This window comes from Lacunisphaera limnophila, assembly GCF_001746835.1.
Lineage (GTDB): Bacteria > Verrucomicrobiota > Verrucomicrobiia > Opitutales > Opitutaceae > Lacunisphaera > Lacunisphaera limnophila.
Window position 1 is genome coordinate 4,038,546 of the sequence record NZ_CP016094.1, and the last position, 57,671, is coordinate 4,096,216.

At 66.2% G+C, this 57,671-nt stretch carries 42 protein-coding genes, 4 tRNA genes and 1 pseudogene (1 of these 47 only partly in view); 23 read left to right on the forward strand and 24 right to left on the reverse strand.

The window, feature by feature from the left end:
• A complete protein-coding gene (locus Verru16B_RS16970; RefSeq protein ID WP_069963400.1) occupies nucleotides 1-1,485 on the reverse strand; it encodes an SLC13 family permease in 1,485 nt (494 codons plus the stop codon).
• Between the two features lie 234 nt (nucleotides 1,486-1,719).
• Here Verru16B_RS16970 and Verru16B_RS16975 point away from each other — a divergent pair.
• The 13 genes from Verru16B_RS16975 to Verru16B_RS17035 all read left to right on the forward strand — a co-directional run bounded on the left by Verru16B_RS16975 (nucleotide 1,720) and on the right by Verru16B_RS17035 (nucleotide 10,247).
• A tRNA-Lys gene (locus tag Verru16B_RS16975) sits at nucleotides 1,720-1,794 on the forward strand.
• 51 nt (nucleotides 1,795-1,845) lie between these two features.
• Nucleotides 1,846-1,920 (forward strand) — tRNA-Thr (locus Verru16B_RS16980).
• A 120-nt stretch (nucleotides 1,921-2,040) separates the two neighbouring features.
• Nucleotides 2,041-2,114: transfer RNA gene (locus tag Verru16B_RS16985), tRNA-Gln, on the forward strand.
• A gap of 256 nt (nucleotides 2,115-2,370) precedes the next feature.
• Entirely contained in the window at nucleotides 2,371-3,021 is a 651-nt protein-coding gene (locus Verru16B_RS16990) for a MotA/TolQ/ExbB proton channel family protein (RefSeq protein WP_237023444.1), read from the forward strand.
• Nucleotides 3,022-3,065: 44 nt separating this feature from the next.
• Nucleotides 3,066-3,482, forward strand: a complete 417-nt coding sequence (locus tag Verru16B_RS16995) for an ExbD/TolR family protein (protein WP_069963402.1) — start codon at nucleotides 3,066-3,068, stop codon at nucleotides 3,480-3,482.
• 55 nt (nucleotides 3,483-3,537) lie between these two features.
• Nucleotides 3,538-3,972 (forward strand): ExbD/TolR family protein, encoded by a 435-nt coding sequence (locus Verru16B_RS17000; RefSeq protein WP_069963403.1) that lies wholly within the window; start codon nucleotides 3,538-3,540, stop codon nucleotides 3,970-3,972.
• A 4-nt stretch (nucleotides 3,973-3,976) separates the two neighbouring features.
• The gene (locus Verru16B_RS17005; protein WP_069963404.1) at nucleotides 3,977-4,633 is read left to right on the forward strand and encodes an energy transducer TonB; all 657 of its coding nucleotides are present in this window, start codon (nucleotides 3,977-3,979) and stop codon (nucleotides 4,631-4,633) included.
• A gap of 7 nt (nucleotides 4,634-4,640) precedes the next feature.
• On the forward strand, nucleotides 4,641-5,972 hold the full coding sequence (locus tag Verru16B_RS17010) for a tetratricopeptide repeat protein (protein WP_069963405.1): 1,332 nt from the start codon (nucleotides 4,641-4,643) through the stop codon (nucleotides 5,970-5,972).
• 34 nt (nucleotides 5,973-6,006) lie between these two features.
• Nucleotides 6,007-6,549 (forward strand): hypothetical protein, encoded by a 543-nt coding sequence (locus Verru16B_RS17015; protein ID WP_069963406.1) that lies wholly within the window; start codon nucleotides 6,007-6,009, stop codon nucleotides 6,547-6,549.
• A gap of 18 nt (nucleotides 6,550-6,567) precedes the next feature.
• Nucleotides 6,568-7,110 carry a hypothetical protein gene (locus Verru16B_RS17020; protein ID WP_069963407.1) on the forward strand — a complete coding sequence of 181 codons (543 nt, stop codon included), beginning with the start codon at nucleotides 6,568-6,570 and terminating at the stop codon, nucleotides 7,108-7,110.
• Nucleotides 7,111-7,489: 379 nt separating this feature from the next.
• Nucleotides 7,490-8,953, forward strand: a complete 1,464-nt coding sequence (locus Verru16B_RS17025) for an ammonium transporter (RefSeq protein ID WP_069963408.1) — start codon at nucleotides 7,490-7,492, stop codon at nucleotides 8,951-8,953.
• An 18-nt stretch (nucleotides 8,954-8,971) separates the two neighbouring features.
• Nucleotides 8,972-9,310 (forward strand): P-II family nitrogen regulator, encoded by a 339-nt coding sequence (locus tag Verru16B_RS17030; RefSeq protein WP_069963409.1) that lies wholly within the window; start codon nucleotides 8,972-8,974, stop codon nucleotides 9,308-9,310.
• 247 nt (nucleotides 9,311-9,557) lie between these two features.
• Nucleotides 9,558-10,247 (forward strand): TorF family putative porin, encoded by a 690-nt coding sequence (locus Verru16B_RS17035; protein WP_069963410.1) that lies wholly within the window; start codon nucleotides 9,558-9,560, stop codon nucleotides 10,245-10,247.
• A 176-nt stretch (nucleotides 10,248-10,423) separates the two neighbouring features.
• On the opposite strand, the gene Verru16B_RS17040 is transcribed toward Verru16B_RS17035, so the two are convergent.
• The 11 genes and pseudogenes from Verru16B_RS17040 to Verru16B_RS19075 form a co-directional block, all read right to left on the reverse strand.
• A complete protein-coding gene (locus Verru16B_RS17040) occupies nucleotides 10,424-11,632 on the reverse strand; it encodes a pyridoxal phosphate-dependent aminotransferase (protein ID WP_069963411.1) in 1,209 nt (402 codons plus the stop codon).
• A 30-nt stretch (nucleotides 11,633-11,662) separates the two neighbouring features.
• Nucleotides 11,663-12,735 (reverse strand): annotated as a pseudogene (gene leuB, locus Verru16B_RS17045) (3-isopropylmalate dehydrogenase).
• Nucleotides 12,732-14,339 carry a citramalate synthase gene (gene cimA, locus Verru16B_RS17050; RefSeq protein ID WP_069963412.1) on the reverse strand — a complete coding sequence of 536 codons (1,608 nt, stop codon included), beginning with the start codon at nucleotides 14,337-14,339 and terminating at the stop codon, nucleotides 12,732-12,734. Before cimA ends, leuB begins: the two are co-directional and overlap by 4 nt.
• Nucleotides 14,340-14,342: 3 nt before the next feature.
• On the reverse strand, nucleotides 14,343-15,959 hold the full coding sequence (locus tag Verru16B_RS17055; protein ID WP_069963413.1) for a 2-isopropylmalate synthase: 1,617 nt from the start codon (nucleotides 15,957-15,959) through the stop codon (nucleotides 14,343-14,345).
• Between the two features lie 225 nt (nucleotides 15,960-16,184).
• Nucleotides 16,185-17,195, reverse strand: coding sequence for a ketol-acid reductoisomerase (gene ilvC, locus Verru16B_RS17065; protein ID WP_069963415.1), 1,011 nt, complete (start codon nucleotides 17,193-17,195; stop codon nucleotides 16,185-16,187).
• Nucleotides 17,196-17,237: 42 nt separating this feature from the next.
• Nucleotides 17,238-17,798 carry an acetolactate synthase small subunit gene (ilvN, locus tag Verru16B_RS17070; protein ID WP_069963416.1) on the reverse strand — a complete coding sequence of 187 codons (561 nt, stop codon included), beginning with the start codon at nucleotides 17,796-17,798 and terminating at the stop codon, nucleotides 17,238-17,240.
• A gap of 12 nt (nucleotides 17,799-17,810) precedes the next feature.
• Entirely contained in the window at nucleotides 17,811-19,664 is a 1,854-nt protein-coding gene (gene ilvB / locus Verru16B_RS17075) for a biosynthetic-type acetolactate synthase large subunit (RefSeq protein WP_083270446.1), read from the reverse strand.
• 41 nt (nucleotides 19,665-19,705) lie between these two features.
• On the reverse strand, nucleotides 19,706-21,376 hold the full coding sequence (ilvD, locus tag Verru16B_RS17080) for a dihydroxy-acid dehydratase (RefSeq protein WP_069963417.1): 1,671 nt from the start codon (nucleotides 21,374-21,376) through the stop codon (nucleotides 19,706-19,708).
• Between the two features lie 359 nt (nucleotides 21,377-21,735).
• The gene (gene thrA / locus Verru16B_RS17085; RefSeq protein ID WP_069963418.1) at nucleotides 21,736-24,225 is read right to left on the reverse strand and encodes a bifunctional aspartate kinase/homoserine dehydrogenase I; all 2,490 of its coding nucleotides are present in this window, start codon (nucleotides 24,223-24,225) and stop codon (nucleotides 21,736-21,738) included.
• The gene (locus Verru16B_RS17090; RefSeq protein ID WP_069963419.1) at nucleotides 24,222-25,142 is read right to left on the reverse strand and encodes an alpha/beta fold hydrolase; all 921 of its coding nucleotides are present in this window, start codon (nucleotides 25,140-25,142) and stop codon (nucleotides 24,222-24,224) included. Before Verru16B_RS17090 ends, thrA begins: the two co-directional genes overlap by 4 nt.
• A gap of 173 nt (nucleotides 25,143-25,315) precedes the next feature.
• The gene (locus tag Verru16B_RS19075) at nucleotides 25,316-25,438 is read right to left on the reverse strand and encodes a hypothetical protein (RefSeq protein ID WP_257785148.1); all 123 of its coding nucleotides are present in this window, start codon (nucleotides 25,436-25,438) and stop codon (nucleotides 25,316-25,318) included.
• A 195-nt stretch (nucleotides 25,439-25,633) separates the two neighbouring features.
• Between Verru16B_RS19075 and proB the strand changes: the two genes are divergently transcribed.
• The 6 genes from proB to yjfF all read left to right on the forward strand — a co-directional run bounded on the left by proB (nucleotide 25,634) and on the right by yjfF (nucleotide 32,664).
• A complete protein-coding gene (proB, locus tag Verru16B_RS17095) occupies nucleotides 25,634-26,398 on the forward strand; it encodes a glutamate 5-kinase (RefSeq protein WP_069963420.1) in 765 nt (254 codons plus the stop codon).
• 81 nt (nucleotides 26,399-26,479) lie between these two features.
• Nucleotides 26,480-27,763, forward strand: coding sequence for a glutamate-5-semialdehyde dehydrogenase (locus Verru16B_RS17100; RefSeq protein ID WP_069963421.1), 1,284 nt, complete (start codon nucleotides 26,480-26,482; stop codon nucleotides 27,761-27,763).
• Nucleotides 27,764-27,992: 229 nt separating this feature from the next.
• The gene (locus tag Verru16B_RS17105; protein ID WP_069963422.1) at nucleotides 27,993-28,937 is read left to right on the forward strand and encodes an ABC transporter substrate-binding protein; all 945 of its coding nucleotides are present in this window, start codon (nucleotides 27,993-27,995) and stop codon (nucleotides 28,935-28,937) included.
• 71 nt (nucleotides 28,938-29,008) lie between these two features.
• Nucleotides 29,009-30,523 (forward strand): sugar ABC transporter ATP-binding protein, encoded by a 1,515-nt coding sequence (locus tag Verru16B_RS17110; protein ID WP_069963423.1) that lies wholly within the window; start codon nucleotides 29,009-29,011, stop codon nucleotides 30,521-30,523.
• A gap of 171 nt (nucleotides 30,524-30,694) precedes the next feature.
• Complete coding sequence (locus Verru16B_RS17115; protein ID WP_069963424.1) at nucleotides 30,695-31,702, forward strand: ABC transporter permease; 1,008 nt, start codon at nucleotides 30,695-30,697, stop codon at nucleotides 31,700-31,702.
• Complete coding sequence (gene yjfF / locus Verru16B_RS17120) at nucleotides 31,699-32,664, forward strand: galactofuranose ABC transporter, permease protein YjfF (protein WP_083270447.1); 966 nt, start codon at nucleotides 31,699-31,701, stop codon at nucleotides 32,662-32,664. The genes Verru16B_RS17115 and yjfF overlap by 4 nt, the downstream gene beginning before the upstream one ends.
• Before the next feature lie 221 nt (nucleotides 32,665-32,885).
• Here the strand turns inward: yjfF and Verru16B_RS17125 are convergent, their stop codons facing one another.
• From Verru16B_RS17125 to Verru16B_RS17135, 3 genes are all read right to left on the reverse strand, one after another.
• The gene (locus tag Verru16B_RS17125; RefSeq protein ID WP_069963425.1) at nucleotides 32,886-34,889 is read right to left on the reverse strand and encodes an alpha-L-arabinofuranosidase C-terminal domain-containing protein; all 2,004 of its coding nucleotides are present in this window, start codon (nucleotides 34,887-34,889) and stop codon (nucleotides 32,886-32,888) included.
• Between the two features lie 229 nt (nucleotides 34,890-35,118).
• Complete coding sequence (locus Verru16B_RS17130) at nucleotides 35,119-35,874, reverse strand: NIPSNAP family protein (protein WP_069963426.1); 756 nt, start codon at nucleotides 35,872-35,874, stop codon at nucleotides 35,119-35,121.
• Between the two features lie 188 nt (nucleotides 35,875-36,062).
• A complete protein-coding gene (locus Verru16B_RS17135; protein ID WP_069963427.1) occupies nucleotides 36,063-37,178 on the reverse strand; it encodes an endo-1,4-beta-xylanase in 1,116 nt (371 codons plus the stop codon).
• A gap of 419 nt (nucleotides 37,179-37,597) precedes the next feature.
• Between Verru16B_RS17135 and Verru16B_RS17140 the strand changes: the two genes are divergently transcribed.
• Both Verru16B_RS17140 and Verru16B_RS17145 read left to right on the forward strand, forming a co-directional pair.
• Nucleotides 37,598-39,097 (forward strand): hypothetical protein, encoded by a 1,500-nt coding sequence (locus Verru16B_RS17140; protein ID WP_069963428.1) that lies wholly within the window; start codon nucleotides 37,598-37,600, stop codon nucleotides 39,095-39,097.
• 17 nt (nucleotides 39,098-39,114) lie between these two features.
• Entirely contained in the window at nucleotides 39,115-40,767 is a 1,653-nt protein-coding gene (locus tag Verru16B_RS17145) for an anaerobic carbon-monoxide dehydrogenase catalytic subunit (RefSeq protein ID WP_069963429.1), read from the forward strand.
• A 467-nt stretch (nucleotides 40,768-41,234) separates the two neighbouring features.
• Here the strand turns inward: Verru16B_RS17145 and Verru16B_RS17150 are convergent, their stop codons facing one another.
• The 3 genes from Verru16B_RS17150 to gltB all read right to left on the reverse strand — a co-directional run bounded on the left by Verru16B_RS17150 (nucleotide 41,235) and on the right by gltB (nucleotide 48,430).
• Nucleotides 41,235-41,621, reverse strand: a complete 387-nt coding sequence (locus tag Verru16B_RS17150; protein ID WP_069963430.1) for a DUF983 domain-containing protein — start codon at nucleotides 41,619-41,621, stop codon at nucleotides 41,235-41,237.
• A 582-nt stretch (nucleotides 41,622-42,203) separates the two neighbouring features.
• On the reverse strand, nucleotides 42,204-43,700 hold the full coding sequence (locus Verru16B_RS17155; protein WP_069963431.1) for a glutamate synthase subunit beta: 1,497 nt from the start codon (nucleotides 43,698-43,700) through the stop codon (nucleotides 42,204-42,206).
• Nucleotides 43,701-43,813: 113 nt separating this feature from the next.
• Nucleotides 43,814-48,430 carry a glutamate synthase large subunit gene (gene gltB, locus Verru16B_RS17160; protein WP_069963432.1) on the reverse strand — a complete coding sequence of 1,539 codons (4,617 nt, stop codon included), beginning with the start codon at nucleotides 48,428-48,430 and terminating at the stop codon, nucleotides 43,814-43,816.
• A 460-nt stretch (nucleotides 48,431-48,890) separates the two neighbouring features.
• On the opposite strand from gltB, the gene Verru16B_RS17165 reads away from it, so the two are divergent.
• Nucleotides 48,891-48,967 (forward strand) — tRNA-Pro (locus Verru16B_RS17165).
• Nucleotides 48,968-49,210: 243 nt separating this feature from the next.
• Here the strand turns inward: Verru16B_RS17165 and Verru16B_RS17170 are convergent.
• Complete coding sequence (locus tag Verru16B_RS17170; protein ID WP_083270448.1) at nucleotides 49,211-50,062, reverse strand: MBL fold metallo-hydrolase; 852 nt, start codon at nucleotides 50,060-50,062, stop codon at nucleotides 49,211-49,213.
• A 117-nt stretch (nucleotides 50,063-50,179) separates the two neighbouring features.
• On the opposite strand from Verru16B_RS17170, the gene pyrE reads away from it, so the two are divergent.
• Nucleotides 50,180-50,749 (forward strand): orotate phosphoribosyltransferase, encoded by a 570-nt coding sequence (gene pyrE / locus Verru16B_RS17175; RefSeq protein WP_069963433.1) that lies wholly within the window; start codon nucleotides 50,180-50,182, stop codon nucleotides 50,747-50,749.
• A 127-nt stretch (nucleotides 50,750-50,876) separates the two neighbouring features.
• Here the strand turns inward: pyrE and Verru16B_RS17180 are convergent, their stop codons facing one another.
• From Verru16B_RS17180 to bamA, 5 genes are all read right to left on the reverse strand, one after another.
• A complete protein-coding gene (locus Verru16B_RS17180; RefSeq protein WP_069963434.1) occupies nucleotides 50,877-52,286 on the reverse strand; it encodes a Do family serine endopeptidase in 1,410 nt (469 codons plus the stop codon).
• A gap of 191 nt (nucleotides 52,287-52,477) precedes the next feature.
• Nucleotides 52,478-53,425, reverse strand: coding sequence for a ribose-phosphate diphosphokinase (locus Verru16B_RS17185; RefSeq protein WP_069963435.1), 948 nt, complete (start codon nucleotides 53,423-53,425; stop codon nucleotides 52,478-52,480).
• A 40-nt stretch (nucleotides 53,426-53,465) separates the two neighbouring features.
• Nucleotides 53,466-54,503 (reverse strand): UDP-3-O-(3-hydroxymyristoyl)glucosamine N-acyltransferase, encoded by a 1,038-nt coding sequence (gene lpxD / locus Verru16B_RS17190; RefSeq protein ID WP_069963436.1) that lies wholly within the window; start codon nucleotides 54,501-54,503, stop codon nucleotides 53,466-53,468.
• Between the two features lie 61 nt (nucleotides 54,504-54,564).
• Complete coding sequence (locus Verru16B_RS17195) at nucleotides 54,565-55,227, reverse strand: OmpH/Skp family outer membrane protein (protein WP_069963437.1); 663 nt, start codon at nucleotides 55,225-55,227, stop codon at nucleotides 54,565-54,567.
• Between the two features lie 44 nt (nucleotides 55,228-55,271).
• On the reverse strand, nucleotides 55,272-57,671 hold the 3' portion of the coding sequence (bamA, locus tag Verru16B_RS17200) for an outer membrane protein assembly factor BamA (RefSeq protein WP_237023445.1). It continues 39 nt past the right edge of the window; only the last 2,400 of its 2,439 coding nucleotides appear in the window; its start codon lies beyond the right edge, outside the window — the gene reads right to left on this strand; the stop codon is at nucleotides 55,272-55,274.

A 57,671-nucleotide genomic window follows, 5' to 3' on the forward strand; every position in this document is an offset into this window, starting at 1 on the left:
TCAGGTCCAGCCATAAAGCGGGGCCAAGAAGCGCACCACCAGCCAGATGACGACGGCCCCGACGAGATCGAGCCAGAGGCCCTGGCGCATCATGGTGAGCAGCCGCACCTGCTGGGTGGCGTAGGCCTGGGCATTCGGGCCGGTCGACACGGGTAGTAAAAAGCCAAAACTGCAGGCCAAGGTGCAGGCCAGGGCCACCGGGATGGGATTCACCCCGGCCGCCAGGGCCACGGCGATCATCATCGGGGCCATGATGGCGGCGGAGGCGGTGTTGGACGCCGCCTCGCTGAGGGCGATGCTAAGGATGATGGCGACGGCCACGAGGGTCCACAGGTCCGGTTGGCCCAGGAGCGCGCCCACGCCCTCGCCGATCGCCCGGGCGAGGCCGGTCTGGAAGATCTGGGCCCCGAGGGACAAGCCGCCCGCGAAGAGCAGGATCGTGCCCCAGTCGATCTTCACCGCCTCGTGCCACTCGAGGGTGAAGGTCCAGCGCTTGAAATCGGTGGGCCACACGAGCAGGAGCAGTCCGGCCAGCAACCCGATGATGTCCTCGGGAAAATGCCGGCGGATCCAGCCGGTCAGCGGGTTGCCGCCGAACCCGAGCAGTTCGCTCATGCCGGGAAAAACCCAGAGGAAGATCGCGGCCGCGAGCGCCCCGGCCACGTGGATTTCCCCGCGCCGCCACGGTCCCAGGGCAGCCAGCTGGTCGCGAAACCGGCGGCGCAGGTCGTCAGCCCGGCCGAGGTTGATTCCGGCGGGCGGGCGCAGGAGCCAGAGGAGCCAGGCCAGCATCAGCAGCGAAAGCGGGAGCGCGAGTTGCATCCATTGCACGAAGGTCAGGCTGATGCCCGCGTGCTCGCGCAGGGCGGCCAGCGCGATGAGATTGGGCGGCGTGCCCACCGGCGTGGCCAGCCCGCCGACCGAGGCGGCGAAGGCGATGAGCAGGATCAGGTTCTCCCGCGCGCGGAGGTCGCGGCCGAGTTCGGGACAGGTCTGCATCACGCCGAGCGCGAGGGGCAGCATCACCGCGGTGGTGCCGGTGTTGCTCATCCACATCGAGAGCAGCGCGGTCAGGACGCCGAGCGCCGCCATCACGGTGAAGGCCGAGTGCGTGACCCCCGGCAGGGAGAGGAGCCGCAGCGCGAGCCGCCGGTCGAGCCCGTGCTTCTGCAGTGCCAGGCCGAGCAGGAACGAGCCGATGAAGAGAAACGTGATCGAGCTCGCGAACGGCGCCAGCACCGCCGGCACCGCGCCCACGCCGAAGACAATGCAGAGCGCCGGCACCAGCAGGGAGGTGGCCGCCATCGGGATCGCCTCGCTGACCCAGAGGATGATGGCGAGCGTCATCAGCGCCGCGAGCTTGTGCGCCGGCACCGCGAGCCCCGGGAGCGGCAGCCACCACACCACGAGCGCGGCGGCGGGCGCGAGGGCCAGACCCACGGGCCGGCGCCAGCGTTCAAAGCGCGCCTCCAGACGGGCGATCATGGGCTACGGACGGGCGGGGTGACAGCCATGCGTGGGGTAGACGAAATAACGTTGGCCGGGCGACCCGCGTGACACGAGACGATTTTCCCCGCCACCGGCCCACCCGCGCAACCCTCACCGGCGGACGAGGATTTCTCATCGGGAAAAGCAGAACGGTGAATTTCAATTAAATCCGTTCGGGAAAGGGGTTGACATGCACCTGCCGATATTAACTTTGGCCTCTCCTTTTTTGCCGGCTTCCTAGCTCAATGGTAGAGCAGTTGACTCTTAATCAATTGGTTCGGGGTTCGAGTCCCCGGGGAGCCACCAAATTTCGGGTTGTTTGCCAAATCCCCTGACATATCGTGCCGGTCGCACCTCGCCGGCGTAGCTCAATGGTAGAGCACCTGTTTTGTAAACAGGCGGTTGCGGGTTCGAATCCCATCGCCGGCTCCATTTTCTGGCCGAGTCCCATCGGGGATTCCACATAGCGCCAGCGCATCCCGCCAGCACCGAGCCCGCGCCCCGCTTCACGGCCGACCCGCGCAATTATTCCGCGCACGATCTTTTTTTCACTGCCCGATGGTGTAATGGTAGCACGAACGACTCTGACTCGTTCTGTCTAGGTTCGACTCCTAGTCGGGCAGCCACTTTTTCCGGAGCTACTACTCCGCGCCATGACTTCTTTTAATGGCCGCAGATGTTTCCGTGCGTGGCACAGAAACCGCATTGACAGTGCAAAGTGATTACCAGCAACATTTGAGTTCAGACGTTTTTTGCACATGAAGTAATAAAATGTAGCATGGTGTTACCCTCCACGCCCCTGCCACTCCCCTTTCCGCCAGGAAAAAATCGAAAATCCCCGACAAGTCACAACCTCACACTCGCACTATGATCTCTGCACAAATGCCTCTCGCGTTCCTGATGAACCAGACTCCGATGGAGTTGTTCAAGCATGGCGGCCCCATCATGTGGCCCATCCTGCTGGTCTCCTTCCTCCTGATCACTGTCGCCGTGGAGCGCGTGATCTTCATCTTCCGCGAGAATGGCCGCCGGGACACGCCCTTGGTCGACAAGATGCTCGAGCGCGTCGAGTCCGGTGACGTCAGCGGCGCCGTCGAGATGGGCAAGAAGAGCCAGGACTTCGTGGCCCGCATCCTGGTCTACGCCCTCACCCACAAGGAACACTCCCTCGGCAACGCCTTCACCCGCGCCGCCAACCAGGAAATGCAGCGCTTCAGCCAGGGTCTCCCGACCCTCGACACCTGCATCACCGCCGCCCCCCTCCTCGGCCTGCTCGGTACCGTGACCGGCATGATGGCGACCTTCGGCGCCCTCGGTGCCAGCGGTGACGTCGCCACGGGCGCCAGCGCGATCATGGGTGGTATCGGCGAGGCGCTCATCGCCACCGCCATGGGTCTCGCCATCGCCATCACCGGCCTGCTCCCCTTCAATTACCTGAACGCCCGTCTTGAGGAAGCCCGCCACGAAGTCGAAGACGCTTCCAACTCCCTCGAGATCATCATCAACAAGTCTGAGAGTGCCAACGCCCGCTAAGCGGACGTCACTCCCAAGACTGTTAACCTCTACACCTTAACTGTATGCACGGTGGCGGCGGATCCGGCCCGGGTGGCGTCAAAAGAGCACGTATTGAGATCATCCCTCTCATTGACGTCGTCTTCTTCCTGCTCGCCACCTTTGTTCTCTTTACCCTGTCGCTCAACAAGACCGACGGTGTCACCGTCCTGCTGCCCGCGGTTGAAACCAGTGTCATCCGCGACACGGCCGGCACGGTAACCATCAGCGTCACCGACGAAGGTGCCCTCGCCTGGAACAAGGATCTCATCACCCTCGACGAGTTCCTCCAGCGCCTGCAGCAGTTCCGTCGCGACAACCCTGATGGTCGCATTCTCATCAACGGTGATGAGCGCGCTTTTTTTGCCCAAGCCATCTACGTCTTCGACGAGGCCCGCAAGGCCGGCTTCACCAAGGTCTTTATCGAGACCCGGACAAAGTAAGCCGCCCCTCTAATAACCCCGCCTCCGGCGCGTAACACCGTCAGCAGTCTCCATCATGGAAGGCACCAAAATCAAAATTCCGGTCCGCAAGAAAGCGCGCATTGAGATCATCCCCCTCATTGACGTCGTGTTCTTTCTGCTGGCCACCTTCGTTCTCTTCACGCTCTCGCTCAACCGCATCCAGTCCCTCCCGGTGGACCTGCCGGTGGCGTCCCAGGACAAGCCCAAAGAGCTGCCGAATCCCAACGACAACGTGAGCATCCAGGTCTCGGGCGACGGCGCCATCTTCTGGAACAAGGAACTCATCGACATGGCCGAGGTGCCCTCCCGTCTCGCCTTCTTCAAGACCCAGAGCGAAGATCCCCGCATCATGATCTCCGGCGACGAAAAGGCCCGCTTTGGACTGACCGTCGGCGTCCTCGACGAGGTCCGCAAGGCTGGCATCGTCAAGTTCTCGGTCGAAACCCGCACCCGCGCCACCGGCAAATAAGCCCATGAACAGAGATCTCATCATCGGCATCATCGTTTCCCTTGCCATGCACGGCATCATCCTCGGGGCCTTCAATCGCAAGGCCGCGCCGCCGCCGCCGCCCCCGAAGGAGGAGGAGAGCCTCGTCCAGTTTGAAATGCCCCCCCTCGATGAAGAGGTGGAGGAGAAGGTTGAGGAGCTGACCGAGGACACCCCGGTCGAGAACATCATGGCCCCGCCGAGCCTGGTGGACATGCCCTCCATCGTCCCGGTCGATGCCTTCACCCAGCCCATCGCCCCGCCCCCGCCCCCCGGCTTCCAGGCCAACAAGGGCGCCATCAATATCCCGGTGACCAAGCCCGGCGCCGGCTTCGGCAAGGGCATCAGCAATCTCTTCAACATCGGTGACCTCGACCAGCAGCCCGTCGCCCGGGTGCGCCAGGCCCCGACCTATCCCTACGATATGCGCCGCGCCGGCATCAACGGCACGGTCGTGATCGAGTTCATCATCAACACCGAGGGTGACGTCATCCAGACGAACGTCGTGCGCTCCTCCCACCGCGAATTCGAGATGCCTGCCATCCAGGCGGTGACGAAATGGAAGTTCAAACCCGGCCGCAAGGGCGGCCGCGTCGTGAACGTCCGCGCCTCCCAACTCCTCGAGTTCAACGCGACCGAGTAACTCCGCCATGTCTTTGTCCCTCCCCTTCCCCCGCCTCCGTCTCCTCGCCGCCATGCTCCTGCTGGCGGTCGTGCTTCCCGCCCAACCGGTGGAGCGCAGCTACAGCCCCACCGATGAAACGGCCGAGGGCCTGATCAAGTACAAGACGGCGATGGACGCCAAGAACTATGCCGAGGCCCAGGCCGTGCTCAACGGCCTCATGACCAAGGTGCCGGCCGACAGTTACGACGCCGCGCTGATCCACCAGTACCGCCTGCAGATCTTCCTCCAGACCGGTGAATACGCCAAGGCCATCGAGCCCATGGAGCGCAGCCTCCAGCTCTCCGAGGCGAAGACTCCGACCTATTTCGACGAGCGCATCACCCGCGAACTCTACTACTACCTCGTCCAGCTTTACTTCCAGGAAGCCAACCAGACGAAGAACACCACCCTGGCCGCCTCCCAGATGGACAAGGCGACCAAGGCGATGGAGAGCTGGATCAAGATCACGCCCGAGACAAACGCCGACGCCCAGCTCCTCTACGCCCAGCTGCTCATCAGCCGCGCCCTGCTCAACCCGGACAAGCCCGACCTCGCCCTGGTCAAGCGCTCCATCGAGCAAATCGACATCGGCCTGCACCTCACCACGCGCCCGCGCGACACCTTCTATGTGCTGAAGCTCGTTTGCCTGCAGCAACTCGACCGCAACGCCGAGGCCGCCGAGCTGCTCGAGCTCCTGCTCAAGCAGAAGCCGGACAACGCCAACTACTGGCAGCAGCTCGCCGCCATCTACCTGAACATCGCCCAGGAGCTCCGGGCCGTCGTCACCATTGAGCGCGCGCAGTCCCACGGCTTCATGAACCAGCCGAAGGATCACTTCAACCTGATCGGCATCTACTTCAACATCGGCCAGTACGAGAAGGCCGCGGAGCTGCTCGAGAGCGCCCTGCAGAGCGGCCGCATCGAGAACGATCCCAAGAACTGGGAACTCCTGGCCCTCTCCTACCAGCAGCTGCAGCGCCCGATCAAGGGCATCGAAGCCCTCAAGCAGGGCGCGAAGGCCTTCCCGTCGTCCGGCCAGCTCGAGTTCCTCATCGCGCAGAGCTACACGGCGATTGAGAAGCCCGCCGAGGCCATGACGCACATCCAGGCCGCCATCAGCAAGGGCAACCTCACCCGCCCCTACCAAGCCTACCTCTCCCTCGCCTATACCGCCTACAGCCTGCAGAAGTATGACGTCGCCCTCGACGCCGCCCGCAAGGCCACCGAGTACCCGGAAGGGGCCAAGGATGGCGCGGCCATGGTCAAGGCGCTGGAGGAAGTTATGAAAGATCGCGAGGCCAAGAAGAACAATACCTGACACCCCAATCCCCTTTAACTGACATTCTCAGAACATGAACAAAGTCTACATTATCGTCCCGATCATCCTGCTCGCGGTCTTCAGCGGATTCTACGTGAGCTTCTCCAAGGGCTACGAGGCCAAGATCGCCACGGCCAAGGCCAAGGTCGAAGAGGAGAAGAAGGAAAAGGCCCGCCTGGAGGTCGTGAACCGCGAGAAGGCCATCCAGGCCGCGGTGCAGGCCCAGGCCAAGCGCAAGCTCGAGCGCGAGGCGAAGGAACGCCTCGATGAGCAGAAGCGCGTCGACCGCCAGACCGCCGAGGACAAGCGCGAGCGCGCCTTCAGCGACCGCAACCGCCTGGCCGACCAGAAGCGCCGCCTCGAGAAGGACCTCCTGGAAGTGCAGGAAGAGGTGAAGAAGGTCGAGGCCGCCAAGAAGACCTTCGTCGACGAGCAGGCCTTCCTGAAGAATTACGTCAAGCAGGCCGAGGCCAACGTGAAATACTACTACGAGCTGCTCGACAAGATCGCCCAGGCCGAGAAGGCGCGGGCCGATGCCGCCGCCGCTGCCGCCGCCGCCGCCCGCAAAAGCTCCTAACGCCCAATTTCTCCCAACATGAAGAAGACTCTCGTCACCTATCTCCTCGTTCCCGGCATCCTGCTGGCCATATTCCTTTTCTTCTACCTTGGCGCCGTCAAGGAGATGGAGGCCAAGGCCAAGGCTGTCGCCGCCGCCAAGGCCCTCGCTGACACCGAGGAAGCCGCCCGCAAGGCGGAAATTGAGCGCAAGGCCAACGAAGATGCCGAGCGCCGCCAGCAGGAGCGCGACGCCGTCGACGCCGCCAAGGAAGCCAAGAAAGAGGCTGACTACCTGGCCGTCATGACCCAGCTGCGCACCGAGGCCACCGATTACAGCGCCCAGGCCGACAAGCTCGCCAAGGAAGTCGGCGCCCTCGAAATCGCGATCTCCGACGCCCGCTCCAACAAGGAGAAGCTCAACCGCGAGACCTTCGACCTCGCCAAGGAAGTTGAGCTGGCGAAGATCAACCGCCGTAACTCGGAAATCGAGATCCAGCGCATGATCGAGATGACGGGCAAGAAGATGGCCACCACCTCGGTCGCCCTCCCCCCGCCGCCCCCGCCCCTGCCGACCAAATAAGGCTTCCCGACCTTTCAGCCGCACCCTCACCGGTGCGGCTTTTTTTCGCCCGCCGCCGCGGTTGACCAAGACCCGCGAAACCCGAGCGCACCTCGCGGGCCTGCTCTTCTGCCCCCGCTCGTGCCTTGTTGCCGGGCCGACTGGCAGACCGGAACAGGTCTCTCCGCCTGTCGCCATGCCAGCGGATGAGAACGACGAGCACGGCGGATTCGCCGGCCCGGACAGACGACCGCCGAGGTCCGCCACGCTAGTGTCATAACCCCTGCCCGCGTCCGCTTGGCACACACTGTGCTAAATCGATGACGGCCTTGCCGGTGTCTCGACGCTGCCATGTAGCCGTTTCTCGTTCCAACACACTGAACCTAACCATCGCACCATTATGAGTAAAATATCTAAGCCATTGCGCTTACTGTTCGGGTTGGTCTGCGGCTTGGCTCTGACCGGGGCCTTCAGCCCTGTCATGGCCCAGGACGCCGCCCCGGCCGAAACCCCTCCGCCGGCCGTTGACGGCGCCTTTGCGGCTTACGTAAACAACACCGATCCCGGTGCGGGTCTCGCCGGTGTGGCCGGTCCTGGTCACAACGGTTTCATGATGATCTGCGCGGCGCTGGTGCTCTTCATGACCCTCCCAGGCTTGGCGCTGTTTTACGGCGGTTTGGTGCGCAAGAAAAACGTTCTCTCGGTCCTGGCCCAATGTCTTGGCATCACCGGCTTGGTCACGCTGATGTGGTGGGCCTTTGGTTACAGCCTGGTCTTCGGCACCAGCTTCAGCAGCCCCTTCATTGGCGGCACCGAATTCCTCTTCCTGAAGGGCGTGACCTCGGCGCCCAACACGAACTACGCGTACTGGATCTCGCAGAACGTCTTTGCGATGTACCAGCTGATGTTTGCGATCATCACGCCCGCGCTCATCGTGGGTGCGATCGCCGAACGCATGAAGTTCACGGCCGTCATCGTCTTTGTGGCGCTCTGGATGATTGTCGTCTACTTCCCCCTCGCCCACATGATCTGGGGCGCCACCGGTCTGATGAACGGTGTGTGGAACGCTGATGCCGCGATCCCGGCCATCGATTTTGCCGGTGGTACCGTGGTGCACATGAGCTCGGGCTGGTCCGCCTTGGTGCTCTGCCTCATCCTCGGACCCCGCGTGGGCTTCGGGAAGGAAAAGATGCCCCCGCACTCCCTCGTGCTCTGCATGGTTGGTACGGGCATGCTTTATGTCGGCTGGTACGGCTTCAACGCCGGCTCCGCCCTCGCCGCCGATGGCGTGGCCGCCAACGCCTTCATGACCACGACGCTCGCCGCCGCGGTCGCCGGTTTCGTCTGGGGCCTGATCGAAAAGATCACCCGCGGGCACGCCTCGGTCCTGGGCTTCTGCTCCGGTATCGTGGCTGGCTTGGTCGTCATCACGCCTGCCGCGGGCTTCGTGGATGCCACCGGTTCGGTCATCATCGGCGTGCTTGCCGGTGTCGTTCCGTTCCTCGCCTGCACCAAGCTCAAGGCCATCTTCAAGTATGACGATGCCCTGGATACCTTCGGCGTCCATGCCGTGGGCGGCACCCTGGGTGCCTTGGTGACCGGCCTTCTCGCCACGGCGGATGTGAATTCCAACCTGATCAGCGCCGGTTACGCCGAGAAAAACGGCCTGGCCACCCTGATCAAGGATGGCGGCCTCTGGGTCGCGCAGCTCAAGGCCATCGGCATCACGCTCGTGCTCTCCATCGTCGGGACCATCATCCTCGCCTACATCGTCAAGGCCATCATCGGCCTGCGCCCCACGCCCGAAGCCGAACAGCAGGGTCTGGACATCACCGATCACAGCGAGGAAGGCTACATCCTCTAACCTCAACTTCTCAATTACATGAAACTCATCATCGCCATCATCAAGCCGTTCAAGCTCGACGAAGTGAAGGAAGCCCTCTCCCAAGTGGGCATCGAGGGCATGACGGTCTCCGAGGTCAAGGGGTTCGGCCGCCAGAAGGGCCACACCGAGATCTACCGCGGCAGCGAATACACCGTGGACTTCCTGCCCAAGGTGAAAATCGAGGTCGCCGTGGCCTCTGAACAAGTGGCTAAGGTCGTCGAAGCCATCTCCAAGGGCGCCAAAACCGGCAAGATCGGTGACGGCAAAATCTTCGTGATTCCCCTGGAAGACGTGCTCCGGATCCGCACCGACGAGCGCGGCGATTCTGCTCTGTAAGAATCTGTCAGTCACACACCTGCAAATCCAGACCCCGCCGGCCCGCAAGGGTGGCGGGGTTTTGTTTTGGGCGGGCCCGGCCAAGGCAAATCCTATGCCCACGATAGGTCCCGCCTTATGGCACAGTATTTATATTCATGGTTTGGCGTGCACCCTGCTTTCTGACTCATAAGCCGCGTGTGATGGCACCTGTCTGCAAAGTCGGTGTCAGCACGCCCGACCTGTTAAGAACCAACAAACCTACATCATGAAGAAAACCTCCCTTATTCTCGCAGCGCTCCTCGCGGGCGCTTCGCTCTCCGCCGACGAGGCCGCTCCCGCGTCCTATTCCGTCACCGTGGACTTCCCCTACGCGTCCAAGTACGTCTTCCGCGGCATCGAGTATGCCGAGGACGTCGTGCAGCCGTCCGTGAAGTTCACCACCGGTGACTTCTACGCCGGCGTCTGGAGCAGCCTGCCCCTCGACAAGGGCTACGAGGCCGAAGTCGATTACTACGCCGGCTACGGCTTCAAGCTCTCCGAGGGCCTGGCCCTCGACGTGGGCGCCACGATCTATCACTACCCGGGCCTGGATGGCGCGGGCGTCGATAAGACCACGTTCGAAGCCTACGCGGGCGTGAACGGCAGCGTCGGCGGCGTGAACCTCGGCCTGTACCTCTACCAGGACTTCGACCTCGAGGTCTTCACGGTCCAGGGTAACCTCGGTTACTCCATCCCGATCGACGACAAGGTCTCGATGAACATCTCGGCCTCCCTCGGCAACGCCAACCCGGATGCGGGCAGCGGCTACACCTACTACGGCGTCGGCGCCCAGTTCCCGTACAAGCTGACGGACAACACCACCCTCACGGGCGGCGTCAACTGGGCCTCGCACGACCTCAGCGGCGTCGAGGACAACCACGTCTGGTTCAACGCCGGCCTGACGGTCGCGTTCTAATCAACGTCTGATCCTGCTTAAAACCAAGCCCGTCCCGCTCACGCGGGACGGGCTTTTTCTTGGTCCGAGCCACCGCCGCGGCCCGAACACCATAACGCCTCAGAGGCGGGGTTCGGAGACCCCGCCCTACAGGAAACAGGCCGAAACGCCCCCTTCAGTGAGGGGGCGTTGGCCCATCAGGCCTTGGACCGGCTCCCCAGCGAGGCCAGCAGCTTCTCGATCTGGTCGCAGGCCAGGTTCAGCTTCTGCTCGTTGGCCGTGAAACAGGCCCGCACGTGGCCCTTGCCGGCGTCGCCAAAGGCCGTACCAGGCACCACCGCCACCTTGTGCTCCGTGAGCAGGCGGCGGGCGAACTCGCCCTCGTCCAAACCGGTCGAGGCGATCGACGGGAAGGCGTAGAACGAACCGCGCGGCAAGTGACAGACCAGGCCGGCCGCGTTGATGCGGCGCACAAAGAGGTCCCGGCGCTCGCGATAGCGATCGCGCATGAACTTCGTGGCGTCATCCCCCAGGCGCAGCGCCGCCAGGGCACCCTCCTGGCTGATGCTCGGGGCGCACAGCATCGAATACTGGTGCACCTTCATCATGGCCTCGATCAACGGGGCCGGCCCGCAGGCATAGCCGAGACGGAAACCGGTCATGGCGAAGGCCTTGGAGAAGCCGTGCAGCAGGAGCGTGCGCTCGCGCATGCCCGGCAGGCTGGCGATGCTCGTGTGCGTGCCCTCGAAGATCAGCTCCGAGTAGATCTCGTCGCTGATCACGATCATGTCCTTCTCGATCGCGAACCGCGCGATGCGCTCGAGCTGCTCCCGCGAGCAGACGCCGCCCGTCGGGTTGCAGGGCAGGTTCAGGAGGAGCAGCTTGCACCCCGGCTGCCACGCGGCCTGCAGGGCCGGGGCGTCGAGGGAGAATTGCTCGGCAGCGCTGGTGGCCACCGGCACGCCGACGGCGTGCACCAGGTCCACGGAGGGCGCGTAGGAGACATAACAGGGCTGGTGGTACATCACCTTGTCGCCGGGGTTAAGGAGCGAGCGCAGGGCTAGGTCCAGGCCTTCGGAGACGCCGACGGTCACCAGCACCTCGTCGTCGGGACGATAGCTGGTCTTGAAGTGGCTCTCGGCGTAGCGGCAGATCTCCTTGCGGAGCTCGGGCAGGCCCAGGTTCGAGGTGTAATGGGTCTTGCCCGTGTCCATCGCCGTTTTCACGGCGTCGCGGATGGGCTGCGGGGTGTCGAAATCGGGTTCGCCGATGCCGAGTGAGATTACGCCGTCGGTCTTCGCGACCAGTTCAAAGAAATCGCGGATGCCGGAGCGGCGCAGGCCGGCCACGTGACGCGCAATGAAGCGGGTCGTGTCGAGGGTCGGCTGGGATTGGGAGAGAGACATGGAGGAGAGAATTAGGTGGCCGTTTTGGCCTTAACGCTTGAGGCGTGCGCGGACTGCATCGCCCATCTGGGTGGTCGTGATCGGTTTCGCCGCACCGAGGTCGCCGGTGTGGCAGCCTTCATCAAGGGCGGCGCTGACGGCCGCCTCGATAGCTCGCGCCTCGGCCTCCAGACCGAGCGAGTGGCGCAGCAACATGGCGGCCGAAAGGATGGTCCCGGTGGGATTGGCAATGCCCTTGCCCGCGATGTCGGGGGCCGAGCCATGGATGGGTTCGTAGAGGCCGAGCTTCCCCTCGCCCAGCGAGGCGCTGGGCAGCAGGCCGAGCGAGCCGGCCAGCACGGCCGCCTCATCGGTGAGAATGTCGCCGAACATGTTTTCGGTCACGATCACGTCGAACTGGGCGGCGTGCGTGATCAGGCGCATGGCGGCCGAGTCCACCAGCTGGTGCTCAAGCTTCACGTCGGGGAATTCCTTCCCGACCTCGATGGCGATCTTGCGCCAGAGGCGGGAGGACTCGAGGACGTTGGCCTTGTCGATCGACGTGACGAGCTTGCGGCGGCCGCGGGCGAGCTGGAAGGCCAGGCGCACGATGCGGCGGATCTCGACGTCGGTGTAGATGAGCGTGTCCACCGCCTGTTCCCCGCCCTCGGGCGTGGCGCTGCGGCCCTTCGGCTGGCCGAAATACAGGCCGCCGGTCAGTTCACGGATGACGATGAAGTCGACGCCGGCCACGCGCTCGGGCTTGAGCGGGGAAAGCCGGGCGAGGGACGGGATGGCCTTCACCGGACGGAGGTTCGCGTAGAGGCCGAGCCCCTTGCGGATGGCCAGCAGGCCCTGCTCCGGACGGGTCTTGGCCTGGGGATCGTCCCACTTCGGGCCGCCGACGGCGCCGAGGAGCACGGCCTGGGCCCGCGGCAGGCCTCGAGGGTGGCCTCGGGCATGGCGGAGCCGGTCGCGTCGATGGCGCAACCGCCCAGCAGGTGCTCGGCATATTCAAAATGATGGCCGAAAAGGGCCGCCACGGCATCAAGCACGCGGCGGGCTTCTGCGACAACTTCAGGACCGATGCCGTCACCGGGCAACAGGACGATTTTTGCGTTCATGCTTTAGATTCCTTGGCTTCCGCCGGCTGGGCCGCCGTCAGGGCGTACTCGTAGCCGTCCGCCAACGCCAGCCAGGTGGCGTCGAGGATGTTGGTGCCGGCGCCAACCGTGCTCCAGCGGCGCTCGCTGCCGTCGTGCCAGTCGATCAGCACGCGCGTGATGGCGCCGGTGCCGCTGTTGCCGTTCAGGATGCGGACCTTGTAGTCGGCCAGCTGGATCTGGGCGACCTGGGGGAACGTGGGTTGCAGCGCCTTGCGCAGCGCGGTGTCGAAGGCGTTGACGGGGCCGTTGCCCTCGGCCGCGGTGTGCACCTCGTGCCCCTGCACGGTCAGCTTGATCGTGGCCTCGGCCACCTGCCGGTCGCCGTGGCGGTTCACCATGCCGCGATAATCGTGCAGCGTGAACAGGGGCCGGTGATCCGGCGACAGCCGGCGCACCAGCAGGGCCACGCTGGCCTCGGCCGCCTCGAAGGAGAAACCCTCGTGCTCCTTCGCCTTGATGACCTCGACCACCCGGGCGCCGAGCTGCTGGTCAAGGTTCGTCAGACCCAGCTGCGCCGCTTTCTCGACGATGTTGGCGCGACCGGAAAGTTCGCTCACCACCACGCGCATCTCGTTACCGACCCGCTTGGGGTCGATGTGCTGGTAGGCGTCGGGGTGCCGCTGCATCGCGGACACATGCACGCCGGCCTTGTGGGCAAAGGCGCTCTCGCCGACATAGGCCATCTGGTCGTTGGGCGCGAAGTTCGCCACCTCGGCGACAAAGCGGGCGACTTCGTGCAGACGCACCAGGTGTCCCTCGGGCAGCGCGCGCAGCTTGAGCTTCAGCTCGATATTGGGGATCACCACGCAGAGGTTCGCGTTACCGCAGCGCTCGCCGTAGCCGTTGATCGTGCCCTGCACGTGCACCGCGCCGGCATGGATCGCCGCGACGCTGTTGGCCACGCCGCAACCGGAGTCATCGTGCAGGTGGATGCCCACGCGCACCGCCGGGCCGAAATGCTTTTGCACGGCCTGCACCGTGGCCGCGACCTCCCAGGGCAGATGGCCGCCGTTGGTATCGCACAACACGAGCGTCTCCGCCCCACCCTGGTGGGCCTCGCCGAGGCATTGCAGGGCATAGGTCGGATTCTGGTCGAAACCGTCGAAGAAATGCTCGGCGTCGTAGATCACCCGCTTCCCCTTGGACCGGAGGTAGGCGACCGTCTCCCCAATCATCCGCAGGTTTTCGTCCAGGGTCGTGCGGAGGACCTCCTCCACCTGCAGGACGGACGATTTGCCAAAGATGGCACAGACGTCGGTGCCGGCGTCAACCAGGGCGCGCACGCTCGGGTCGTCCTCGGGCTTGAGCTTGGCGCGGCGGGTAGCGCCGAACGCCACGATCTTGGCGTGGTTCCAGGTCTCCTTGCGGGCCTGCTCGAAGAAGAGCGCGTCCTTGGGGTTGGAACCCGGCCAGCCGCCCTCGATGAACGCCACGCCCAGCTCGTCGAGCTTACGCGCGATGCGCAGCTTGTCGTCGACCGAGTAGGAAATGCCCTCGGTCTGACCGCCATCGCGCAGCGTGGTGTCAAAGATCTCGATGAAGCGGGGGGTGGCGGCGGACATGGGTCAGGCGTGGACCTCCGGGGTCCCGGTGGTCTTTTGCGGGTGCTGCGCCCGGCCGCTGGCCTGGCGCGAGAGGACATGGTTGATCGCGGCGACGTAGGCCTTGGCGCTGGCCACTACGATGTCGGTGTCGGCGCCGTGGCCGTGGCTGGAACGCTGCTCGTCATGGCGCACGCGCACGCTGGCCTCGGCGAGGGCGTCGATGCCCTCGGTGACGCCGTTGATGCCGAATTCGAGCAGCGTGACCGGCAGCTTCACGATCGCGTCGATCGCCTTGTAAGTGGCGTCCACCGGCCCGGTGCCGACGCTCGCCTTGACATGGATCGCGCCGTCCGGGTCGCGCAGGCGGACCGTCGCCGTGGGCAGGCCGGTCGTGCCGCAGACCACCTGGAGCGTGTCCAGGGCCCAGAGCTCGGGCACGGTGGCGCGCTCGTCGGAGGCGAGCGTGATGAGATCGGCGTCGAGCACGGCCTTCTTCCGGTCGGCGAGCTTCTTGAATTCGTTGAACGCCTTGAGCAGGGCATCGCCCTCCAGCGGGTAGCCGAGCTCGGCGAGGCGCTTGGAGAACGCCGCGCGGCCGGAGTGCTTGCCGAGGACGAGCATGGTCTGGGTCGCGCCGACGTCCTCGGGCCGCATGATCTCGTAGGTCTGCGCGTTCTTGATCATTCCGTCCTGGTGGATGCCGGACTCGTGGGCGAAGGCGTTGGCGCCGACGATGGACTTGTTGGGCGGCACGGGGTAGCTGGTGCTGCGGGAGACCAGCTTGCTGGTGCGGCAGAGCTGCGTGGCGTCGATGCCGGTCTGCAGGCCGATCTTGTCGGCGCGGGTGCGGAGAGCCATGACGATCTCCTCGAGCGACGCGTTGCCCGCGCGCTCGCCGATGCCGTTGATCGTGCATTCCGCCTGGCGGGCGCCGGCGCGGAGGCCGGCGACCGAGTTCGCCACGGCGAGGCCGAGGTCATCGTGGCAGTGCACGGAAATGATCACGTCCTTCGCGCCGGGGGTGTGCTTGATGATGCCCGCGATGAGCGCGCCGAACTCGTCCGGCATGGTGTAGCCGACCGTGTCGGGGATATTGAGCGTAGTGGCGCCGGCCTTGATGACGGCTTCCAGCACGGTGTAGAGAAATTCGGGGTCACTGCGGCCGGCGTCCTCGGGGGAGAACTCGATGTCGGCGCAGAGCGAGCGGGCGTAGCTGACCATCTCGACCGCCTTGGCCGTCATCTCCTCGCGGGTCATCCTGAGCTTGTGCTTCAGGTGAAGGTCGCTGGTCGCGAGGAAGGTGTGGATACGCGGGTGCTTGGCGCCCTTGACGCCCTGCCAGGCGGCATCGATGTCGTTCTTGGTGCAGCGGGCGAGGCCGCAGATGATCGGCGGCTCGGCCTGCGGGCGGCCAGCGACGGGGGCCTGCCCCACTTCGGCGGCAATGGTCTGGACCGCGGCCAGATCGTCGGGCGAGGCGGCGGGAAAGCCGGCCTCGATGACGTCCACGCCGAGGCGGGCCAGGGCGCGGGCGACCTCGAGCTTTTCGGCCGAGGTCATGGAGGCACCGGGCGCCTGTTCGCCGTCGCGGAGGCTGGTGTCGAAGATTCTAACGTAGGAGGAGGAAGAGGGATTCATGGAGGGAAAGGTTTTCGGACTGTTAGCGTTGGGTGATAACGGGGGACGCAGACCGGAGCTTGCCGGCGGTCACCGGGCCGAAGGCCAGGTCACCCGCCGAAAGCTCCGCGCTAAGTCGCAGTCGGAAACCCGTCGCGCCCAAGCCCGGCACCGACCGCGCCCCGGGGGAGGCGGTGAGGGACAGGCGTTGGTCGCGGCTGGGCATGAAACAAACTTCCTTCCGGCTTACTTCGAGATGACGACCGGGTTCAGGAACGGCATCATCGCGCGCAGCTTGGCGCCGACGACCTCGATCTTCTGGCCGCGTTCCTTGTTGCGGAACTTGGTCATGGTCTTGCGGCCATACTTGTTGTTCTCGTCGATGAAGCGCTTGGCGAACTTGCCGGTCTGGATGTCCTTGAGGATGGCCTTCATCTCCTTCTGCGTCTTCTTGGTGACGACGCGCGGGCCGGAGACGTAGTCGCCCCACTCGGCGGTGTCCGAGACGGAGTAGCGCATGTAGTTGAGGCCGCCGCGGTACATCAGGTCCACGATGAGCTTCAGCTCGTGCATGCACTCGAAGTAGGCGATCTCGGGCTGGTAGCCCGCGTCGACGAGGGTCTTGAAGCCGGCCTTGACCAGCTCCGCGCAGCCGCCGCAAAGGACGGCCTGCTCGCCGAACAGGTCGGTCTCGGTCTCTTCCTTGAAGGTGGTCTCGAGCACGCCGGCGCGGGTGCAGCCGATGCCGCGGCCGTAGGACAGCGCGAGCTTCTTGGCGGTGCCGGTGGCGTTCTGGTAGACGGCGATGAGGCCGGGGACGCCGCCGCCCTCCTGGAACACCTCGCGCACGCGGTGGCCGGGGGACTTCGGGGCGATCATGGCCACGTCGACGTTCTTCGGCGGGACGATGCCCTTGAAGCGGATGTTGAAGCCGTGGGCGAACATGAGCATCTTGCCGGCGGTGAGGGCCGGGGCGATCTCCTCACGGTAGAGGCGGGCCTGGACGTGGTCCGGCACGAGCACCATGATGACATCGGCCCAGGCGGCGACCGTGGCCACGGGGCCGACGGTGAGGCCGGCCTTCTGCGCCTTGGCGACGGACTTGCTCTTGTCGGAGAGGCCGACGCGCACCTTCACGCCGCTGTCCTTCAGGTTAAGCGCATGGGCGTGGCCTTGGGAGCCGTAGCCGATGATCGCAACTTTCTTGCCGCGGATGAGCGCGAGGTTCGCGTCCTTGTCGTAGTAGATTTTAGCCATGGTAGTAGAGGATTGGGGATTTGAAATTTGAGATGAGGGGGATCAGACGGACATCGAGATGCCGGAGTTGTCGTGGGCGTGGTCGGTGACGGTGCGGACCTGCGGGGGCGCGGAGGAGACCGGCTCGTGGCCGCGGGCCATGGAGACGGCGCCGGTGCGCACCATCTCGGCGATGCCGTAGGGGCGCAGGATCAGCTCGAACTTGGCGATCTTCTCGGGCGTGCCGGTGACCTCGGCGGTGATCGTCTTCTCATCGACGTCGACCACGCGGGCGCGGAAGACATCGACGAGCTGCAGGATCTGGGCGCGCGTGTCGGGCGTAACCTTGACCTTCACGAGGCCGAGCTCGCGGGTGAGCGAGGCCTTGTGGGTGAGGTCGTCCACGCGGAGCACGTTGACCAGCTTGTAGAGGTTGGCCTCCACGATGCGGGCGCCGGCCTCGGTGGTGTCGACGACCACGGTGAGGCGGGACACGCCAGGCTGGTCGGTGCCGCCGACCGTCAGCGAGTCGATGTTGAAGTTGCGGCGGCGGAAGAGCGAGGCGACGCGGTTGAGCACGCCGGGCACGTCTTCCACATAGGCGATGAGGGTATGTTTGGCCATGACGGGAGGGGGTTAACGACGGGATTTGGCGGTTTTCTTGGCCGGGCGGGCGGACGCGGACTTGCCGCGGCCGGTGAGGGCTTTCGCCTCGACCTGCTTCTCGGTGAAGACGTTCGGCAGCGGCGAGGCGGGCATCTCCCACTCCTTGTCGGAGCCGGACTCGAGCATGACGTCCTGCTTCGGGCGGCGGATCATCTTGTCGAGGTCGGCGCCGGCGGGGACCATCGGGAACACCGAGTCCTCCTTCTCGACGACGAAATCGATGACGACGGTCTTCTTGTCCGCGAGCGTCTTGGTCACGGTGGCCTTGACGTCGGAGCGCTGGTTGCAGCGCAGGCCGCTGAGGCGGTAGGCCTCGGCGAGCTTCACGAAGTCGGGGCCCGTCATCGGGGTCGCGGCGTAGCGCTTGTCGTAGAAGAACTCCTGCCACTGGCGCACCATGCCGAGGAACGAGTTGTTGATGATGGCGACGTTGACCTTGATGCCTTCCTGCTCGGCCGTGGCCAGTTCGCAGGAGGTCATCTGGAAGCCGCCGTCACCGACGACCACCCAGACGTCCTTGTCCGGGCAGGCGAACTTGGCGCCGATGGCCGCCGGCAGGGCGAAGCCCATGGTGCCGAGGCCGCCGGAGGTGATGAGCGAGCGGGGCTCGTCGTGGCGGAAATACTGGGCCTCCCACATCTGGTGCTGGCCGACGTCGGTGACGACAATGGTTTCGCGCTTCTGCGTGAGACGCCAGATGTCGTTGATCACGTGCGCCGCGTAGAGGTGGCCGTTGTCCGGCAGGGTCTGGATGTCGCGCACGGCGGAGTCGCCACGGGCGGCCTTGATCGTGGTCCACCAGTCGGCGTGGTCGGCCTTCTTCACCTGGGGCTGGATCTCGGCGAGCACCTCGCGGAGGTCGCCGATGAGGGCGACGTCCACCGGGACGTTCTTGTTGATCTCGGTCGGATCGATATCGACGTGGATCTTCTTCGCGTTGAGGGCGTAGGTCTTGAGGTTGCCCGTCACGCGGTCGTCAAACCGCATGCCGAGGGCGATCAGGAGGTCGGCCTGCTGGATGGCCTCGTTGACCCAGGACTCGCCGTGCATGCCCATCATGCCGAGGTTGAGCGGCGACGAGGCCGGGATGGCGCCAATGCCGAGCAGCGTGGTGGTGATCGGGATGCCGGCGGTCTTCGCGAGCTTGAGGACTTCCTCGGTCGTGCCGGACTTGATGATGCCCTGGCCGGCGAGGATGAGCGGGCGCTTGGCCGCGTTGATCAGCTCGGCCGCGCGGGTGAACTCGGAGTCCGGCGCGCGGTGGTTCGGGCGGTAGCCGGGCAGCTTGGGCGCGGCGGCCTCCCAGTCGAACTCGGCGGTCAGCTGCTGCGCGTCCTTGGTGATGTCGACCAGCACGGGGCCGGGGCGGCCGCTCTTGGCGATGTAGAACGCCTCGCGGATGGCGCGGGCGATGTCACCCGGCTTGGTGACGAGGTAATTGTGCTTCGTGACGGGGAGCGTGACGCCGGTCACGTCGGTCTCCTGGAAGGCGTCGGTGCCGATCGCCTTGGACCCGACCTGGCCGGTGATGCACACGATCGGCGAGGAGTCCATCATGGCGGTGGCGATGCCGGTGACCATGTTGGTCGCGCCGGGGCCGGAGGTCGCGATGGCGACGCCCACCTTGCCGCTCGCGCGGGCGTAGCCGTCGGCCATGTGCGTGGCGCCCTGTTCGTGGCGCACGAGCACATGGTGGATCTTCGGGTACTTGGTCATGGCGTCGTAGGTCGGCAGGATCGCGCCGCCCGGGTAGCCGAACACGACGTCGACGCCTTCCTTCTGAAGGCATTCCCAGATGATTTCTGCGCCGGTGAGTTTTTTCATAATCAGGTCCTGTGAGCTTGGGGTTGGATTTTAAAGGGGGATCAGGTGGTGACCGCGCCCACCGAGGCGGAGGACACGGTGTTGGCGTACTTGGCCATGACGCCGCGGGCATAGCGCGGGGCCGGCGCCTGCCAGCCGGCCTTGCGGCGGGCGAGCTCGGCGGGGTCGATCTCGACCGACAGCTTGCGCGCCGGCACGTCGACCTCGATGAGGTCGCCTTCCTGCACGAACGCGATCAGGCCGCCGACGAACGCCTCGGGCGCCACGTGGCCGATGGAGAAACCGCGCGTCGCGCCGGAGAAACGGCCGTCGGTGAGCAGGGCGACCGAGTCGGCCAGCCCCTGCCCCGCCAGCGCGGCGGTCACGCCGAGCATCTCGCGCATGCCGGGACCGCCCTTGGGGCCCTCGTAGCGGATGACGACGACGTCGCCGGCCTTGATCTGCTGCGCGTTGGCGGCGGCCATGGCGTCCTCCTCGTTGTTGAAGACGCGGGCCGGGCCCTTGAGTTTTTCGCGCGAGCTGCCGGCGACCTTGAGCACGCCGCCCTCCTCGGCGAGGTTGCCGCGGAGAATGACGAGGCCGCCGGTGGGCTTGAAAGGTTTGTCGGTCGGCCGGATGACCTGCTGGCCGGGGGCCTCGAAGGCGCCCGCGACTTCCGCGGCGATCGTGCGGCCGGTGACGGTCACGCAGTCCCGGTGGAGGTAACCGCCCTCGAGGAGGCGGCGCAGGAGCAGGGAGATGCCGCCCGCCTTGTGCATCTCGACCGCGGTGTAGAGTCCGCCGGGCTTGAGGGTGGCGATGGTCGGGGTCTTGCGGCAGATCTGGTCGAACTCGTCGATCTGGAGGGAGACGTTGGCCTCCTTCGCCAGCGCGAGCAGGTGGAGCACGGCGTTGGTCGAACCGCCCGAGGCGGCGACGGAAGCGATGGCGTTCTCGAACGCCGGGCGCGTCATGATCTGCGAGGGCTTCAGGTCCCGGCGGACGAGATCCATGACGATCTCGCCGCAGCGGAAGGCGGCCTGGTTCTTTTCCGCGGCGGTCGCGGGGATGCCGTTGAGGCCGACGGGGGAGATGCCGATGGCCTCCATGATCGTCGCCATGGTGTTGGCGGTGAACTGGCCGCCGCAGGCGCCCGCGGTGGGGCACGCGGCGTTTTCCACGCACTTGAATTCCTTGGCGTCGATCTTGCCGGAGCTGAACGCGCCGACCGCCTCGAACACGTCCTGCACGGTCAGGGCCTTGCCGTTGTGGTGGCCGTGATCGATCGAACCGCCGTAAAGCGCCAGGCCGGGGATGTCCATGCGGGCCAGGGCCATCATGACGCCGGGGTTGGTCTTGTCGCAGGAGGACAGACAGACGAGGCCGTCGAGGCTGTTGCCGCGGGCCACCAGCTCGATGGAGTCGGCGATCAGTTCGCGGCTGATGAGCGAGGTCTTCATGCCCTCGGTGCCCATCGTGATGCCGTCAGAAATGGAAACGGTGTTGAACTCGAGCGGGGTGCCCCCGGCGGCGCGCACGCCGGCCTTCACATGTTCCGCCAAGGCACGGAGATGGAAATTGCAGGGCCCGATTTCGGTCCAGGTGTTGGCGATGCCGATCAACGGCTTGCTGAGGTCCTCATCGGTGAAGCCGACGGCTTTCATCATGGCGCGGGCGGGCGCGCGGCTGGGGCCTTCGGTGACGAGGTGACTGTGGCGTTTACCGGAATCCATGGGGAGAATGGTCAGTCGACCTTGCCGAAACAATTCCGGCAGGGCGAGAAATGGGTATTAAGGGTCTGCGTCATAACGGAGGGACAATAAAAAAGCCGCCCCTTTTTTTGGGCGGCTTCATCTTTTTTTCTTAGTTCCTTTTAGGAGTTTGAGACTTTGGCGAGCCGCCCATGAGTGAGTGTGTCCACGGCAACAAGGGCCAGGACGACGGTAATAAGGGCAATGGCGACTACGGGGAACATCGGTGTACGAACGGCGCGAACCTGCGTATCGGCACAATGCCTGTCAACCCTCAGTTTTAAAATCTTCGCCGGCAATACGCCGGTGCAGATGTAAAAACTCGCGCCGGCGGCCGGTGTTTAACCCCGGCCGCGGATGTTCTGGGCCAGGCGCAGGATATCGGCGAGCACGCCGGCGGCGGTGACCGCCCCACCCGCCCCCGCGCCGCGGACCACCATCGGGTATTCCTTGTAACGCTCGGTGTGGAAGGCGACGAAGGCCTCCGCCCCGCGCAGCGACGAGGCCGGGTGCGCCGTCTCGACGTCGACCGGGCCGACCGTGACCTTGGCGCCCGCGGCCCCGGGGGTGATGCGCGCCAGGTAGCGCGGCAGTTTGCCCTGGGCCTTGCTGGCGGCGACGCGCTGCGCAAACTCCGCGTCGAGCGCCGTGAGCGACTGCATGAATTTCTCGGGATCGCTCTCCTTGAGATAGGACTCGGGCACGAAGGGCTTCAGCTCCACGTCAGTCAGGTCGAGGCGCAGGCCGAGTTCGCGGGCGAGGATCACGGCCTTGCGGGCCACATCGAGGCCGGACAGGTCATCGCGCGGATGCGGCTCGGTGTAACCCAGGTCGCGCGCCGTGCGGACGGCGACCGACAGCGGCTGACCCTGCGCGAGCTGGTCGCACAGGTAGCCGAGCGTGCCGGAAAACGCGCCCTCGATGGTGATCACGTGGTCGCCGGTGCGGACGAGATTCTTGAGCGTCTCGATCACGGGCAGCGCGGCGCCGACCGTGGTCTCGTAGTGGTAGGCGCGGAAATGTTTGCGGGCCTGGCCGAGCAAGCCGTCGCGCTCGGCCTGCGGGAGGGCGAGCGGCTGCTTGTTGGCGGACACGACGTTCACGCCCTGGTTGAAGGCGGCGAGGTAGAGCTTCTCCATGCCGGGGGCGGCCGAGCAATCCACGAGCACCGGGTTGGGCAGCTGCGCCAGACGGCCGAGCAGCGAGATGACATCCTTGACCGCCTTGCCCTCCTCGATCGCGGACTTTTGCAGTTCCACGGCCTTGTCGGTGGAAAGGCCGTGCTCGTCGAACAGCACCCCGCCGCTCGAGCCGACGCCCACGAGGCGCACCTGCACGTCATGCTCGCGGCCGAGGGCCTTGTTCTGCTGGTCGATCTGCTTGAGCAGCGAGCCGCCGACCACGCCCTTGCCGAGCAGGAGCACGCTGATCTCGGTGTGCGAGAGGTTGAAGGCACCGTGCACGGTCCGCACCGCCAGCGCGGTGTGGTCGGCGTCCACCACGCAGGAGATGCTGCGGGCCGACGCGCCCTGGGCCACGGCGCGCACATTGATGCCGGCCGCGCCAATGGAATTGAGGAAACGGCCGGCGACATTCGGCCGGCGCGCCATGTTCTCGCCGACGAGCGTGACGAGCGTCACGGGCGACAGCATCGGCTCGATGCGCAGGTCGCCGGTCTGGATCTCGGGGGCGAGCACCTCGCTGATGCTTTGCTTGGCCTTCGGCATGTCAGACTCCGGGATCACGACCGAGAAGGACTGGCCGAGGGTGGACTCGGTGGTCATCCACACGCGGACGCCGGCCTCGCCGAGGGCCGCGAGGATGCGACCGCCGAGCGGCTTGCTCAGGCCGGTGCGGCGCGACTGGACGCCGAGCAGCGCGAGCCGCTCTAGGCTGGTCACGCAGGTGGGACGGTTGGGATCGGGATTGCCAGTCGCATCGATGCGGGTGCCGGGCGCGGTGGGCTGGGTGGTGCTGCGGATGACCAGCGCGGCGCCGCACTCGCGGAGCGGGATGATGGTGCGCGGGTGGAACATCCGGGTGCCGAAATAGGCGAGTTCCAGCGCCTCATCATAGGAAAGGCGGTCGACCGGCGAGGCCTCGCGCACCAGCGCAGGATCGGCGGTCATCACCCCCAGCACGTCGGTCCAGACGGTCACGGCGCTGGCCTTGAGCAGACCGGCGACGAGCGTGGCGGTGTAATCGGAGCCGTTGCGGCCGAGGGTGGTCGTGTGGCCCTCGCGCGAACGGCCGATGAAGCCGGTGACAATCGGGACCTGGCCGGCGAGGCGGGGCAGCACGGCGGCGAACTTCTCCGCGGTCGCGGCCTTGTCCACCGTGGCGGCGCCGTGCGTGCCGTCGGTCACGACGAAGTCGCGGGCGTCCACCGGGATCGCGGGCACATTGCGTTCGACCAGGGCGCGGGCGAGGACGGTGACGGAGATGCGCTCGCCGACCGAGATGATGGAGTCGAGGGTGCGCGGGGAGCACTCACGGGTCAGCTCGATACCCGAGAGCAGGCGCTCCACCGGGGTGAGGATCTCGTCGAGGTCGTGCTTGAACCCTTTCTGACCCTGGCCGTTCAGCACGGTGCGGGCGGTGGCCGTGGCGAGCTCGCGCACCTGGGTCAGTTCACGCCGGGCCTGGCTGATGTTGCCCTCCTCGGCCGAACGGGCGCAGAGGATGAGCCAGTCGGTGGTGTCGCCGAGGGCGGAGACCACGACGGCCAGCGGACGCGGCGCGGCGGCGATGAGTTCCAGCACCTTGGGCATGCGGCCCGTGGTGCCAACGGAGGAACCGCCGAATTTGTAGACCTGCCAAGCGTCGCTCATGAGTGGACCTCCAGCTGCAGGGCGCGCGTCAGGATCGGCGTGAGCAAGTCCCACTCCATGAGGAAGGCGTCATGGCCGTGGATGCTTTGCAGCGTCGCCCGCTCCACCGGGGCGCCGGCCTGGTGCAGCTGCGCGGCGAGCTCGTCGGCCTGCGCGGGGGTGAAAAGCTGGTCGGTGTCGATGTCCACCACGAGGGTCGCGGCCCGCACGCGGTTGATCGCCGGGCGAACGTCGCCGGGCAGCGGCTGGAGCAGGTCGTGGTGGTCCATCGCGGCCAGCTGCAGCTCATAGGAATGGGCGGCGAAACGGTTGCGCAATTTGGCGCCCTGGTGCTCCAGGTAGCTTTGAACCGGATAGCCTTGCGCGACGGAGCTCGCCGCCGCCGGCCGGGGCTGGCGGGCATTCAGGCCGGGCTCGGCGCGGTAGGTCAGGATGGCGAGCTGGCGGGCGACCTCCAAGCCGCGGCCAATATCGTGCGGATAGCCGGGATCGAGGCGCAGAATCTGGCGGGCCACATGGTTCCAGCCGACGACCCACGCGCTCGCCGCGACGCTGGTGGCGAGGGGCAAAATGCGCTGGAACCGCTCCGGAGCCAGGGCGGCAAGGGCGAGCGTGATCATGCCGCCGAGGGAACCGCCGGTCGTGAGGTGAACCTGCGCGATGCCCAGGCGATCGAGGCCCTGCAATATGGCGCGCGAGAGGTCGAGGCTGGTCAGCTCGAGGTTGCGGTCGTCGGGAAAACCCTCCGCCCCGGGACCGCTGCTGCCGTAGCAGGAACCGAGGTTGTTAAAACACACGATGCGATACTGGTCGGGGTCGAGCGCGCGCCCGGGCCCGATCAGCGGCTCCCACCAACCGCCCTGGCCGCCGGCCTGGGCGCTACCCGTCAGGGCATGCACCAGCAGCACGGTGGGCACATCCGGGCGGGGGCGTCGGGGGTGTCGCCTTCACGGCTCCACCACCAACCGCGGGTGCGGTGTGAACGGACTACGCCGCCGCGCGCGAGCGCGAGGTCCGGCAAAGCCAGTTCAAAGATACGCGGTGAAGCGGCAACAGTCGGCATGTCGATGGCGGGCGTACTGCTTCCATCTCAGGCAGCCGGCTGGAACGCGCCGGCAAACGGTTGCTGCAGACCCGTCATCCCATCCAACAGACAATCGCCGCCGAAGGCGGGACATTTGCTGGACACAGACAGGTCGGGAAAGGTGTTCATGGGGACGAAGAAGAGTTTGATTTTTGTGTTGGAGATAAGGGACGCCAGCACCGGTGTCGAGACAAGGGAGCGACGTGTCATACTTAAGTGACTTACTACAAAACGTGTCATAGCTCCCTTGGCCCCAGTGAAAAGCGGCGGCGGGACATGATTCCGGCTTGTTGCCCGAAGCAGCGGCACTACTGTCAGCCTCCCATGGCCAAACGTTCCCAACGCATCGTGCTCAAGTTCGGCACCGGCATCCTCTCCACCGAGAAGGGTATCGGCCTGAGCCGCTCGCAAATTGCCCGCCTGGTCCGCGAGGTCGGCGCCCTCGTCCGCGCCGGCCATGAATGCGTGATCGTTTCGAGCGGCGCGGTCGCCGCCGGTCTGGACACGCTGGGCCTGGCGACGAAACCCAAGGAACTCGCCGCGAAGCAGGCCTGCGCTGCCGTCGGCCAGTCGCAGTTGATGCACGCCTATGCCAGCGCGTTCGCCAAGCAGGGCATCTCGGTCGCCCAGCTGCTGCTCACCCACCAGGATCTCGACAGCCGCGTCCGCCACCTCAACGCGCGCAACACCCTCACCCACCTCCTCTCCCGCGGCCACGTGGTGCCGATCATCAACGAGAACGACTCCGTCGCCGTCGAGGAACTCAATTTCGGCGACAACGACCGCCTCTCCGCCGAGGTCGCGATCCTCCTCAAGGCCGACCTCCTCATCATCCTCACGAGCGTCGACGGCCTGCAGGACGCCGCCGGCAAGGTGGTACCGCTGGTGCGCGACTTTACCGAAGTCGCCAGCCTCGTCCGCTCCGACAAGGGCCACACCTCCACTGGCGGCATGGTCACGAAGCTGCAGGCCGCCCAGCTCGCGGTGAAGGCCGGCATCCCGGTAAACATCGCCAGCGGCCGCAAGGCGGGCCTGGTCTACCAAATCGTGGCCGGCAAACGCGTGGGCACGTATTTTCCGGCCAAATGAACGCTTCATCTGACTTTGTAGGCGGCGAGCGGGCTCGCGCAAGGGGTGGCGTGAGCGAGCTCACCGCCCACCAACACCGTCATGTCTGAACTCGTCCAACTCGTCGCCCGGCTCGGCGCGCAAGCCCGCGCCGCCGCCCGCACGCTCGCGACCACGCCGGCCGCGCGGATCGACGCCGCGTTGCGCGCGATGGCGGACGAGCTGCTCGCCGCGGAGACGGCCATCCTCGCGGCCAACGCCCTTGATGTCGCCGCCGCCCGCGCCAACGGCCAGACCGCGGCGCTCATCGACCGGCTCACGCTCGATCCGAAGCGTCTGGCCGCCTGCGCCGAGGGTCTCCGGCAGGTCGCCACCCTCCCCCACCCGGTCGGCGAGATCCTCCGCGAATGGACCCAGCCCAACGGCCTGAAGTTCGCCAAGGTCCGCGTGCCCCTCGGGGTCATCGGCTTCATTTACGAGTCCCGGCCCAACGTCACCTGTGACGCCGCCGGCCTCTGCCTCAAGAGTGGCAACGCCGTCATCCTGCGCGGCGGTTCCGAGGCCCTGCGTTCCAACACCGCGATCGCCGCCGCCCTCTCCCGCGGCCTCGCCGCCGCCGGCCTGCCCGCCGCCGCCGTGCAGCTCGTGCCGGTCGCCGACCGCGACACCGTGCGCCTGCTCGGGGAGAGCACCGGCATCATCGATCTCCTCATCCCCCGCGGTGGCCGCGGCCTGATCGAGACGGTCATGAAGACGGCCCGCGTGCCGGTCATCAAACATTACGACGGCATCTGCGCCCTCTACGTCGACAAAGCGGCCGACCTGGCCATGGCCACCGCCATCGCCCTCAACGGGAAGGTCCAGCGTCCCGGCGTGTGCAACGCCCTCGAGACCCTCCTCGTGCACCAGGACGTCGCCGCGACGTTCCTGCCGAAAATCGCCGAGGCCCTGCTCCGGGCAGGTGTCCAGCTTCGCGTGGACGACGCAGCCCGCGCCGCCCTCGGGAGCCTGGCCACCACCTTTTCGGCCCTGGTTGCCTCCGCCACCGAGGCCGACTACCGCACCGAGTTCCTCGACCTCATCATCGCGGTGAAGGTCGTCGCCGACTGCGCCGCCGCGATCGAGCACATCGAGACGCACGGCTCGCACCACACCGAGACGATCGTCACGGCCGACGCCGGCACCGCCGAGCACTTCCTGGCCGGCATCGACAGCGCCGTGGTGCTTTGGAACGCCTCCACCCGCTTCAACGACGGTTACCAGTTCGGTTTCGGCGCCGAGATCGGCATCAGCACCGACAAGCTCCACGCCCGCGGCCCGATGGGCCTCGAGGAACTCACCTCCTACAAGTACATCGTCCGCGGCACCGGCCAGGTGCGCGGGTGAGGCAGGTGGAACCCGCGCTCCAGCCGTCGCCAAGCCTATGGCTGGCAGGCCGCGCGGGTTTGGATTGGAGGTGGGGTGGAGCGACCCGCTCCGCCGCGGCGCACCGGACCGGTGCGCACTACTCCCTGCACATTACGGTCATGCCATGGGCGGGTAGAATCCCCTTTACTGGTTTTCGGACGGGCGTTCACTGACTGAACCTACCCGGTTTCGTCCGGTCTTACCCCCCATGAAAAAGCTCCTCCTGCCCCTCCTGCTCGCGACCTCGTCGCTGCTTGCGTTCGTCTCCCCCGCCGCGGCCAAGACCCTCACGGTCGGCTTCGCCCAGACCGGCGCCGAGAGCGCCTGGCGCACCGCCAACACCGACTCGATGAAGAACGAGGCCGAAAAGCGCGGCATCATCCTCAAATTCTCCGACGGCCAGGGCAAACAGGAGAACCAGATCCGCGCCGTCCGTTCCTTCATCACCCAGCGCGTCGACGCCATCGTCATCGCCCCGCTCGTCGAGACCGGCTGGGAGCCCGTCCTCCGCGAGGCCAAGCGCGCCAAGATCCCCGTCATCATCACCGACCGCACCGTGCAGGTGAGCGACGAGTCGCTCTTTGTGTGTTTCATCGGTTCCGATTTCTACACCGAGGGCAAGATGGCGGCCGACTGGCTCGCCAAGGCCGTCAACGGCACCGGTAACATCGTCGAGCTGCAGGGCACCCCCGGCTCCGCCCCGGCCAACGAGCGCCGCAAGGCCTTCGCCGACGGCCTCGCCGCCTACCCCGGCCTCAAGATCATCGACTCGCAGAGCGGCGACTTCCGCCGCTCCGGCGGCAAGGAGGTCATGGAGGCCCTGCTCAAGAAGCACGGCAAGGCCATCCAGATCGTCTACGCGCACAACGACGACATGGCCCTCGGCGCCATCCAGGCCATCGAGGAAGCCGGCCTTAAGCCGGGCCAGGACATCCTCATCGTTTCCATCGACGCCATCAAGGAGGCCGTCGCCGCCGTGGCCGCGGGCAAGCTGGCCGTCACCGTCGAGTGCAACCCTCTCTTCGGCCCGAAGGTCTACGACACCGTCGCCAAGGTCCTCGCGGGCGAGACCGTGCCCAAGGTTTCCTACAACAAGGACGAACTCTTCGACAGCACCAACGCCGCCGCCGCCCTCCCCTCGCGCCAGTATTGAAGATGGTGCCCGCCCCCGCGGCGGGCTAGTCCGTAGGGCGGGGTCTCCGAACCCCGCCTTTTTCTTAAAAAGTGACCGCCCCCTCCCCCCTCCTCACCCTCCGCGGCATCGGGAAACGTTTCCCGGGGGTGGTTGCGCTCGACGGGGTGGACTTCACCGTGCGGGCCGGGGAAATCCACGCCCTGCTCGGGGAAAACGGCGCCGGCAAGTCGACGCTCATCAAGGTCCTGACGGGCGTCTACGAAGCCGACGCGGGCGAGATCATCCTCGCCGGCAACCCTCTCCGCGCGAAGGCGCCCGCCGACGCCGAGCGCGCCGGCATCAGCACCGTTTACCAGGAGGTGAACCTCGTCCCCTCGCTCTCGGTCGCCGAGAACATCGCGCTCGGCCGCCAGCCCGGCCGCTTCGGCTTCCTCAACTGGCGGGCCATCCGCCGCCACGCCCGCGCGGCGCTGGCCCGGCTGGAGATCGAGTGCGACGTCGATGCCGAGCTCGGTACCCTCTCCATTGCGCTGCAGCAGATGGTCGCCATCGCCCGCGCGCTCGACCTCAAGGCCCGGCTGCTGATCCTTGACGAGCCCACGGCGTCCCTCGACGAAAAAGAGGTCGCCGACCTCTTCGCCGTCATGCGCCGCCTGCGCGCTGAGGGCCTCGGCATCGTCTTCGTCACTCACTTCCTCGACCAGGTTTACGCCGTCTGCGACCGCATCACGGTCCTGCGCAACGGCACGCTCGTCGGCGAATATCCCATTAGGGAACTGCCCCGTCTCGCCCTCGTCGGCAAGATGCTCGGCCGCGAGATCACCGCGACCCCGGCCGCGGCCACCGCGGCCACCGCCGCCACGGGCACCCCGCTCCTTTCCGCCCGGGGGCTGTCGCGCCGCGGCGCGTTGCATGCGCTCGACCTCGACATCCATCGCGGCGAGGTCGTGGGCCTCGGCGGCCTGCTCGGCTCCGGCCGCACCGAGACCGCCCGGCTGCTTTTCGGCATCGACCCGCGGGACGGCGGTGAAATCAGGATGAAGGACGCCGCCTGCGGGCTCCGCTCACCACGCGACGCCGTGCAGCTCGGCCTCGCCTTCTGCTCCGAGGACCGGAAGTCCGAGGGCATTCTCCCCAACCTCTCCGTCCGCGAGAACCTCATCATCGCCCTGCAGGCCAAGCAGGGCGGCTGGCGCACGATCTCCCGCGCCGAGCAGGAACGGCTCTGCGCGCACTACATCGCGGCCCTGCGCATCAAGACGGCCAACGCCGAGGTGCCGATCCGCACGCTTTCGGGCGGCAACCAGCAAAAGGTGCTGCTCGCCCGCTGGCTGGCCACGCAGCCCGAGTTGATCATCCTGGATGAGCCCACGCGCGGCATCGACATCGGCGCCAAGGCCGAGATCGAGGCGCTCATCGGCAAGCTCCGCGCCGACGGCATCGCCGTCATCTTCATTTCCTCCGAGATCGAGGAGGTCGTCCGCAACAGCACGCGCGCCGTCGTCCTGCGCGAACGCCGGCACTGCGGCGAGATCCCCGGCGCCGAACTGACCGCCGCGCGCCTCATGCAAACCATGGCGGGAGGGCATGTGCCGCATGAGTGAGGCCTCACCAACCGCGAGCGGCTGGTCTTTTGTCGGGCGGGGTAGCCGACGGAGGTTTGGCGCAGATGGCGAAGCAACCCCGCCTTCGGTCGACCGTGATGCCGCGTTCGTGGCGGGGTTCGGCGACCCCGCCCTACAGTTGAGGCACCGGTCATCAGGCCGTCTTTCCGCATGACCGACCGCCTGCGCCATTTCCTGAAGAGCCCCGTGCTCTGGCCCCTCGCAGGCATTTTCCTGCTGCTGGTCGCCAACCTCGTGCTCAAGCCGGGTTTTCTGACCATCACGGTCCTCGACGGCCACCTCTACGGCCTGCCGATCGACGTGCTGAACCGCGGGGCCAAGACCCTCATCCTCGCCCTGGGCATGACGCTCGTCATCGCCACCGGTGGCGTGGACCTGTCGGTCGGGTCGGTCGTGGCCATCACCGGCGCGGTCGCGGCCGTACTCATCGGCCAAGGCACGGATTCGCTGGTCCTCATCCTCGGCGGCGCCATCGCCGCCGGCGGGCTCGCCGGCCTGATCAACGGCCTGCTGGTCGCGCGGCTGGGAGTCCAGCCCATCGTCGCCACGCTCATCCTCATGGTCGCCGGCCGCGGCGTCGCCCAGGTGCTGACCGACGGCCAGGTACTCATTATCAAGCACGAGGCTTTCGGCTTTCTCGGCAACGGCTTCGTCCTCGGCCTGCCCTTCACGATCGTCTGCGCCACCCTGCTCTACCTCGCCGTGCATTTCGCCCTGCGGCGGACCGCGGCCGGGCTGTTCATTGAGGCCGTGGGTGACAACCCCGAGGCCTCGCGCTTCGCCGGCCTGGCCACGGCGCGGATCAAGATCCTCGCCTACGTCGCCTGCGGCCTGTGTGCGGGCCTGGCGGGCGTGATGGAGGCCGCCAACATCGGCGCCGCCGACGCCCAGCGCGCGGGCGAAAACATGGAGTTGGACGCCATTTTTGCGGTCGTGGTCGGCGGCACGGCGCTGACCGGCGGCCGGTTCCTCCTGCTCGGTTCCTTCGTGGGCGCGCTGCTGCTGCAGATGCTCATCACCACGATGTACAACCTCGGCGTCCCGCCGGCCGTGGCGCCCGTGCCCAAGGCCCTGCTCATTCTCACCGTGTGCCTGCTCCAATCCGACCGCACCCGCCGGTGGCTGGGCGGGTTGTTCAAGAAAAAGGCGGCCGCATGAAAGCCATGCTCCAACGCCGCCTGCCCCTGCTGACGACCGGCGCGATCTTTGCGGCGCTGTTCATCGCCGCGGGCCTGAAATACGAGGGCTTCTTCTCTTCCAACGTGGCCGTGAACCTGTTCACGGACAATGCGGTGCTGGGCCTGACGGCCATTGGCATGACGCTCGTGATCTTTGCCGGCGGCATCGACCTGTCGGTCGGGGCGGTCGCGGGCTTCACCTCAATCTTTGTCGCCACCCTGATCGAGCAGCACGGCGTGCATCCCGCGCTGGCCGGGGCTGCGGCGCTGGCCATCGGCGGCGCCTTGGGCGCGGGCATGGGCGCGATCATCCACTGGTTCAAGCAGCCGGCGTTCCTCATCACGCTGGCGGGCATGTTCCTGATGCGCGGGTGTGCCTTCTGGCTCAACACCGAGTCCGTCGGCATCAACCACCCGCTCTATGCCCGGGCGGCGGACATCTACTGGGAGTTCGGCCCGGTCGGCGTGCCACTCGTCGCCGCGATCCTCGCGGTCGGCCTGATCATCGGTGGCGTCATCGGCCACACCACGCGTTTCGGCCGCAACCTGCTCGCCCTCGGCGGCAATGAGCAATCCGCCCTCCTGATGGGCCTGCCGGTCGGGGCGTCCAAGGTCGGCGTCTATGCCTTTAGCGGGTTCTGCGCCGCCGCGGCCGGGCTGGTGGGCACGCTCTACACGGGCTCGGGCAACCCCAGCACCGGCATCGGCCTGGAACTCGATGCCATCGCGGTCGTGGTCATCGGCGGCACCGTACTCACGGGCGGCCGCGGGCACATGCTGGGCACGGTGTTTGGGCTGCTCATTTTCGGCACGATCCAATCAGTGCTCCTTTTTGACGGACGCCTCAGCCCCTGGTGGGCGCGGATCCTGGTGGGCGTGCTGCTGCTGGCGTTCATCCTTCTTCAGCGCGGGTTGGTGCGGGCGGTGGGGAAAGGGAAGTAAGCAGGAGGGCCCGGCCGGAGCCGGGCCGCGGTCCAGCGGGAGCTGGACCCTCCATTCTATTGGAGCGGCCCGCAGGGACGCGGGCCCTCCAGGCTCATACCGGACGCCCCTTCCTAACTGACTTTGCGATGGGCCATCCTGTAGGGCGGGGTCGCCGAACCCCGCCTTCGTGCGCAAACACTGCCGTGTTCGAGGCGGGGTTCGGCGACCCCGCCCTACAGTTACTTTAGCGGCAGCTCGAAGACGGCGGCGCTCAGGGCCGGGACTTGTAGGAGCGAGGCCTTGGCGTCCGTGCGCTGGATGTCGACTACGCGCGGCTTGCCCGGTGAGTTGTGCGACTCGGCAGTCGGCCCGCTGATGTGCCAGCGGGTGGCCGGACCGGCGAAGGTCATGCCGGCGGGGGTCACCTTCACCTCGATGGCTTCGGTGCCCGGGTTGACCACGCCGACGGTCAGCGTCTTGCCGTCCTGGGTGAGCGCGGCCATCACATCCGCCGGGGAGGCGTCGGCGGTCACGATCAGCGGGGTCTGGCCGAACTTCTCGCGGTAGAGCTGGAGCACGAGGCCGGTGGTTTCCATCTCAGCGGCGACCTTGCTGGTCTTGATGGCGCCGATGACGTTCACCGTCTGGGCGTAGTGGGCCATCTGGATGAGGTCGCTCTGGCGGAAGAACTCGTGGAGACCGGCGGCGATGCCGAGGCCGTCCTGCAGCTCATACACGCAGCCGAGCTCGCCGTAGGCGTACTCGCGGTGCCAGTAGTTCCATTCGTCCATCGCGACCGGCATGAGCTTGCCCTTGAGATTCGGCAGGCTGGCCTGGAGCTTGCGGTGGCCGTCGGCTTTGGCGCGGATGGCCTCGCGGACCAGGCCGACATGGGTGGCCACATCGGTGCGGCCGTTCTTGCTCCACGGCGTGCGGCCCACGTAAAAGTGCTCCGAGAGATAATTCATGTGCTCGGCGCACTCCTCGAGCATGATGTGGGAGCAGGTCTTGCCGGAGCGCACCTGGGCGGGATCGTGGTCCTTGTTGATGGTGGTGAGGTCACCGACGGCGACGAGCTGCAGCGTGGGGTCGACCTTCCACATGTATTGGGCGACCTCGTTGTGCTTCAGCGTGTAGTGCTGCATCTGCATGAAGCCGAGCTGCCAGGGGCCAAACATCTCGTTGCCGACGCACCAGTATTTCACGCCGTAGGGCTGCGCGTTGCCGTTCTTGGCGCGCCAGCCGCCGGCGACCGTGTCGGTCGAGCCGTTGGTGTACTCCACCCACTGGGCGGCCGAGTAGGCGTCGCCGAAGCCGGTGTTGGCGGCGATCATCGGCTCGGTGCCGATCTCGCGGGCGAAGACCATGAACTCATCGGTGCCGAAATCGTTGTGCTCGACGCCGGTCCAGGCCGGGTTCTTGCGGGGCGGGCGGCGGTCGCGATCACCGATGCCGTCGCGCCAGTCGTAGCCACTCACGAAGTTGCCGCCCGGCCAGCGGTAGACGGTGCCCTTGAGCTGCTTCAGGAGCGCGAGGGTATCGCGGCGCATGCCCTTGAAATTGTCGGACGGCATGATCGACGGCGGCCCGAGGAGGACGTCGCCACCCAGGACGCGGAGCTCGAGCAGCGCGCCTTTCTCAGAGCCGGCGGCGGGCGTGAGGGCGAAAGTCTGCTTGGAGTAGTCGTTGCCCTGGAAGGAAAGCTTGGTCGAGGCGCGGTCAGCCGCACCCTCGCCCCAGACGAGGGTCACCTCGATCTCAGCCGCGCCGGAGAGGGGTTTGGCCCAGACGTAGCCGTCGTAGCGGAGACCGGCCTTCACGCCGAGGTCACGCTGGCGGAGGCCGGCGCCGGCGTTAACCCGGGGTGAGTGGTTGCCGACGAAGGCGCCTTCCTTGACCATGGAGACGGCGGAGGCGTCACCGATGATCTGCCAGGGCGAGGCGCCGACGACCGGGAAGCCGCGCTCGACGACCTCGCCCGGGAAGTCGGCGTTGATGATGGCGCGGTAGGGCGCGTATTTCTCGGTGATGGGGAAATAGAATTTCCGGTCCTCGAGCATCTCGGCCCAGATGCCGCCGTAGATGCAGCGGCCCATGTGCTCGATGAACTGGCCGTAGATGAAGGGATTGATGGGCGCGCCGGTCTGGGCGGCGTCGACCTTCACCTCGATCGGGGCGGCGCGGAGCGCGGCGGAGGGGAGGACAAGCATGGCGACAAGCAAGGACAGGGTCGGTGATTTCATGGGGTAAGAAACAGAGGGTAGACTACGGGGTCAGATAAGAATCGTGAAACGGCGAATCGCGAGCGGGATTGGGCGGGGAATCACGTGACCGTAAAGTGGGCGAAACGACCCGGGGCCTCGCGCGAAGGACGCGGAGGGCGCGAAGAGATCCAACCTTGGCGAACGTGGCGCCCTTGGCGCGAGGCCGGTTCGATAAATCAGGGGGGCGGGTCCGGTCCCCTAGCCGGGATTACTGCAGCTTCGAGAAATCCACCGGGGCCAGGAAGACGGAGGCCGGCGGGCTGACCAGAATGGGGCCGGCCTGCTCGGACGCGGTGCGGGCCTTGACCCAATCGGGATCCTGGCGGAAGCCGTCGAAGGAGGCCTTGGCCGCGTCCACGCTCTGGTGCGCGAGGAGGTAAACCAGGGTCTTGCCGGCACCCTTGTCGGCGTCGGTCGGGTGCCAGTACGGGAGATTGGTCATGCCGTGCTTGGCGAAGAGCTTGAGGGTGTGATCGCGGAAACGGGCATCGAGGGTGGCGAGTTTGCCCTCGTTGCACACGTAGGTGCGGAGCTCGTAGACATGGGCGCCAGTCAGGGCCGGGACCCCGGGCGAATAATCGGTCTCGGCCAGGTAGGTGGATTCGATGCCCGCCACGATCTTGCCGGCGGCCTCGGAGGCGTCGCGGGCCTTGATCCAGTCGGGGTCGTTGACGAAACCGGTCCACGAGGCCTTGGCGGCGTCGCGGCTGGCGTGCTTCACGACGTAATAGAGCTTGTTCTGGTCCTCGGCCTTTACGGGCAGCCAGTAGCCGATGTTCACCATGCCGTGTTTCTCGAAGAGGGCGCAGGTGTGATCGCGGAAGCGGGCGAGCATGTCGGGCATCTTGCCCGGCAGGACGGTGTAGATGCGCAGCTCGTAGACGGGGGCCGGGGCGTCGGTCCCGGCCACGCCGGGAACCGTGAGAAAGGAGCACATGAGCAGGAGGGAAAAGAGCGATTTCATGGGGTTGGGGATGAGGCACAGAACACGCGAATCACAGAGAAGCCAAGACAGGGTTTGGTCTCACGCAAAGGCGCAAAGACGCGAAGCGAGGCGATCTGACGAACCCACCCGGCCACGGGACGAATAGATTGAAATCCCACTCCCCTCCTTTGCGCCTTAGCGGCTTTGCGTGATAAAATGTATTCCTCTCAGGGCTGCTTCGCCGCCTCGGCCACGGCGTGGAAGGCAGGTTTGGGCTGGAGCTGGCGGTCGAACAGGAGGGGGTGGTTGGTGCGGCCGCGGACGGGCCAGCTGTTCAGCCAGGAATCGCCGTCGGTCACACCCCAGAAGGTCACGCGGTCGACGACATCGGCATGCTTGAGGAACAGCTTGAAGATGTCGGCGTAGCGGCGGGCGAGCTTTTCCTGGATCTCCGCCGGCAGGCCCGCGGTGTAGGGGTCGTTGTCCTCCGTGCGCTTTTCGCGCATGGAGATCTCGGCGCCGCCGACGTTGCGGGGGAGCACCTCGATATCCAGCTCGGTGAAGTGGACCTTCACCCCGGCGTCGCGCAGGGCGACGATGCTCGCCTCGATCTGGGCGATCGTCGGGGTCTCCAGCCGCCAGTGCGCCTGGGAGCCGACGGCGTCGATGCGCAGACCCTTGGCGCGCAGGTCGTGGACGAGCTTGACCACGGAGGCGAGGCGGCCGGGGGTCTCCATGTTATAGTCGTTGTAGAGAAGGGCGATGTGCTTGGGCAGCTCCTCGTTGGCGATCTTGAAGGCCTCGATGACCCACTCGTCGCCGAGGATGCGGCTGAACGACGTCGGGCGGACGGAGCCGTCTTCGACGATGGCCTCGTTGACGACGTCCCAAGCGTCGGTGCTGGGGCCGTAGAGCTTCGCCACGCGCTGCACGCGCTCGCGCATGCGCTTGAGCAAGGCCTCGCGAGCGAGGGGCTGGCCCTCGGTGTCCTCGAACACCCACTTCGGCGTCTGCGCGTGCCAGAACAGCGTGTGCCCGACCATGTACATGTCCTGGGCCTTGCCGTACCCGAAGTAGGCGCCGGCGGGGGCATCATTGTATTCGCCCGGCTGGGGGTTGTAGGGACCCCATTTCATGAGGTTGGTCGAGACGAGGGAATTGAACTGCTGTTTGACCAGCGGCCGCAGCGGGTGGTCGGGCTGCAAGGCGACATCGGCCCCGATGGCGGCGCCGATGAGGAATTTGCCGGCGTAGAGATCCTTGAGGGCGGGCAGCTCCTCGGCGGCGCGGAGGCCGGGGACGGCCAGGGAACACAGGGCGACGAAGGTCAGGAGGGGTTTCATGAGGTAAGGCAGAGCCAAGTCACGCGCCGCAGAAAAACAAGGGGCCGTTCGTACAAACTAGAGACTACCCGGGCGGGGAAGCTCTCACCACCGAGGCACCCGCCGTCGCCTTCCGGCTATGGCGCGGTAAGCGGTTTCCCCGCGGATGACGCAGAGGGGCGCGGATGGAGACAAGGAATTCACCACGAAGGACCGAAAAGTACCTCACCAGGAGTTTAGTCGATCTGCCCTTCGTGTCTTCGTGCCCTCGTGGTGAATGGATTCGGGATCTGCCCAACTTTCAGGTCTCCGGTTTCAGATCTGAGGTCTCTGCTTTCTGGTTTCCGTTTGCGCTCAGCGCCAGCGTCCGCCTAGCTGGCAGTCTCGTCGGGCCGGACGAGGACTAAGAACGAGTCGGTTCAACCGTTGGTTTCGCAGTCATGACCCCCCGTACCCCCACCCTGTCGGTCCTGTCCGTCGCAGGCCTCCTGGCCTCGCTTTTGTCTGTCGCCGTCCCCGCCGCCGAATCCGTCCCCGCCGCGGTGCCGGCCGAGAGCACCCCGGCCGTCGCCATGTTGCTCGCCGACCTTGAGGCCCGCTCGCCCAAGGACTGGAGCGACCAGGGGGCGATCGCGGCGATCAACGCCGAGACCCTGCAACTGGTGGAGAGCAACCGCCTCGCGAGCGGCGAGGACTTTTTCCGCGCTTCCGTCCTGCTGAGCCGGCACCTGGGGGAGTTCCGCACCGGCCGGGCGCAGTATGAATTGCTCCTGGCTGCAGCCGCCAAGGACCACCCGGGCGCAGGGAGCGGCCTGGGCCTGACCTGGGATATCCTCCTGGGACTGATGGGCCGCCCGGTCCGGATCGACGCCCAAAACATGGCCGCCACAAATCCCGCCTTCTACCAGTCGGACCCCGCCCCCGGCTGCATCCAGGCGGTGATGCGCGACCCGGCCGGGGCCCGCGCCAAGCTGGCCGGGCTGGTGGACAACCCCGAGATCAAGGCGATCGTGGACGCCGACCAGGCGGTCCGCCAAACCAACTGGAGCACGTTGAACGAGGAAGAGCGCAAGGCGATCATGACGGGGGACCAGCAGCGCAATGCCCGCATCCGCGCGATCGTCGCCGCGGGCGACGTGCGCACGGCCGATGATTTTGCCCGGGCCGCGCTGGTCATGCAACACAGCGGCCGGTTTGACGGCTATCAGCTCGCCCACGAGCTAGCGGTGTGCTCGCTGCTGCTCGGCGACCGCCGCAGCGGCCGGTGGCTCGTCGCCGCCAGTTACGACCGCCTGCTCCGTTCGGCCGCGCTGGACCAGCGCTTCGGAACACAGATAGGCCCCGCCGGCCCGCCGCGCGTGGATGAGGCCGGCATCAGCGACGCCCAACGCCTGGCCCTCGGCTGCCCCACGTTGGCGGCGGCCCGCACGCGCGGCAGCCAACGTCCCCCCACCCTGGAGGACAAGGACAACACGGTCACCGACCCGCGGACCAAAGTGTCGGTCTCCTACCCGCCGGGCTGGAAACTCGCGCGCAGCTCCCAGGTCGACGCGGCGGCCACGTCCGTCATCTTCCATCATCCGGACCACCCGCAAATCGCCCTCTCACTCTACTACCGCATGCAGCCGCTGGCGTCGGATCCCGCCGGGCCCGAGGCCGCGCTGCGCCAGCAAGCGGCGATCAAGGAGACAGACCGCCGGGGCATGGCGACAGACTACGCCAACGACCCGGCGAGCTTTCGGTACCGGGAGGCCAACGGCCGACCCTGCCTGAGCTGGACCGGCCGCTTCACGCACGAGGGAGCGCCCTGGGCCGAGCAGCTCGTGCGCGTCTCCGGCGCGAACAGCTATGCCCTGATCTTCGTGAAGGTCCCGGCCGCCCAGCTGGAGGCAATGCGCCCCTTGTTGGAAACCATGGCCGACACGCTGCAACTGCCCTGAATACGGTGGTGCAAGCCATGATCCCTTCCCACCGCCGATCAGTCTTCCGCCTTCTGGCCGTTTTTCTCGCCGGCGCGTGCCAAGCGCCTGGCGCCGCGCCGGAGGCCCAGACGGAGATGAGCGTGCAGCTGCCGCCGTTCATTGTGGAGTCCACCATCGGACCGACGTGGCGGTATACGGAGATTCCCCGGTTTGAAATCCTGTCGCGCTGCAACGATGTCACCACGGAGCGCCTGGCGCTGGCCTTCCATCGCGCCAACCAGCTGCTGGAGCTTGTGCTGCCGGAGCGGTTCCAGCTGACGCTCGATGTCCCGCAGGCGCTGATCTTCTACGACGAGAAACTCTGGCCCGTGGCGGAGCAGCAGGCCGTCGCGGCGATGCTGCAGGCTCATCCGCCGGCCCGGCCGGACGGGGTACCCTCGCCCGGCGCGCCGCCGCGCGTCCGCCTCGAGCCGATGACGGGGGCCAAGTTGCTGGCAGCCGACGCCGACCGTCCGGTTGCCGCCGGCAACGCTTTTTTCAGCAATCTCATGCTGACCGACGCCGACGCGATTGTGACCTTCGCCCTGGTCTCGGAAGCCACCATCGACCCGCAGCGGTCCTACCTGACGTCGGCCTATGTCAGCAATCTCCTGCAGAACCGGATTCCTTCCCTGCCCGATTGGTTTACGGCCGGATTCATGCGCCTCTACGATCGCATGGAATTCGCGGACAACACGGTCACGACCAGACCGCTGCGCTGGGAAATGCCGCAGTCGCCGACCGCCAAAGCGAAAAGCCCCCCATCGGAGTTGGAACTCCGGCTGCCGCTGGGCAGCTTTCTCGGCGGCGACGCGCCGGCGGCTGATCTCGGGCCTTGGCTGGAGCAAGCGGAGTTGCTGGTCGCGTGGGGCCTCGATCCCGCCCAGGGACGGGCCGAGGCGTTCTGGCGGTGGCTGGACCGCTTGAGCCGGGAGCCCGCCACGGAAGCGCTTTTCCGGGAATGCATCAGCTTGGATTACACCGCGGCCACGCGTTCGATCCTGGCCTATTCGGTCAACCACCGCGGCCTGCGCTGGGTGTTGCCGGAAGAGCGGTCGCGGCCGCCGTCGTTTCCTCTGGAAGACGCCACGGCCCGCCAGATCGCGCGCCTCAAGGGTGAGTGGGAGCGCCTGGAGGCGCGTTATGTGAGGAAGAACCGGCCGGCGTTGGAGGAGCAGTACACCGCGCTCGCCCGGCGCACGTTGCGGAAACCGTATGACCGGGGGGATCGGGATCCGCGGCTGGTGGCCTCCCTGGGGCTGTTGGAACTTGAGGCGGACGACGTGGCGGCGGCGAAGGCCCTGCTGGAGGAAGCAGTGGCGGGCGGCGTGGTGCGACCACGGGTGTATTACGCGCTGGCCCGTCTGCGGTACGACGCCCTCTTCGGCCGCTCGACGCGCAACGACGGGAAGTACACGACTGAACAGACCGACCCCATCCTGCAGCCTTTGCTCCAGGCAACGCGGCAGGCACCGCCGTTGTCGGCGGTCTATGAATTGATGGCGCACGTGTACCTCAACCGGGTGGAGCCGCCCACCGCGGAGGAATTGGAAGTACTGGCTCAGGGCACCCGCTATTTCAGCCGCAACAGCGGGCTCGTCCGTCAGGTGGCCGCGCTTCAGGGCGCCGCCAATAAGATGCGCCGCTGAAATTCCCCCTCCTTTGTGTCTTTGTGGTGAATGCTTGGGGTCTCGCCTGTCTTTTAGAATTCGGTTTGCGCTCAGCGCGAAGCCCGGCCTTGCTGGGGGCCTCGTCGGGCCAGACGGGAATGATACGTGCATCCTATTCCTTGTTTTCATTTGGCCGGTGCTGCGCCACGGTGCAGACCCCGAGCCTGTCGCCGATCCGCGGTTAGATCGCCTCCTGTACCGACATGGAAATCCTCCTTATTCTCGCGGCCTTTGTGATCTTTGGCGCGGCGCTCTGGTACATCCCGAGCCCGAAACCCCGCGACGACCGGGGTGACACTTCCCTGCCCTATACCGGGGGTGACACGTCTTCCTCCACTCCGGTCCATTCCGACCCCTGCAGCTACGGCCACGACTTCGGGTCGGATGGAGGCGGAGATTGCGGAGGTGATGGGGGTGGCGGGGGATCGGACTAAGGGCAGCGGTGATTACTTGTGACCGTTCGCCGGGAGTTCTTCCGGGGCGAAGAGGTAGTAGTTCAAGAGAGCCCAGCTGCGGGACGGGCGGTAAAGGAATAGCGGAACCAGCACGCCGCCGAAGGCCAGGTATTTGGCCGTGGGGAGGGTGATCGTGCGGGTGTAGGCGAGGAGGAGCACCGGGAGGAGGTAGCCCACGAGTGTGACGCCGAAGTTCAGGGACGTGGCACGGAGGTAGAAACCTTCCTGGCCGCCGGCGCCCTCGTAGCGGAAGCCGCAGGCCGGGCACGCGGGGTGCATCTGGTAGAGCTTGCCGGGCACGAAGAGCGTCTTGCCCCCACAGTTGGGGCAGCGGTGGGTCAGGCCCCGGGTGAGGATGGTGAGGCGGGTGACGCGCACCAGAGGACAGATGGCAGAGGACGGAGGACAGACGAGCGGGAAAACGAGACCTGAAACTGGAGACCTGAGGTCTAAAGCAGGTTTAAATGCGGATGGCGCGAAGATCGCGGAGGCGAGGATTGGCCACAAAAAGCGCAGAAGGCGCAAAAAACTGCATCAGAGTTCAACCGCTAATCTGCGCTAAGCGACGCTAAGGGGTTGGAGGCATGGTTCTGAATTAGCGGGAATGAGCGTCAATTAGCGGTTAACCCGGACGCACCCTACCCTGTTTGGGCTTTGTGTCTCGGTGACTTGGTGGTGAATCCGACGGAGCATTTCGTCGCGGTCTCTGCGGACTTGGCGTGTGGCGGATGGGGATCGAGGCGTGAGGGTTCTGCTGCGCTGGCTTTGTATCCTTCGCGAGAGATTTTTTGGTGGGCGTGAGCGTCCTACACACCCCGCCCTGCGGGCACCCCTCTTCAGAGAGGGGAATTTGAGATAAAGAAAAAGGCGCTCCGGTTAGGGAGCGCCTGGAAGGTTGAGCGGGGAAGGCGGGGTTCGGAGACCCCGCCCTACAGTTTACGGCAGGCCCGTTCGACAGGCTCAGGGCAAGTCGGTCGAGCCCATCAGGTAGCGGTCGCACTCGCGGGCGGCGCCGCGACCCTCATTGATCGCCCAGACGACGAGGGACTGGCCGCGGCGGCAGTCGCCGGCGGCGAAGACGCCCTTCAGGCTCGTCGTGTACTTCTCGTGCTCGGCCTTGATGTTGGAGCGGGGGTCCACCTCGACGCCCAGGTCCTTGATGAGGGGCTGTTCCGGCCCGAGGAAACCCATGGCGAGGAGGACGAGGGACGCGGGGCGGGTCTTCTCCGTGCCGGGGACTTCCGTCGGCACAAACTGGCCCTTGTCGTTCTTGCCCCACTTGATCTCGACGGTCACGAGCTCCTTCACGTTGCCCTGCTCGTCGCCGATGAACTTCTTCACCGTGGTCACGTAGATGCGGGGATCGGCGCCGAACTTGGCGGCGGCCTCTTCCTGGCCGTAATCCATCTTGTAGGTCTTGGGCCACTCCGGCCAGGGATTGTCGGCCGTGCGCTCCGTGGGGGGCTTCGGCAGGATCTCGATCTGGAGGATGCTCTTGGCGCCGTGGCGCATGGAGGTGCCGACGCAGTCCGTGCCGGTGTCACCGCCGCCGATGACGACGACGTCCTTGCCCTTGGCGTGGATGGGGCACTTGGCGGCGTCGCCCGCGAGGACGGCCTTGGTGTTGGCGGTGAGGAACTCCATCGCGAAGTGCACGCCCTTGAGCGACCGGCCCTCGATGGGCAGGTCGCGCGGCTTGGTGGCGCCGGTGCAGATGACGGTGGCGTCGAACTCCTTGGCGAAGGTGGCGGGATCGACGTTGTCGGTGTCACCGGTGCCCACGCTGGCGTTGCAGATGAACTTGATACCCTCCTGCTCCATGAACTTGATGCGGCGGAGGACGACCTCCTGCTTATCGAGCTTCATGTTGGGGATGCCGTACATGAGGAGGCCACCCGGACGGTCGGCGCGCTCGAAGACGGTGACGGTGTGGCCGGCGCGGTTGAGCTGCGCGGCGGCGGAGAGGCCGGCGGGGCCGGAGCCGATGACGGCGACCTTCTTGCCGGTGCGGACGGCGGGGGCCTGCGGGATGACCCAGCCCTCGTCCCAACCGCGGTCGGTGATGGCGGCCTCGATGTTCTTGATGGTGACCGCCGGCTCGTTGATACCGAGCACGCAGGAACCCTCACACGGGGCCGGGCACACGCGGCCGGTGAACTCGGGGAAGTTGTTCGTCTTGTGCAGGCGGTCGAGGGCCTCGTGCCAGAGGCCGCGGTAGACGAGGTCGTTCCACTCCGGGATCAGGTTGTTGATCGGGCAGCCCGAGGCCATGCCGCTGATGAGCTTGCCGGTGTGGCAGAACGGGACGCCGCAGTCCATGCAGCGCGCGCCCTGCGTGCGGAGCTTCTTCTCCTCCATGTGGTGGTGGAACTCCTTCCAATCCTTGACGCGCTCGACCGGCGTGCGGTCGACGGGAAGTTCGCGGAGATATTCGATGAAGCCGGTAGGTTTGCCCATGGAAGTGATGAAGTAGTGAGTAGCGGGTAGTGGGTAGCGAGTAGAAAGACAGCTAAGGTGGCGTTGGTTTTATATGCTCACTACTCGCTACTCGATGCTCGTTACTTTGATGATCAGTTTCCGCCGACGCGGCTCGTGTCCTTGGCGTTTTCCTCGAAGGCGGCGAGCAGGGCCTCGTCGCCGGTGAGGCCCTGGGCCTGGACGCGCTCGATACAGGCGAGCATGCGCTTGTAGTCCTTGGGCATGACCTTGACGAACTTCGGCACGAGGGCGGCCCAGTTGGCGAGGACCTCCTGCGCGCGCGGGCTCTTCGTGTAGTCGAAGTGCTTCTGGATGAGGGCGCGCACCTCGGCGATCTCGATGGAGGTCTCGAGTTTCTCGAGGCCGACCATGGCGAGGTTGACGTCGGGGGCGAACACGCCGGCCTCGTCGAGGACGTAGGCGACGCCGCCGGACATGCCGGCCGCGAAGTTGCGGCCGGTGCTGCCGAGGACGACGACGCGACCGCCGGTCATGTATTCGCAGGCGTGGTCGCCGACGCCCTCAACCACGGCGCTGACGCCGGAGTTGCGGACGGCGAAGCGCTCACCGGCGCGGCCGTTGAGGTAAACCTCGCCGGCGGTGGCGCCGTAGAGGGCGACGTTGCCGACGATGATGTTCTCGGACGCCTTGAAGGAGGCGTTGGCCGGCGGGTGGATGATGATCTTGCCGCCGGAGAGGCCCTTGCCGACGTAGTCGTTGGCGTCGCCCTCGATGGAGAGGGTGAAACCGTGGGTCACGAAGGCGCCGAAGCTCTGGCCGGCCGAGCCCTTGAAGCGGAACGAGATCGTGTCCGCCGGCAGGCCCTTGGCGCCGTACTTCTTGGTGACCTCGTAGCTGGTGATGGTGCCGACGACGCGGTTGACGTTCTTGATCGGCAGCTCGGCGACGACCTTCTCGCCCTTCGTGATGGCCGGCTGGGCCAGGGTGAGCAGGGTCGTGAGGTCGAGGGACTTGTCGAGACCGTGGTCCTGCTTAATGGTGCAGAACCGGCCGACCTCGGGGCCGACCTCGGGCTGGTAGAGGATGTTGGAGAAGTCGAGGCCCCTGGCCTTCCAGTGGGCGACGGCCTGGCGGGGCTCGAGGCGCTCGGTGTGGCCGATCATCTCCTCGATGGTGCGGTAACCCAGCTGGGCCATGAGCTCGCGGACTTCCTCGGCGATGAACCGCATGAAGTTGACGACGTGCTCGGGCTTGCCGGCGAACTTCTCGCGGAGGCGCGGGTCCTGCGTGGCGACACCCGCGGGGCAGGTGTTGAGATGGCAGACGCGCATCATGATGCAGCCCGTGGCGACGAGCGGCGCGGTGGCGAAGCCGAATTCCTCGGCGCCGAGCAGGGCGGCGACGATGACGTCGCGGCCGGTCTTGAGCTGGCCGTCGGTCTCGACCGCGATGCGGGAGCGGAGGTTGTTGAGGACGAGGGTCTGGTGGGTCTCGGCGAGGCCGAGTTCCCACGGGAGGCCGGCGTGCTGGACGGAGGTGAGCGGCGAGGAGCCGGTGCCACCGTCGAAGCCGGAGATCAGGACGACATCAGCGTGCGCCTTGGCGACGCCGGCGGCGATGGTGCCGACGCCGACCTCGGCCACGAGCTTCACGCTCACGCGGGCGTGGCGGTTGCTGTTCTTCAGGTCGTGGATGAGCTCCGCGAGATCCTCGATGGAATAGATGTCGTGGTGCGGCGGCGGGGAGATCAGGCCGACGCCCGGGGTGGTGCCGCGGGTCTTGGCGACCCAGGGATAGACCTTGGTGCCGGGCAACTGGCCGCCCTCGCCGGGCTTGGCGCCCTGGGCCATCTTGATCTGGAGTTCCTTGGCGCTGGCGAGGTACTCGCTGGTGACGCCGAAGCGGCCGGCGGCGACCTGCTTGATCGCGGAGTTCTTGGAATCGCCGTTCGCCATGGGGACGAAGCGGTCGGCGTCCTCACCACCCTCGCCCGTGTTGCTCATGCCGCCGATGCGGTTCATGGCGATGGCGAGGGTCTCGTGGGCCTCCTTGGAGATGGAGCCGTAGGACATGGCGCCGGTCTTGAAGCGCTTCATGATCTTCTCGACGGACTCGACCTCCTCAAGGGGGATCGCGTCGGCGAACTTGAAGTCGAGCATGCCGCGGAGCGTGGCGACGTTCTTGGAGGTCTCGTTGACGATCTTCGAGTAGTCCTTGAACGCGGCGTAGCTGCCGGTGCGCACGGCCTTCTGCAGGCGGTGGATGGATTCCGGGTTGAAGAGGTGGAACTCGCCGTCGTTGCGGTACTGGTACTGGCCGCCGACGGGCAGCACGGTGCCGTTGACCTCGCGGTCCGGGTAGGCGGCGCGGTGGCGGGTGAGGACCTCCTGGGCGATGACATCGAGGCCGATGCCGCCGACGCGGGAGGGGGTCCAGGTGAAGTAGTGGTCGATGACGTCCTGGCGGAGGCCGACGGCCTCGAAGACCTGGGCGCCGCGGTAGCTCTGGATGGCGGAGATGCCCATCTTCGAGGCGACCTTGATGATGCCCTTGGAGGCGGCCTTCACCATGTTTTGGCAGGCCTTCTTGTGGTCGAGCCCGGGGAGCATGCCGTCCTGGATCATGCCATCGATGGTCTCGAAGGCGACGTAGGGATTGATGGCGCTGCAGCCGTAGCCGATGAGCAGGGCGAAGTGGTGCACCTCGCGCGCCTCGCCGGTCTCGAGGACCATGGAGATGCGGGTGCGGAGGCCCTCGCGGATGAGGAAGTGGTGCAGGCCGGCGGCGGCGAGCAGGGCCGGGATGGGCGCGAAGTCCTTGGTGACGCCGCGGTCGGAGAGGATGAGGATGGTGACCTCCTCGTCCTCGATCATGCGGCGGGCGATGTGGCAGATCTCCTCCATCGCCTTGGCGAGGCCCTTGTCGCCGCGGCTGGCGCGGAACAGGATGGGCAGCACGCCGACCTTGAAGCCGGGCTGGTCGAGGCGGCGGATCTTGGCGAATTCCTCGTTGGTGAGGACGGGCCACTTCAGCTCGACGCGGCGGCAGGCCAGCGGGTCGGGGTTGAGGAGGTTGCCCTCGGAGCCGAGACGGGTCTCGGCCGAGGTGATGATCTCCTCGCGGATGGAGTCGATCGGGGGGTTGGTGACCTGCGCGAAGAGCTGCTTGAAATAGTCGTAGAGCAGGCGCGGCTTGTTGGAGAGAACGGCGAGGGGCGTGTCGTTGCCCATCGAGCCGATGGCCTCGACGCCGTCGCGGGCCATCGGGGCGAGGATGATGCGCTGGTCCTCGAAGGTGTAGCCGAAGGCGAGCTGGCGGTGCAGGAGGGTGGCGTGGTCCGGCTGCGGCACGGAGGGCGCGGCGGGCAGGGCCTCGAGCTTGACGAGGTGCTCGTTGAGCCACTCGCGGTAGGGGCGCTCGCCGGCGAGCTGGCGCTTGATCTCGGCGTCGGGAATGATGCGGCCCTCGACGGTGTCGACGAGGAACATGTGGCCGGGCTGGAGGCGGCCCTTCTCGCGGATGGACTCGGGCGGCAGGTCGAGCACGCCGGCCTCGGAGGCCATGACGCAGAGGTCGTCGTTGGTGATGTAGTAGCGGCAGGGGCGCAGGCCGTTGCGGTCGAGCACGGCGCCCATCTGGCGGCCGTCGGTGAAGCAGATGGCGGCGGGGCCGTCCCACGGCTCCATGAGACAGGAGTGGTACTGGTAGAACGCCTTGCGGGCGTCGTCCATCGTCTCGTGGTTGGACCACGGCTCGGGGATCATCATCATCATCGCGTGCGACAGCGGACGACCGGCGAGCACGAGGAGCTCGAGGGTGTTGTCGAACATCGACGAGTCGGACCCGTTGGGATTGATGATGGGGAGGATCTTGGAGATGTCTTCGCCGAAGAGTTCGCTGGCGAACAGGGCCTGGCGGGCGTGCATCCAATTGATGTTGCCGCGGAGGGTGTTGATCTCGCCGTTGTGCGCGATGTAGCGGTACGGGTGCGCGCGATCCCAGCTCGGGAAGGTGTTGGTCGAGAAACGCGAGTGCACGAGGGCGATGGCGGTCTCCATCGCGGGGTGCTGCAGGTCGGGGAAATAGCGCTCGAGCTGCTCGGTGGTGAGCATGCCCTTGTAGACGAAAGTCTTGAAGGAGAGGCTCGGGATGTACCACATCTCGGCGCCGGAGTAGGTGGACGTGCGGATGACGGCGTAGGCGCGCTTGCGGATGACGTAGAGCTTGCGCTCGAAGGCGGCGTCATCGGGCGTGTCGGCGCCGCGGCCGATGAAGACCTGGCGCATGAACGGCTCGGCGGACTTCGCGGTGTCGCCCAGCATCGAGTTGTCGGTGGGGACGGTGCGCCAGCCGAGGAGAACCTGGCCCTCGGACTGGATGATGCCGGCGAAGACCTCCTCCAGCTTGCGGCGGGCGGTGGGATTGCGCGGGAGGTAGACGAGGCCGGCGCCGTACTGGCCCTCGGCGGGCAGGTTGAGGCGCGAGAGCTTCTTGGTGACCTCGGTGAAAAACTTGTGGGGGATCTGGAGCAGGATGCCGGCGCCGTCGCCGGTGTTGATCTCGGCCCCGCTGGCGCCGCGGTGGTCGAGATTCTTGAGCACCTGGAGGCCCTGTTGCAGGGTCTGGTGGGACTTGCGTCCTTTCATGTCGACGACGAAGCCGACGCCGCAGGCGTCGTGTTCAAACCACGGATCGTAGAGGCCTTGCTTGCCGGGCCGGGCGGCGGAGTCGTTCGTCAGGTTGGACATGGAGGTGTTCGGGCGTTGGGAGCGGTTTGCGGTCCGCGCAGGGTCAGGATTCGGACTGTCTCCAGTCTGCGCGGGAAGCCAATAAACGTGCACCAGAGCGGCTCGTGGCAATAGTGTTTTTTAATCGGGGGGATCAGGGCGGACACAGGCTCTCACCCGAGGGCGGAGCACACCTCCGGAATAGGAGGTGTTGAAGGCTGTCATAAGCGGATTCCGCGCCAGTTTTGCGGGCAAAAAGCGGGGCGGACCGGAACGAAGCCAGACCGGGTGCGGCGCGGCCGGGATGGGGTCCGGCGGGCGGGCGCGGCGGGATCGCCTGGCTGGGGTGGCTTCCGGACGTAAAAGACGGACCGGGCGGGGCGCGGCGACGCCGGCCGGAAACAACTTCCGCCGGGACTGGAAAATTTTGTTTGCTACGCCCCGGGCTTTGGGGTCTGGTGACCGCTCTTCAGTCGGAAATCGGGACGTAGCTTAGCCTGGTAGAGCGCTTGCTTCGGGAGCAAGAGGTCGAGAGTTCGAATCTCTCCGTCCCGACCATCCTTCGCCTAGATGTGCGAATAATTGGATGGTCTTCGGTAATCCTGAGGTGGAGCGGCATTTTACTCGCTTCGCAGACCGAGTGGCTACGGATGGCATCGCCATACTTCACTCAGCGCTGACTTTCGGGGGAATCGGTCAGGATGTAGCCGGGGTCGCTGACCCCGGTTTTTCATTTTCAAGGTTTGATATTCACCGGACCGGGGTCCCCGAGCCCGGCTACAGCCGGCACCAGAGTCTGCTCTAGACCGACAGGAACGGGTTGAAGCGGCGCTCGTTGGCGGCGGTGGTGAGCGGGCCGTGGCCGGGGGCGAGGATGGCCTCGTCGGGCAGGAGGGCCATGATGCGGCGCGAGTGCGTGAGCTGGCGCTGGCAGCAGAAATAGCCGCCGCCGAGGGAGCCGGCGAAGATGAGGTCGCCCGAGATAAGGACGGCGGGTGACTGCGGGCAGGCCAGAGACTTCACGAGGTAGCAGTTGTGGGCGTCGGCGTGGCCCGGAGTGCTGAAGGCGGTGATGCTCAGGCCGGCGTAGGCGACGGTGCTCCCCTCCCCCAGCCCGCGGCATTGGGCCCAGCGGCCGTTGGGCGGACCATGGAAGAAGCCGAGCTCGGTCTCGCGGAGGACGACGTCGAGGCCGCCGATGTGTTCGGCCTCGTAGTGCGTGATGAAGACAGCCTCGAGGCGCTGGATCTGCTTCGGCCACGCGCGGTGGAGTTCGGCGTGGCTGGCCCCGGTGTCGAAAAGGACCGCGCTGTCGCCGCCGGTGGAGACCAGGTAGGCGTTGGCCACGCCGACGCCGTACGGCATGCGCAGCGGCACGAGGCTGAAGGCCAGGCCGACGGCATCCGGCAGCGGGTAATTGCCCTGCGCGAGGGCGGTGAGACCGACCTCGTTGAGGTTGAGCACGCCGGCGAGCCGGGCCAGCTCGGCCTGGGTCAGGTCGGGGCGGTAATCGAGGGCGTCCTTGAGGCGGCTGAGCTCGATCCCGGTGGCGGCGGCAAGGTTCTCGACGGTCAGCGGGACGTTGCGCGCGGCCTTTTCGAGCACGTCGCCCAATTCGTCCTCGAGGGCGGGTTTGTCGGTGGGCAGCGGCATAGGGACAGGCTACGACATAAACCGCAGAACGGAAACACGAAACCGTTTCACAGGACGGGCCGTTTGTTTCGGCCAAAAAGGATTTCCCTTCGCCGGGGATTCTTGCACGGTTTTGGCATGGACGCCGTACAACAGGAAGTCACCGACATCTTCATCCGCACCAAGGCGCTGCTGCAGGGGCACTTTGTGCTGCGCTCCGGGCTGCACAGCGGGCACTTCTTCCAGTGCGCGCAGGTGTGCCAGGATATGCCCGCCGTGGAGCGCCTGGGGGCGCTGCTGAAGCAGAAGCTGGGCGGGCTGGCCTACGACACTGTGCTGGCGCCCGCGATGGGCGGGCTGGTAATCGGCCAGGAAGTGGCGCGGCAGTCGCGCAGCCGGTTTATTTTTGCCGAGAAGGAAAACAACGTCCTGGTGCTCCGCCGCGGCTTCACCTTCAAGCCGGGCGAGAAGGTCCTCGTGGTCGAGGACGTGATCACGCGTGGCGGCCGGGTGCAGGAATGCCTGGAGATCGTGAAGAAGCACGGTGGCACGGCCGTGGCGGTGGCCGTGATGGTGGACCGCAGCACGGGCCTGGCGAAATTTGATGTGCCGACGTATTCGCTACTGGAAATGAGCTACCCCACCTACCCGGCCGATCAGGTTCCGACCGAGATGGCGAAGATCCCGGCGACGAAGCCGGGGAGCTGAGCGGTCTTTTCTGATGGCGTCCTGCTGAGCCCTCCAGAAATCCAACAGGCGGGATATGGAGAACCCGCCCTACAGCAAAAAAGGCGCACCTTGCGGTGCGCCTTTTTTGAATTCCGAAACCGCCGGATCAGCGGATGTAGAAGATCACGTAGCGGTAGACGCCGCGGTAGTGGACGAGGGCGATGTTGCGGCCGTTGACCAGGACGGCGCGGGCGACGGCGGCATCGGTGACCGGGGTGCGGTTGATCTGCTCGATGACCATGCCGACGCGCAGGCTCTCGGCGTAGGGGGAATCCTCGGCGATCTCCGTGATAATCAGGCCGTCAACGCGACCGTCGATGCGGTTCTGCTGGCGGAGTTCGTCGGTCAGCGGGTCGGCCTTCACGCCGGGGAGGAGTTCGCCGAAGCGGGCATTGTCGTCGGGGCGCTGGGCGAGCGTGACCTCGGTCTGGCCGGGCTTGCCGTTGCGGATGTAGTCCACGGTGACGGTGGTGCCGGGCGGGATCTGGGCGATGCGCAGGCGCAGGTCGTCGCGGGTGGAGACGGACTTGCCGTTGATGCTGGTGATGATGTCCTCGCGCTTGAGGTCGGATTTGCTGGCGGGGCCGCCGGGAGGCAGGTTGGTGATGAGGAGGCCCTTGGTGTCCTTGGAGACGCCGAAGGATTCGGCCATCTCGGCGGTGAGGACGTCGGTCTCGACGCCCATGTAGCCGCGGGCGACGGTGCCGGTCTCGATCAGGCTGTGCATGATGGAGCTGGCGAGGTTGATCGGGATGGCGAAGCCGATGCCGATGTTGCCCTGCGAGGTGGAGAGGATGGCGGAATTGATGCCGATGAGGCGGCCGCGGGCATCGATGAGGGCGCCGCCGGAGTTGCCCTGGTTGATGGCGGCGTCGGTCTGGATGAAGTCCTCGTAGCCGGCGACATCATCGAGGATGCCGACGCGACGGCTGGTGGCCGAGACGATGCCCATGGTCACGGTCTGGCCGACGTCGAGGGGGTTGCCGATGGCGAAGACCACGTCGCCGACGCGGAGGTTGTCGCTGTCGGCCAGGGTAGCGCTGGGCAGGTTCTCGCCCTCGATCTTGATGATGGCGACGTCGGTCTTGGGGTCGGTGCCGATGATCTTGGCGGTGAACTCGCGTTCGTCGGTGAAGAGGACCTTGAGCTCGTCGGCGCCCTCGACGACGTGGTTGTTGGTGAGGATGTAGCCGTCGGCGGAGACGAGGACGCCGGAGCCCATGCCGCGTTGCTTTTGCTCGCGGCCCTGGATGCCCTGGCGGCGGAAGAACTCGGGGACCTGCTGGCGGACGGTCTTGCTGGAATAGACGGAGACGACCGCGGGCCGGATCGAGTCGAGGATGTCGGCGTAGCTGGTGACGACGGGGGACTTGCCGGCGCTGACCGGGGAGGAATCGACCTTCAGGTCGGGCTTCGTGGCCGGCGTGGTCTTTTTGTCAGCGGCGATCAGGCCCAGGGAGAGCCCGGCGAGCGCGGAAACCAGGAAGGAGGCAAAGACGACTTTCGGGATTTTCATGGGTAAAGAGTGCGGGCACTGACACTGGCCATGGGCGTCGGTTCCGCAAGCGGGGAGCGACGGGGCGGACAAGGGCTCGCGGGCACGGGCTGCAGCCTTAAGCCGGGGGTGGCCTGCCGGGTCGGACGGCCGGCGGTGATTCCCGGAGCGCGAGCAAGCTCGCTGCCCACCGAGAACCGCAAGCAGGGGACTTAGAAGCCCTTGATCTTGAAAAGGCTGGTGACGCTCTCGTTGGTGTTTATCCGGAGGATGGCCTCGCCGAGGAGGGGGGCGATGCTGAGCACCGTGATGGGCAGCCCGCGGGTCTCGATCGGCACGGAATTGGTCGTGATCAGCTCGTCGATGAGGCCGGTCTTGAGACGCTCGTAGGCCATCTCGTTGAGCACGCAGTGGCTGACGGCGGCACGGATGCTTTTGGCGCCGTGGTCCTTCAGGATCTTGGCGGCGGCGGTGAGGGTGCCGGCGGTCTCGGTGATGTCGTCCACGAGGAGCACGTCGCAGCCGGCGACCTCGCCGACGATGTTGATGGCCTCGACCTTGGTGGCGCTCGTGCGCTTCTTGGCCACGAGGCCGAGGGAGGCGCCGAGGACGTCGGCGTAGGCGGCGGCCATCTTCATGCCGCCGACGTCCGGCGAGAACACGACGAGGTTGTTGCTGCGCTTGGAGGCGAGATACTGGAAGAAGACCGGCGAGGCGAAAAGGTGATCCACCGGGATATCAAAGAAGCCCTGGATCTGCTGGCTGTGCAGGTCCATCGCGAGCACACGATTCGCGCCGGCCGACATGAGCAGGTTGGCGACGAGCTTGGCGGTGATGGGGACGCGGGGCTGGTCCTTGCGGTCCTGGCGGGCGTAGCCGTAGAACGGGATGACGGCGGTGATGCGCTGGGTCGAGGCGCGCTTGGCGGCATCGATCATGATCAGCAGCTCCATCAGGTGATGGTTCGTCGGCGGGCAGGTCGACTGGATGAAGTAGGCGTCGGCGCCACGGATGTTCTCGTTGATCTTCACGAACGATTCCCCGTCGGGGAAACAGTTCACGGTGGCATCGCCGAGCGGCACGCCGATGGACTGGCAGATTTCCTCTGCAAGTGCGCGATTGGAAGAGCCGGAAAAGATCTTGAGCTTCGTGTCCCTCATGTAGCCGCTTGGGTAGCGGAGACGGGGGCCAGCGGGAAGTTTATTCTGGCCGGACGGGCTGTTCGAGGCGGTCGACGCGCTTGAAGAGGTCGGGCAGGCGCTGCGAGAGGATGGCGATGCGGCGCTCCAGCATGACGGGGATGGCGGGGTTGCCGAGGACGTAGGACCCGGGAGCCAGGTCGGTGGTGACGCCCGCCTGGGCCCCCACCTTGCTGCCCTTGCCGAAGGTCAGGTGGCCGGCGGCGCCAGCCTGGCCGCCCATCACGCAATAATCCTCCAAGGTGGTGCTGCCGGAGATGCCGACTTGGGCGCAGAGGATGCAGTGCCGGCCGATGATCACGTTATGGGCGATTTGGACGAGATTATCGATCTTGGTGCCCTCCCCCACCACCGTGCGGCTGAACCGGGCGCGGTCGAGGGTGGCGTTGGCCCCGATCTCGACGTCGTCGCCAATGGCCACGATCCCGATCTGGGGCACTTTCTCGTGCCGGCCGTTGACAAATTCGTACCCAAAACCGTCGGAACCGACGACCGCCCCGGGCTGGAGGCGGACGCGGCGGCCAAGGGTGCAGGCGGCCGCGACCATGGCCCCCGGCAGGAGGAAGCAGTCGGCGCCGAGGCTGGCCCCCTGCCCGATGAAGACGGAAGCCTGAAGGACGGTGCCCGGACCGATGCGGGCGCCGGCCTCGATGACGCAGAGCGGGCCGATATGGGCGGTGGGATCGACCACCGCGGTGGGATCGATCACGGCGGAGGGATGGATTCCCGGGATGGGCTTGGGCCAGAGGGACTGCTCGATGCGGGCGCAGAGGCGGGCCAGGGCGACGGAAGGGTTCTCGACGAAGAGGAAGACCTGATCGGCCCGGGGCTCGCCGGCATAATCCAGGGGCAGCAGGATGACCGTGGCGGCGCTGGTCGCGACCTGGGCCTTGTACTTGGTGTTGCCGAGGAAGGAGAGATCGCCGGCCCGGGCGGCGGTGAGGGCCGCGATGTCGGTCACCGCGTGGGTGGCGTGGCCGGCGGTGCGCTGGGCGCCGACGATGCTGGCGATTTCCGCGGGGGTGTAGGCGACCTGCATGGGCACAAAAAAGCCCTGTTCGGTGGAACAGGGCTTGGCAAGGCTACTTGTGCTTACTTGGTCACGCCGGGGACCGTGAAACCCGCGGGAGCGGCCGGAGCGGCGGCCGGGGCGGCGGGGTCGCGGCGGGAGCGGCGGCGCTCGGGGCCGGGCGGTCCTTGTTCACCTCGGCGAGGACGGCCTCGGTGAGGTCGTAGGCCGGATCGGCGTAGAGGACGCCGGGGATGCCGAAGAGGGTCGGACCGGAGCGGTCGAGGACGAGGGTCGAGCCCTGGCGCTTGGCGATGTCATTCACGACCTTGGTGATCTCCTCGAGGAGGAGGTCGCGGTGGGTCTTGATGCGCTGCTGGAGGGAGCGCTGGGTGTTGGTGCGGAAGTTCTGGACCTCGCCCTGCTTGCGCTGGATCTCCTCGAGCTTGGCCTGGGCATCGGCCTCGGCCTTGGTGCGGGCCTCGGCGGTGAGGAGGGTGTTCTTGGACTGGTCGATCAGTTCCTTGTACTCATCCACGAGGGTCTGGCCCTGCTTGTTGAGTTCCTCGACCTGTTCCTGCGCCTTTTGCTCGGCGTCGCGGAACTTGGCGTTGGCCTCTTCCGTCTTGTAGTGGTTGTCGTAGACCTTCGCCATGTCGACGACGGAGAGCTTCACGGCCGGCTGCGCGAGCAGGGCGGTGGAGCCGACGGTCAGGGCGGCAAAGGTCAGGAGGGTGCGGAGCATCGTTTTCATAAGGTTGGGAATTCGGGGGGTATGAGAAGGGGGAGATTAGGCGATCAGAAGCGGGTGCCGAAGGAGAAATTGAACTGGTTTCCCTGATTGTTGAAACGGTCGGTCGTGAGCGGGATGCCGAAGTCGAGGCGCAGCGGGGCGCCGGCGACGAAGAGCATGATGCCCACGCCGAAGTTGTCGTTGTAGCCGACCGGGCTGAAGTCGTAGGCGTCGGTGTTGATGAAACCGGCGTCGTAGAAGAAGGCCATGCGGACGGGCTTCACGAGGTCGAAGGAGTACTCGAGGCTGAAGAAGCCGTAGGTCTTGCCGCCGAGGGGCTCGCCGATGGCGTCCTTGGGGCCGACATCACGGAACTCGAAGCCGCGCAAATCGTTGGGGCCGCCGAGGAAGTAGCGGTCGTAGAACGGCACGCCGGGGACGAACGGGCCGAAGGTGACATCCTGGCCGGTGCTGTCCTTGATGGTGCGGAACTGGGGCTTGTCGCTGTCGCCGAAGCTCTCGACCACGCCGGTGCGGCCGATGACGGCGAGCACCTGTTCCTGGAACTCGGCGACAGGGAAGAACTTCGAGCCGCGGAACTCGACGCGGTAATAATGGTTGTCGCCGCCCATCGGACCGCCGGCCAGGTCGAGGTTGAGGGCGGTGTAGTGGCCGCGGGTCGTGCTGACGATGCGGTCGCGGGTGTCCTGGTTGAGGATCAGGCCGAGGCGGGAGGTGTTGGTCTTGCCCTCGTAGAGGCGGAACTGGATGGGGGCGGTGGGATCGACGTTGGCGACGTCGATGACCTCATAGGTGTAGGAGAGGCGGGATTCGAGCCAGTTGAAGAGGCGCTTGCGGGCGTAGACCTCGCCGCCGGTGCGGATTTCCTCGTAGTAGGAGCTGTTGTAGTCGGAGGTCGTGCGGTAGACTTGGAAGCCGGTGGCGAGCTGGCGCTCGAGGAAGTACGGTTCCTCGAAGGCCATGATCAGCTCGCTGGACTGGGAGCCGATCTGGAAGCGGAGGCGGAACTTCTGGCCGTCGCCCTGGAAGAAGGAGCGGCGGTTGAAGATGTCGAAGTTGGACTGGGTGACCTCGGCGAACACGACGGCCTTCTCCAGCGAGCTGAAGCCGGCGCCGAAGGTGAGGTTGCCGGTGCGGGCCTCCTGGACGGAGATCTTGAGGGTGCGGCGGCCGGGGATGTTGGTGGACTCGTCGGTGACGTTGACCGGGTCCTCGAAGAAGCGGGTGTTCTCGAGGCGGAGCTTGCTGATCTTCAAGCGGACGCTGTCGAACACATCGCCGGGCCCGAGCACGAGCTCGCGGAGGATGACGATGCTCTTGGTCTTGGTGTTGCCCTCGATCTTGATGGACTCGACCTGGATCTTCTCGCCCTCGGTGATCTGGTACTCGACGTCGATGTTGCCGGTCTCGAGGTTGGGCTTGCGGACGAGACGGACGCGGGTGTCGGGGGGCAGGTAGCCGGCGCGGCCGTAGAAGTCCTCGATCGACTCGGAGTCCTTGTCGAGGAGAGAGGGCTTGAAGACCATGCCCTTGCGCTGGCGGGGGATGAAGCCGAGCATCTGCTCCGGGAAGAGTTTCTCGCCGGTGAAGGAAATCTCGCCGACGCGGTACTGGCGGCCCTCGTTCACGCGGATGGTGATGACGAGCTTGTCGGGTTTCGGGTAGTCGAAGGTGATCTTGTCCTCGGCGATCTCGACGTCGAGGAAGCCCTCCTCCTGGTAGTAGTCGCGCAGCTTGATGAGATCCTCGTCGAACTCGTCGTCCTTGAGGCGGCCGTTGCCGAGGAGCCAGGAGATCATGGTCCATTTCTTGGTTTCCATCTCCTTGCGGAGACGGCGGGCCTTGATGGAGTCGTTGCCGACGAAGTTGACGGCGCCGATCTTGACGCGAGCGCCCTCGCGAATCTTGAAGGTGACGGTGCTGAAGCCGGTGGTGCGGTTACGGTCGATGGTGTAGCTGACCTGAGCCTGGTTGAAGCCGCGCTTCTGGTAGTACTCGTAGATTTTCTGGCTGTCCGCCTTGATCTGGCGCTCGTCGAGGGGGCCGTTGGCGACGGTCTTGATCTCCTTGGCGAGTCGGCGGGACTTGATGGCCTTGTTGCCGTCGTACTGGATGTCGAGGACCCGGAACTTGGGGGTGAGCTCGAAGACGAAATTGACGATATTGCCCGCCGACTCCTCGCGCTTGACCTCGATGAACTCGAAGACGCCGGTGCGGTAGAGAGAGCGGATGTCGCGGTCGATCAGGGCCTCGTCGAGCTCGGTATCCTCGCGCAGGACCATGTTGGCGCGCACGATCTGCTCGCTGACGGTGGCCATGCCGACGAACTTGATGGTGATGGTGCCAACGCGGCTGGGCGCGGGCTCAGCCGCGGGCTGGGCGGGGGCAGGCCCGAGCTGCGCGTGCAGAACGGGGGTGCCGGCGGCGAGGATAAGGCAGGCAAA

Bases quoted from the DNA above. Each gene is read 5' to 3' on its own strand.
- Verru16B_RS17145 (WP_069963429.1), top strand. From the start codon at position 39,115: ATGATCCCTTCCCACCGCCGATCAGTCTTCCGCCTTCTGGCCGTTTTT.
- Verru16B_RS17170 (WP_083270448.1), bottom strand. From the start codon at position 50,062: ATGCCGCTGCCCACCGACAAACCCGCCCTCGAGGACGAATTGGGCGAC.
- Verru16B_RS17100 (WP_069963421.1), top strand. From the start codon at position 26,480: ATGTCTGAACTCGTCCAACTCGTCGCCCGGCTCGGCGCGCAAGCCCGC.
- Verru16B_RS17055 (WP_069963413.1), bottom strand. From the start codon at position 15,959: ATGAATCCCTCTTCCTCCTCCTACGTTAGAATCTTCGACACCAGCCTC.
- Verru16B_RS17155 (WP_069963431.1), bottom strand. From the start codon at position 43,700: ATGGGCAAACCTACCGGCTTCATCGAATATCTCCGCGAACTTCCCGTC.
- Verru16B_RS17105 (WP_069963422.1), top strand. From the start codon at position 27,993: ATGAAAAAGCTCCTCCTGCCCCTCCTGCTCGCGACCTCGTCGCTGCTT.
- Verru16B_RS16995 (WP_069963402.1), top strand. From the start codon at position 3,066: ATGCACGGTGGCGGCGGATCCGGCCCGGGTGGCGTCAAAAGAGCACGT.
- Verru16B_RS17010 (WP_069963405.1), top strand. From the start codon at position 4,641: ATGTCTTTGTCCCTCCCCTTCCCCCGCCTCCGTCTCCTCGCCGCCATG.
- Verru16B_RS17185 (WP_069963435.1), bottom strand. From the start codon at position 53,425: ATGAGGGACACGAAGCTCAAGATCTTTTCCGGCTCTTCCAATCGCGCA.
- Verru16B_RS17115 (WP_069963424.1), top strand. From the start codon at position 30,695: ATGACCGACCGCCTGCGCCATTTCCTGAAGAGCCCCGTGCTCTGGCCC.
- Verru16B_RS17035 (WP_069963410.1), top strand. From the start codon at position 9,558: ATGAAGAAAACCTCCCTTATTCTCGCAGCGCTCCTCGCGGGCGCTTCG.
- Verru16B_RS16970 (WP_069963400.1), bottom strand. From the start codon at position 1,485: ATGATCGCCCGTCTGGAGGCGCGCTTTGAACGCTGGCGCCGGCCCGTG.
- Verru16B_RS17005 (WP_069963404.1), top strand. From the start codon at position 3,977: ATGAACAGAGATCTCATCATCGGCATCATCGTTTCCCTTGCCATGCAC.
- ilvC (WP_069963415.1), bottom strand. From the start codon at position 17,195: ATGGCTAAAATCTACTACGACAAGGACGCGAACCTCGCGCTCATCCGC.
- yjfF (WP_083270447.1), top strand. From the start codon at position 31,699: ATGAAAGCCATGCTCCAACGCCGCCTGCCCCTGCTGACGACCGGCGCG.
- ilvD (WP_069963417.1), bottom strand. From the start codon at position 21,376: ATGGATTCCGGTAAACGCCACAGTCACCTCGTCACCGAAGGCCCCAGC.
- Verru16B_RS17195 (WP_069963437.1), bottom strand. From the start codon at position 55,227: ATGAAAACGATGCTCCGCACCCTCCTGACCTTTGCCGCCCTGACCGTC.
- lpxD (WP_069963436.1), bottom strand. From the start codon at position 54,503: ATGCAGGTCGCCTACACCCCCGCGGAAATCGCCAGCATCGTCGGCGCC.
- Verru16B_RS17040 (WP_069963411.1), bottom strand. From the start codon at position 11,632: ATGTCTCTCTCCCAATCCCAGCCGACCCTCGACACGACCCGCTTCATT.
- cimA (WP_069963412.1), bottom strand. From the start codon at position 14,339: ATGTCCGCCGCCACCCCCCGCTTCATCGAGATCTTTGACACCACGCTG.
- ilvB (WP_083270446.1), bottom strand. From the start codon at position 19,664: ATGAAAAAACTCACCGGCGCAGAAATCATCTGGGAATGCCTTCAGAAG.
- Verru16B_RS17020 (WP_069963407.1), top strand. From the start codon at position 6,568: ATGAAGAAGACTCTCGTCACCTATCTCCTCGTTCCCGGCATCCTGCTG.
- proB (WP_069963420.1), top strand. From the start codon at position 25,634: ATGGCCAAACGTTCCCAACGCATCGTGCTCAAGTTCGGCACCGGCATC.
- Verru16B_RS17025 (WP_069963408.1), top strand. From the start codon at position 7,490: ATGAGTAAAATATCTAAGCCATTGCGCTTACTGTTCGGGTTGGTCTGC.
- Verru16B_RS17125 (WP_069963425.1), bottom strand. From the start codon at position 34,889: ATGAAATCACCGACCCTGTCCTTGCTTGTCGCCATGCTTGTCCTCCCC.
- Verru16B_RS17180 (WP_069963434.1), bottom strand. From the start codon at position 52,286: ATGAAAATCCCGAAAGTCGTCTTTGCCTCCTTCCTGGTTTCCGCGCTC.
- Verru16B_RS17140 (WP_069963428.1), top strand. From the start codon at position 37,598: ATGACCCCCCGTACCCCCACCCTGTCGGTCCTGTCCGTCGCAGGCCTC.
- Verru16B_RS17130 (WP_069963426.1), bottom strand. From the start codon at position 35,874: ATGAAATCGCTCTTTTCCCTCCTGCTCATGTGCTCCTTTCTCACGGTT.
- thrA (WP_069963418.1), bottom strand. From the start codon at position 24,225: ATGAGCGACGCTTGGCAGGTCTACAAATTCGGCGGTTCCTCCGTTGGC.
- Verru16B_RS17135 (WP_069963427.1), bottom strand. From the start codon at position 37,178: ATGAAACCCCTCCTGACCTTCGTCGCCCTGTGTTCCCTGGCCGTCCCC.
- pyrE (WP_069963433.1), top strand. From the start codon at position 50,180: ATGGACGCCGTACAACAGGAAGTCACCGACATCTTCATCCGCACCAAG.
- Verru16B_RS17015 (WP_069963406.1), top strand. From the start codon at position 6,007: ATGAACAAAGTCTACATTATCGTCCCGATCATCCTGCTCGCGGTCTTC.
- Verru16B_RS17030 (WP_069963409.1), top strand. From the start codon at position 8,972: ATGAAACTCATCATCGCCATCATCAAGCCGTTCAAGCTCGACGAAGTG.
- gltB (WP_069963432.1), bottom strand. From the start codon at position 48,430: ATGTCCAACCTGACGAACGACTCCGCCGCCCGGCCCGGCAAGCAAGGC.
- Verru16B_RS17000 (WP_069963403.1), top strand. From the start codon at position 3,538: ATGGAAGGCACCAAAATCAAAATTCCGGTCCGCAAGAAAGCGCGCATT.
- Verru16B_RS19075 (WP_257785148.1), bottom strand. From the start codon at position 25,438: ATGAACACCTTTCCCGACCTGTCTGTGTCCAGCAAATGTCCCGCCTTC.
- Verru16B_RS16990 (WP_237023444.1), top strand. From the start codon at position 2,371: ATGCCTCTCGCGTTCCTGATGAACCAGACTCCGATGGAGTTGTTCAAG.
- ilvN (WP_069963416.1), bottom strand. From the start codon at position 17,798: ATGGCCAAACATACCCTCATCGCCTATGTGGAAGACGTGCCCGGCGTG.